Genomic DNA, 57,671 nt, shown 5'->3' on the forward strand with positions numbered 1-57,671 from the left:
AAAGGTGAACAGATTTTTATGGGCATATGATCTCTTTTGACCTTCCTGTTTTGGTACATATTTGTTGAGTTTTTTAAACCCTAAAAATAATGAAGTCATACGCACGCCAGGTTCTTTCTGAGGGACTTGCTCATTCATTTTGCGAAGCGCTCATACGCGAGCTTCCTGCTGAGGGACTTGCTAATACATTTTGCGAAGCGCTCTCGCCCGGGGTTCTTTCTGAAGGACTTACTATTTCATTTTGCGTAGCGTTCATTATCGGTTTTCGTTCTGAGGGGCTTGCTCATCCATTTTGTGAAGCGCTCACGCCTGGGATTCCTTCTGAAGGACTTGCTATTCCATTTTGCGTAGCGCTCTCGCCCGGAGTTCTTCTGAGGGACCTGCTCATCCATTTTGCAAAGCGCTCACACACCAGAGTTCCTTCTGAGGGACTTGCTATTCCATTTTGCGTAGCGCTCACGCCCGGGATTCATTCTAAAGGACTTGCTATTCCATTTTGCGTAGCGCTCTCGCCCGGAGTTCCTTCTGAGGGACTTGCTATTCCATTTTGCGAAGCGCTCACGCCCGGAGTTCTTTCTGAGGGACCTGCTAATCCATTTTGCGAAGCGCTCACACACCGGGTTGTTTCTAACTTGCAAACCCCTTAAGTAAGTACACTATTATTCGACCACAGATAAAAAAACCTGATAACTATGATCAGGTTTTACATACAATTATAAATTGAAAGAGTCCCAATTATGCCGTCGTTATTGGTCCTTCATTTTGAACCCGCACTTAGCAGGTGGGTGTCCTGCTTCTCGCATCTGTAAGTCCTCTAGAAATGAGGCATTTACGCTTACGTAGAAAACTCCGGACTCCCGAAGGTAATATGTTCGGTCAAAATTAGGGTAGACGACGTACACATCAGGACTCTTTATGATTGAAGTAATCTTATCATAGCTAAGATATGAATTCAAGAAGTGACATATAGTTCAAAAATCACTTTTTTTACCAATTAATCTTGATTCTTTACATTCAAAGCGAGATGAAGATCATTTAATTGTGCTTCACTTACTTCCCCAGGTGCATCTGTTAAAACGCAACTTGCACTAGCTGTTTTAGGGAAAGCAATTGTATCTCTTAGGTTCGTTCTACCAGCAAGTAACATTACTAGACGATCAAGTCCTAGTGCAATCCCTCCATGTGGCGGAGTACCATAGTCAAATGCTTCAAGTAGGAAACCAAATTGCTCGACAGCTTCCTCTTTAGAAAAACCAAGAATTTCAAACATTCGCTCCTGAATATCTCTTTCGAATATACGTAGGGAACCACCGCCAAGTTCATAGCCATTAAGAACTAGGTCATACGCTTGAGCTTTTACTTCTCCAGGCTGATCAGCTAATTTTTCCAAATCTTGTCTTTGTGGCATTGTAAAAGGATGATGTGCTGCATAATAGCGACCATCTTCTTCGTCATACTCAAGTAGCGGCCAATCCGTTACCCATAAGAAGTTAAATTTGCTTTCATCAATTAATTCTAATTGCTTACCTAATTTTAGACGAAGCGCACCTAATGCATCAGCAACTACTGATTTTTTATCCGCAACGAATAGTAATAGGTCGCCAGCTTCTACACCAAGTGCTGACTGAATCGCTGCTTGTTCTTCTTCAGATACAAATTTAGCAATTGGGCCTTTTAAACCTTCTTCTTCTGCTTTTAACCAAGCAAGTCCTTTAGCCCCGTATACCGAAACAAATTCCGTCAAGGCATCAATATCTTTGCGGGAATAGGTGGAAGCAGCGCCTTTGACGTTGATTGCTTTCACTTGTCCACCTGATGATACAGCACCAGCAAATACTTTAAAGCTCGAATCCTTTACGATATCAGATAAATCCGTTAGCTCCATTTCAAAACGTGTATCTGGCTTATCGGAACCGTATCTTGACATAGCTTCATGATAGGTTAAACGAGGGAATGGGATATGAACTTCTTGTCCTTTAACATCCTTCATGATTTTAGCCATCATACTTTCCATCAACTCAATAATATCTTCTTGGCTCATAAAGCTCATTTCAATATCAATTTGCGTAAACTCCGGTTGACGGTCTGCGCGTAAATCTTCATCTCGGAAGCAACGAGCAATTTGATAATAACGGTCTACTCCACTGACCATTAATAATTGTTTAAATATTTGTGGCGATTGTGGCAGCGCGTAAAACTCTCCTGGATGCACACGACTTGGCACTAAATAATCGCGCGCTCCTTCTGGTGTGCTCTTCGTTAAGATTGGTGTCTCTACATCGATAAAATCAGCATCATCAAGGAATCCTCTAATAGCTTTTGTTACTTGATGGCGTAGCTTTAATGTATTGGCCATTACTGGTCTTCTTAAATCTAGATAACGATATTTTAAGCGAACATCCTCAGATACTTCAGATTTTTCGTCAATTGTAAATGGAGGCGTTTTCGCCTCATTAAGAATCGTTACTTTTTCCACCCGAATTTCAATTTTACCAGTTGTTAAGCTCTCATTAACCGTCCCTTGTTCCCTTTCAATAACGACGCCTTCAATATCTAACACATATTCGTTACGAATTTTTTCTGCTAATGCTAAAGCTTCTTGTGAAACTTCCGGATTAAAGACAACTTGGACTATGCCTGTTCTGTCACGTAGGTCAATAAAGATAAGACCTCCTAAATCACGACGTTTTTGCACCCAACCCTTTAATGTTACTTTCTCACCTATCGCTTTTTCGGTAATCTCTCCGCAGTAGTACGTTCTTCCAAACATCTATGATTCCTCCTAGTTTCTATATAGCGCAGTAAAGTCTTGGATAAATGAAGCAAGCTCCATTTCCTTTTGTTCCCCACTATCCATTATTTTTAAGTTAATCTTATTGTTTTTTAATTCATCTTCACCAATAACAGCTACATATTTTGCGTTCATTCGATCGGCTGCTTTGAATTGTGCCTTAATTTTACGATCAGAATAATCTCTTTCAGCAGAATATCCTGCATGGCGTAATTTGTGGAGCAAACCGACAGAATAATCTCTCGCCTCTTCACCTAATGCGACAATATAACAATCAATGGATTGATCAATTGGGAGTTCAACATTTTCGGCTTCTAAAGCAGCTAGAAATCTCTCAATACTTAGAGCAAAGCCAATGCCAGGTGCTTCCGGTCCACCGACTTCTTCTGTTAAACCGTTATACCTGCCTCCACCACAAAGAGTTGTTATTGCGCCAAACCCTTCCGCATCACTCATAATCTCAAAGGCAGTATGCGTATAATAGTCTAAACCACGGACTAGATTTGCATCGACTTCAAATTCAATTTCTAAGTCTGTTAAGTACTGTTGTACTTTTTTGAAGTATTGTTTGGATTCGTCATTTAAGTGATCAATAATTGATGGGGCAGTTTTCATCAATGGATGCTCACGATCTTTTTTACAATCGAGAATACGCATAGGGTTTTTCTCTAATCTGCTTTGACAATCTGAACAAAATTCATTAATACTCGGGCTGAAATGAGCAATGAGGGCCTCACGATGTTTTGCCCGGCTCTCCTTATCACCTAAACTGTTGATGACTAGTTTTAACTTTTTCAAACCCATTTCTTTATAAAGCGCCATGGCTAAAGCAATAACTTCTGCGTCAATGGCCGGATCATCGCTGCCTATCGCTTCTACACCAAATTGCACAAACTGGCGGAAACGACCAGCTTGTGGTCTTTCATAACGAAACATTGGTCCCATATAATATAATTTAACAGGCTGATTTGCTTGGCCAAACATTTTATGTTCAACAAATGAGCGTACTGTGGAAGCTGTTCCTTCTGGTCTCAATGTTAAGCTTCTTCCTCCACGATCATCAAATGTGTACATTTCCTTCTGGACGATATCAGTTGTATCTCCCACACTTCGTAAAAACAAATCTGTATGTTCAAATATCGGTGTGCGAATCTCCTGATATTGAAATTTATGACAAAGTTCTCTCGCTTTTTGTTCTATTAATTGCCATTTCTCTACTTGACCAGGAAGTATATCCTGGGTACCCCTTGGTAAACGGATTGACATATATACCAAATCCTCCTCTTTCCTAAAGCTTAAATAAAAAAACTCTCGTCCCTTGTATTTTTCAATACAAGGGACGAGAGTTGAATATCCCGTGGTGCCACCCTAGTTACAGCATAATAATTATACTGTCTCTTTATACAGATAACGCCTGCATACGTTCTTCCCCTAATAAATTTATATTTTTCAGGGAGAAACCTAAGAAGTGTTCTTTCATCAAATCATCATATAGAAATGCTTTCAGCCTATGGCATTTCCTCTCTTTTTATGTGGAGAATGATTACTCTTCTTCATCATTGGTTCAATTTATTTTATCATTTACTGTATTAAAATATCATTTTATCCTTCTTATCATAATAACCATTGTACAAGATGTCAAGTCTCCATATAGAATAGATGGCGATTTACGTTCTAGAAATTTTCTTTTTCAGTTTTCTCACATCTTGTAAGGAAATTCCGAATTCACTCGCAAGTTCAACCATCGTGGCGTTCCCCTCAGCTTGAATAAAATCATGAAAGTCAACACCAAATAATTGGTTCTCGCCACTTTGCACATTCATCCCTTTTTCACCATATCTCACAGACAATCATCCTTTTACCATATAGTCTTTTACTCATGTTAGTATGGGCAAATCGAATGATATTTATAAAAATAATAAATAAATAGACAAAAACCATGCAATTCTCCCGAATGGTTTGAAGTGGTAATTACGTTACAACTTGTTTACAAAACAGGTTGATAAACCGATATTAGAAGGGAAACGGCCACATAAAAAAGAAAGTATATATAACCTCATTTATCTTGACGAGAGAGGAAATATTTGCTTATCTTGATAAATGGCAAACAGGAAGGAGGAACGTGGTTGCAAGGCAAAAAACATCTTTGGATAACCATTTGTATGATTCTAGTGATAGCTCTTCTAATACCCATAAAAGAGGCAGAAGCTGAATCAGCAGGACAAAAGCTTCGAATTGCAACAGATAGTCTTAATGTTCGCACAGGTCCAGGATTAAGTTATGCAAGTCTAGGAATGGCGGCAAGAGACGAGACTTACACAATCCTTGATCAAGAAGGTGATTGGTATCAGATTGATTTTGAATCCGGCCAAAAAGGGTGGGTCGCCAATTGGCTTGTTGTAATGGAAACAGAAAATAAGCAAGAAAAAGAAAAACAAGTAAATAGCGGTAGTGAAAAAACCGTTACCATCAATGCTGATGGTTTAAGAGTTAGAGGTGGTCCTTCAACTGATTATCGCGTTGTTGGCGTTGTCTCAAAAGGAAAAGAATACAAAATCGTCTCCACCGACCAAGATTGGTTCAATATTACGACTGAGTACGGAAATGTATGGGTACACAAAGACTTTGTTCAAGTGAATGGCCAAACCCAAGAAGCAAGCTCTTCATCTAATGAAGAAAAGAAAACGGTGATTAAACAAGGGGTCATTACTGGTAATTCCCTCAACGTTCGTACTAGTCCAGATACAAACAGTAAAGTAATTGGTAAGTTAAATTCAGGTACGTCCGTAGATATTTTATCACAAGAAAATGATTGGACTGAAATCTCATTTCAAGGGACAAATGCATGGATAAGTAGTCAATATATCCAAGCAGGCAAAAAGCAAGAAAAAAAGAAAGAAACTAATAATAATGGCACCATTACCGCAAGTTCTTTAAATGTAAGGGAAAAACCATCATTAAACGGGAACATTATCGGTTCAGTTGCTCAAGGTGACAATTTTCGTATTTTAAAGGAAGAAAATAACTGGACAAATATTGAGCTTCCAAATGGGACAAACGGATGGGTTGCTAGCTGGTATGTGAACAAAGATCAAAGTTCCTCACCGGAATCAAAATCGTCTTCATCTGTCAAAAATGTAACGATTCTGCACAATGGCTCCAATATTCGTCAAAGCGCAACGACTAATGCCACCATTGTAGCAAGAGCCAATCAAGGAGATACATTTGAAGTTGTGGGGACAGAAAAAGATTGGTATGAAATTAAATTAGGTGATGGACAAACAGGTTTTATTGCTGGCTGGATTGTTTCTAATGGCAAACAATCTCAACCAACCGACCAATCTTCTTCTACTCCAGGATTAAAAAACAAAGTGATTGTCTTAGATCCTGGCCATGGAGGAAGAGATAATGGTACAACTGGCGCATCCGGTACACTTGAAAAAACAGTAACGATTCGCACTGCTGAAAAATTGGCTGCAAAATTAAAAGCAGCAGGAGCTACTGTAATATTCACAAGACAACAAGATACATATGTTCCTCTCCAATCACGGGTAAGTATGTCTCATATGAATAAAGCTGATGCATTCATCAGTATTCATTATGATAGCATAAACGATCGAAGTGTAAGAGGCATGACTACTTATTACTATCACGATTATCAACAGCAATTTGCTGCTGATGTCCATCAAGGGATTATGTCGAAGATCGACTTAAATGATAGAGGTTATAGACATGGTGATTATTATGTTATACGTGAAAATAACAGCAAAGCAATATTACTTGAACTAGGTTATTTAAGTAACGCAACAGAGGAAATAAAAGTAACATCTGAACAATACCAAGAAGCTGTTTCGACAGGTATCTTCCAAGGATTACGTACACATTTTCAATAAGAATCTCACACCTGCCTTTTTACTTTTAGGCAGGTGTTTTTTTATATTTATTGAACTAGCATAAATTAAGAGTTCCTTAGCCCAATAACAAAAAGAGAGTGTGTAATGTAGTTTTGCTCGTCTATGTTTGATGTTGTCACTCTAGATACACGAGCTCATTCACTTTCCTACGCTATCTTTGGCGAAATGTACGAGCAAACACTCAAGGATTTATTTCTCGTGAAGATGAAGGCCAGATTCCTGATTTTTCTTCGCATGATGAAGCTCGTGCCTTGTTTAAATTGAAATACAATAAAGCTTTTCAACTAGAGACTTCTCAGAAATTAACGGTCAAAAACTTTATTTTTATTTTATAATCCTAGATTACGAAAAGTTCTTTAAAGGCCAACAAGAAATGAGAAAAAGGATTTATGGGCGATGCTCTTGAATATTTAGGTAGTTATCAAAAGATAGAAATTTATGAAGATGGTTCTATTGATATTGTCCATTAACTTGCATCTAGTTGATTTTTAGATGCATTTTTTATGCCTATCTCACTCTTTCAACTAAATTAATATTATGTTGAAAGCACAAAAAAGTACCATCATTTCCAGAGGTACTTTTTTTATAATTTAATCTCATTCGGCTGACTTTAAATTTTTTTGCAAGGTATACAACAATTCTTTGTCCATATCTGGCCGCTTTGCAATAATATATTCACTGTCTTGAATAGTTGAATATATTTTAGTACCTTTTGGCAACTCATTAGAAGATAGGTGAGTATCAGGGATTTGTTCAATTGGAACCTTTCTTTCAATTTTTCCAATCCCTTTATCTCGATCATATTGCACATTTTCATTTTCAGGTTGAGTTAGAACATATTCAGTTCCATTTACCATAATAATAGATTGATAAGACCCAGGTGTAGTACCGTCATTACAACCAACTAAAACCATAATTGATAAAAGAACAGTATAAACCAGTACCTTCAAGTAACTCACTCCTTTTAGGAATATTTTACAATATTTCTAAGAGGATTTCTGTAGAACTTTAATAGCAAATTACATTCAAGCTACATCAATTCTTCTATGTTTATATTCAAAACAAATAGGTATTCTCTACAAATCTAAATTTCCCTGAGAATTGTCTTGATATAAACAAATTGTAAAGGCTGGAATATGTCCCAAGAGAATTAGAATTTTTCAGATAGGCCCTCATCGACATACAATCCACCAGCGTTGTAGTATATAACATCTCTTTGTTCTCTTCTCCATCCGATGGCCTCTTAATGATAATTTAAAACGTACCTGTTTTGGTATTTCATTCAAAAGTAGATTAGCCTTATTAAGAGAAAAAGCATCTTCTATGTTCGATTCATTGTCATTATTTAATAATGATTGGGGAGGGAATAAATCATCATGCACTGGTTGATGATGCTGCGGTGAAATACGGTACCACTCAATGTCATCAAACGAGACAGCATGTTGAATCCAGTCATTCGATTCACTCACCTTCTCTTTATAAGACTCTGGAACTTTTTCATTTGTATATAATAAAAGTTTTTTTATCCCATCTTCTACTTTAAAAGGCTTACTTATGTATTCACTTGTCTCATTAAACACAAAACTCATAATAGAGATATCTCTTATACCAATAGCGTATCGCCACCCGTTCACAGCTTCTAATACCTTTTTAATTTTCTATTCAGAGTTAAGAGACCACCGTTACTGCGACCAATAAATACATCTGCGATTGCAGTGAAAGTTCTAGAGATTTTAACCTTTCCGGCTTCCTTCATCTTCTGGTTGTATAGTTGTTGAAGCTTAATTACTTCCGTTATGAAACCATAGAATAGGTATACCACTCAATGATTTTACATATGTAGAAACTGTATATTTTTGATTTGGAATAACAGTAATATTTCGATATAACCCTTGATTGCGTTTGTTATTATTTTTATTGCAGAGTTAAAACCAGGTAAGTCATCTATTGTTTCAACTACTCTATCTGTCGGAGAACACAACGGACTCCAGCCATTGTAGTCGTGGGTGTTAAATCTTGAATTGATTCAGATATTTCTACCACCTGGTGTTTTCAACTGATCATAGCCTTCTTCAAAAACAGAACTGCTGTTTATATAGACTGTTCCGCCTTTTTCCATGCTGTAGGAAATATATGTCTTGTATATGTGCCTACAGGGTAATCATAACCAAATGAATTCTTATAATCATAAAAAGATAAGCTCTGATAATGGTTATTATCCCCTTTATTGTCATAAAACTGAGAGGCATAAGTTACATGAATTTCGGTATCACCGACCTTGAGATCTTTTGCCAACTCTACAACCTTAAATTTAGGACCATAATAATGATATGGAAGAGTTGACCACCCATCAAACAACGCCCAATTATTAGAACAAAAAAACAACCTGATCAAATCCCCTTCAATCAAGATTTGTTCAGGTTGGGTCTTATTTTTTATTTACTTTCTAAAATGAGTGTAACGGGACCATCATTGGTGAGAGATACATCCATCATCGCACCAAATTCACCTTTTTCTACGTGGACACCTTTTTCCTCAAGCATTTCATTAAAGCGAAGATAGATGTCTAACGCTTTCTTAGGGCGTGCAGCATTCATGAAGTTAGGGCGTCTCCCTTTACGGCAGTCCCCATACAGGGTGAATTGAGATACAGAAAGAATTTCACCTTGTATATCAAGTAATGACCTATTCATTTTACCTTCTTCATCATCAAACACACGAAGATGAACGATTTTATCAGCTAAATAAGCAGCATCTTCAAACGTATCCTCATGGGTAATCCCAACAAGCAAAACAAAGCCATGCGTAATGCTACCGGTTATTTTTTCACCAACAGTCACTTTGGCTGCTTTACTTCTCTGAACAACAATTTTCAAAACTCTAGCCACTCCTTTTAATTCATAATTCGACGAACCGCATATACATCGGGTATCTGCTTAATACGCTCTACCACTTTATGCAGATGGTTTACATTATGAATAGAGATCGACATATTGATTGAAGCGGCTTTATTCTTGTCCGAACGACCTGTTACTGCAGATATATTTGTTTTCGCTTCATTTACTGCCTGAAGCACTTCATTCAATAATCCACGTCGATCATAGCCAGTAATTTCTATTTCTACATTATACTCTTTCTGATCATTTAAAGCGGTCTCCCACTCAACAGGTATAAGTCTTGCTTTCGCATCATCTGTATTAATATTCGTACAGTCCGCACGATGGACAGAGACACCTCTACCCTTCGTAATAAATCCGACAATTTCATCACCTGGTACCGGATTACAACAACGCGATAAACGAATAAGCAAGTTATCAATTCCTGATACCCGTACACCTGATTCACGTTTTTTCGCTTGAGGAAGCTGTTTCAATTCGCTTACAGCATTGGATATATCTTTTTTACCTTCAAGGTCTCTTTGCTTTCTTAACTTTTCAGTTAGGCGATTGGCTACCTGTAATGCCGTAATGCCATTGTATCCAACTGAAGCATACAAATCTTCTTCAGATGGGAAATTATATTTTTCCGATACACGATTTAGATTTTCTGCGGTCATAATCTCTTTTACTTCAAAATCCATATTACGAATCTCTTTTTCGATTAATTCGCGCCCTTTTTCAACATTTTCTTCTTTTCTTTGCTTTTTGAAGAATTGTCTAATCTTATTTTTTGCTTGTGAAGATTGAGCTAATTTAAGCCAGTCTTGACTTGGCCCATAAGAATGCTTAGAAGTTAATATTTCAACAATATCCCCTGTTTGCAACTTATAATCAAGTGTTACCATTTTACCGTTTACTTTCGCACCAATCGTTTTATTACCTATTTCTGAATGAATTCTATAGGCAAAATCTATTGGTACTGAGCCTGATGGTAGTTCAATGACATCTCCTTTAGGCGTAAAAACATAGACCATATCAGAAAACAGGTCCATCTTAAGCGATTCCATAAACTCCTCGGCACCAACCGAATCATCTTGGAAATCCAATATCTCTCTAAACCATTTTAATTTATCTTCAAATGAAGAATTTTCATCGACCTTTGTTCCTTCTTTATAAGCCCAATGAGCAGCGATACCAAATTCAGCTATTCTATGCATATCAAAGGTACGTATTTGCACCTCTAATGGATCTCCTTTAGGACCAATAACTGTTGTATGCAATGATTGATACATATTTTGCTTAGGCATCGCAATATAATCTTTAAACCTGCCTGGCATTGGTTTCCAATGAGTGTGGATAATACCGAGAACAGCATAACAATCCTTTATGCTATTTACCACAATCCTTACGGCTAGTAGATCATAAATTTCATTGAATTGTTTGTTTTGTAGAGCCATTTTTCGATAGATGCTATAAATATGTTTAGCTCTACCAGAAATCTCAGGTTCAATGGTTACGTCGTCCAGACGATCTCTCATCATCGCAATAACATCTACTAAATATTGTTCTCTCTCTGCTCTCTTCTTCTTCATCAAGTTAACAATTCGATAATATTGCTGCGGATTCAAGTATCTTAAAGCTGTATCTTCTAATTCCCACTTAATTTTAGAAATTCCTAGTCTATGAGCAAGCGGAGCAAAAATCTCTAAAGTTTCGTTCGAGATTCTTCTTTGCTTCTCAGCAGGTAAGTGTTTTAACGTCCGCATATTATGAAGTCTATCTGCAAGTTTTATTAAAATCACTCTAATATCTTGTGCCATGGCAACAAACATTTTACGATGATTTTCTGCTTGCTGTTCTTCTTTTGATTTATATTTAATCTTTCCCAGCTTCGTTACACCATCTACAAGCATAGCAACTTCTTCACTAAAATGTTCTGCGATATCCTCTAAAGTGGATTCAGTATCCTCAACAACATCATGAAGAAAGCCAGCTGCTACTGTAGCTGGGTCCATTTCCAGGTCCGCTAATATTCCCGCTACTTGAATAGGGTGAATAATGTACGGTTCACCTGATTTACGGTATTGTTCACTATGAGCAGACTTAGCGAATTCGTAAGCTCTTTTGACGAACTGGGCATGCTCTTCATTCAAATATTCTCTTGTCCTATCGATGACTTGTTCGGCGGTCAACACCTGATCGTTCGCCATGGAATCACCTTTATCCCAAATTATTTTTAATAACCATAACCATGTGTAATATCTTCTTTTCCTTATACAAAATAAATATATATCATTAAGAAAAAAGAAACGATTGTTACTATTATCGAAAAAAATAACATAGATGTAAAGAGCTAGCGTTTTATTTTTACAAAAAAACGTAGAATTTGTCGAAATTACTAATAATTAATTCCAATTTCTCCTTAATTATCCTAAAAATAACTATTAATAAAAAAAGAGAACACATATAGTGCTCTCTAGAACTATTAATAAGTCATTAAAGTTAAAACATCATAATCCTTTAATTTCTCTTTACCATCTAAATAGCTTAACTCGATTAAGAAGGCAATACCTGCAACAACTCCACCTAGTTCTTCTACTAATTTTATTGTTGCCTCAATGGTTCCACCCGTAGCTAGAAGATCGTCCGTGATTAATACGCGTTGACCAGGCTTAATCGCATCTTTATGGATAGTTAAGACATCTTTACCATATTCCAGACCATAATCTACTTTTACCGTTTCTCTAGGTAGTTTACCTTCTTTACGAACAGGTGCAAATCCTACTCCTAAAGAATAAGCTACTGGACATCCAATTATAAATCCACGCGCTTCTGGCCCGACAACAAGGTCAATCTGTTTTTCTTTCGCATAAGTAACAATTTGGTCTGTTGCATATCTATAAGCATCACCATTATCCATTAATGTAGTAATATCTTTAAATGTGATACCTGGTTTTGGCCAATCCTCTACTATAGTAATATATTGTTTTAAATCCATCTTCTTTCCTTTGCCTCCTCAATTCACATAGGCATTCTGAAGCAGCCCATCAAACCAATCTTTTAATTGACCTGCTTTTGAATAAAGCAATTCATTTTCTAACTTCACTTGTTGTTGCTTTATGCAAAAAGCCTGTGATTCCGATAAATCTCTCTTTTGTTTTGCATCACTAAGAGAAATCATCCCATTATCTATTTTAACAAATTCTAGTTCAAAAAACACTTCAGTCATAAAATCAATATAAGAAACTTGCCAGCCTTTAAATTTAGCTACCTCTGCTTTTCTTTCTTCAAGGTTAAAAGGCCCTCTCTTAGCAATGAGCGCATAGTACCATTTAAAATGGTCACGGTTTGGAGTCGCCATAGAGAATATATCATTTGTTTGATAGAAATGACAATAAATTCTTTCTGGACTTTTCCCACGCAAAATAGCCTCTAGTCTTTCCTTTCGTGGTGGTAAATCACAAAAAACCACATGCTTACCATCTAATATAATATTTTCTGCCTCTTCGTCAGACAGAATCAACGATACATTGGGATTATAAGGTAAAAATTTATCATGATTTTCCTTATTAAATACGATCCATTCAGAGTTTTCATGATGGACATGTGTGACAATTGTGTCTAAACGTTTGGCGCCTCTAATATCAAATAATTGCCATTCTTGTATACGTATATCTTGGATAAAGACTTGTGGCTTCTTTATATTATTCCATTCGTTAATAGAAAGTTCCCCTACAATAGCAAGACTAGCATCCATAGAAATTTGTTCTGCGTATTCTCCAAATCCAAATCCAATTCCATCCAATGTCACATCATTATCTTCTAATGTAATCTTCAGATGTGTTTTATTGGTCCCAATTCTCTTTAACAGACTGACATTTGCCTCTTTTAACATTACTTTCGGCTTAGGATTATCAATACCAAACGGTGCCAATTGTTGTATTTCAGCGATCATTTCTAAATTAACATCAGCTACCCTTAATTCAGCATCTAGATTAGTAATCGGTATAAAGTCATCTTCGTTTAACTGTTCCTTCGCAAGCTGGATAAGCCTTTGACGAAGTATGTCAACATCATCAAGTTTCAAGGTCATTCCTGCAGCCATTGGGTGACCACCAAAATGAGGAAGGATATCTCGAGATTGCGACAGATTATGAAACAGATCAAAGCCAGTTATACTCCTCGCAGATCCTTTAGCTATTCCTTGTTGTGAATCGAAACTTAGACATATAACAGGACGATAATATTTCTCTACTAGCCTTGAAGCCACAATTCCAACAACCCCAGGGTTCCAACCTTCTTTACCTACTACAATGACCGGATTTTCCTCAATTGGATATTCCGCCTCAACTTGTTGAATCGCTTCTTCAGCCATGGTATGAACAATTGATTGTCGCTCTTTATTCATTTGGTCGATTTCTTCAGCTAACGCTTCAGCCTCAAGCGCATCTTCAGTTAATAACAATTCCACTGCAGGGTCCGCAGAATCTAATCTACCTACAGCATTTAATCTTGGTGCAATCGTAAAGCCGATTGTCTCTTCTGTCATCTCTGCTAATTTGACATTAGCTAACGATATTAATGATCTGATACCAAGATTCTGTGTTGATTGCAGCTTTTTAAGACCTTTCTTCACAATTAACCGATTTTCATCCGTCAATGAAACAAGGTCTGCAACTGTACCAATTGCAACAAACTCTAATAAATCATTTGGCACATTACCTAATAGAGCATGAGCAAGCTTAAATGCTACACCAACTCCAGCAAGTTCTTTGAAAGGATAACGACTGTCAGGAAGTTTCGGATGAATGATTGCCAGACACTCTGGCAAGACAGGGCCTGGTTCATGATGATCCGTAATAATTAAATCGATTCCCATTTCTTTAACCGCTTGCGCAGGTTCGATAGCAGCAATTCCTGTATCAACAGTAATAATTAACGAAACACCGATATCACTAGCATATTGAAATGCCGGAACATTTGGCCCATAACCTTCCGTAAACCGGTTAGGTATGTAAAATTGCACATCTGCTCCTAGTGATGTTAATGTTCTCATCATGACAGTAGTACTCGTAACACCATCGGCATCATAGTCTCCAAAAATCATAATCGATTCGTTATTTTTAATCGCTCGTTGTATACGCGAAACAGCCAAATCCATATCATTTAATAAGAAAGGATCGTGAAATTCTTTTTTTTCATCAAATAAAAAATACCGTGCTGATTCGACGGTATTAAAGCCGCGATTAACAAGTAATGTAGCCAACGCAGATGAAATATTTAATCCGTTTATGAGTTCCTCTACAGAGGCTTCATCTGATTGACGAACATTCCAACGCGTTTTAGAATGTAACATACGTTCACCCCTCAACTTTTACATTATACTAGAGCGTCGCATTCGTTTCAATTATTCTTTGTTGTTGCTTACCTTTAATTGTTTAGCATCATGAAATTCACTTTTCACTTGATGAGTTTTATCTGCTTCTTTTTGTCCCTCATTTCCTTTAAGCGCTACTAACTGTTTTTTCAACGATTTAACTTCTCTTTGTAAATTAAAAATTTTTATTAAACCGACTGAACTAACAATGAGACCTCCCATTAATACAGAACTTAAAATAACGAGAATCAGCGGCCAACTACTTTCGCCGAATAGATAATTAACCGTAACAGGATCGACGTTAATAACAGCAAAAATAGCGACAATTAATGTAAAAACAATACTGAGTAATATAATCCATTGATTTTTCATTTATTCCCCTCCTATGTATGATCATATGGAATCATTTGAATAAAAACGTTTTGCACTTGATGAAAAGCCATTAGTTTTTCTTTTGCATTTTTTACAATGAGATGACCGTCTTCAACAGTGAGAGATGGGTCTACGGCTATCTTTAAATCAATAATTAAGTAATGCCCATGCTCTCTTGCATGCAGCTCTTCTATTCGTTTAATTCCTTCTACTTTATCGACAGCAGAAAATAGATAACTTGATGCCTCAGGGCTTAACACATGATCCATTGTATTATGAATGGCTTCCTTCCCTAGTTGAAAAGCCATATGGAGAATCATAAAAGCTACTACTAAACCAATGACAGGGTCCGCATATTCTAGCCAATTGAGCCCTAATTTTCCTCCTATAATCGCACTACCTATACCAATTAATGCAGCTAATGAGGAATAGACATCTGAGCGGTGTTCATAGGCATTTACAATAAGTGCATCACTATTTAACTCTTTTCCCAGTTTAAACTTATATCTAAACATTCCCTCTTTTACTAGGATGGAAACAATCACAGCAATAATCGCGTATACCTTCGGAGCTTCAACAGGTTGAAATAATGATTGAAATGATGATATGAAAATCTCAATACCAACAAAGAATAGAAATACAGCAACAATAATTGCAGCAATTAATTCAGCTTTACCGTGTCCATATGGATGGTCCTCATCTGGAGGCCTTTTAGCTGCAATTAAGCCAATATAAACAGCGAGTGAACCTGCTACATCAGATGCTGAATGGATCGCATCCGCTATTAAAGCTTTACTACCAGAGTGAACTCCAATTACCCATTTGAAAATAGCTAGGGCAATATTTGCCCCCATTCCTAAAATTGCTGCATTCTCGGCCCGTTTAAACCTCACTTCTTTCTCAACAAGCATTTAAAAATCCCCCTCTTGATCATTCATCTACCTATTATTTCCATAACAACTAAAATCATAACCATAACTAGAGCGTGCCTCCTACTTTAACTAATACTGACTCTAAATGGAGGGGATAAAAAACGAGAGCAAACAATAAAGACCTAGCAATACCACCTATATACCTTACTAAACCCATACTTGCGATTTAGCAATGAATATAGTGACATCTATGTTATAAAAGCGATAAAAAAAGCATCTGCCATTTTATGCAGATGCTTGATATCTTCTTTTAAACTTGTGGTTCGTCCGTTTTCTGTTTCTTTTCTTTATAAGTAATTAATACACCATGCTTTTTCAGTTGCATACCTTTCCATGATAGCCACATTTGTGTCGCAAGGAAGATAGATGAATAAGTACCGGCAATTAACCCTATTAATAAAGCAATATTAAAGTTACGTATCGCTTCACTACCAAATATCAACAGTCCGAGTACAGCTAGTACGACTGTAATAATGGTATTAATTGATCGACCCAGCGTTTGCCGCAAACTTTGATTAGCTATTTGCGCAAGCTCCTCAAAGGTTTTAATTTTCTTCTTCCTAACCATATTCTCACGTATGCGGTCAAATGTAACGATTGTATCATTGATTGAATAACCAACAATGGTTAAGACAGCAGCTATAAATGTAAGATCCGCTTCTAGCCTTGTCACACTAAATATAACAACAATAAAGAAGGCGTCATGCAATAAAGCTAGTACTGCGGCTAAAGCCATCCTCCATTCGAAACGGATGGTGACATACAGAATAATTCCTATGGCCGCTATGGCTAATGCTTTTATTGCATTCATCGCTATTTCTTTACCTACTGTTGGGGTAACAGTACTAATGTTAGGAATACTTCCATATTCATCTTCTAGTTGTGATTGATACTCAGCAATTTGTTCTTTATTGAATACCTCGTCTTTTATACGGGCGACACCAATTTCATTATTATTACCGGAAATAACGATATCGTCCGTTTCTATACCTATTTCTGCTAAAGATGCTTGATAACCGTCTTCCGTTAACGGCTCATTAGACATTTGCTCAATTCTTGTTCCTTGTGAAAAGTCAATGCTCAAGTTTAAGCCGAATATAAAGAGCATAATAATTCCTAGGACGATCATCAAGCCAGAAAAACTATAGTATTTTTTCCGATGTTTAACGAAGTCAAAGCGGTCAAATTTAGTTGTTAAGTCTACTGTATCTAGGTTTTCATTTAATTGGTGTATATCTTTCTTATGAACACCGAACATGCCTGGCATGTTTTTAAACAGGTTACTATTTACACATAACCAGAGTAGTAATCTAGCTCCGTATACAGCCGTAATGAAACTCATCAAAATACTTAAAATTAAAGTCGTAGCAAACCCTTTTACAGAACTTGTCCCATAAATAAACAATACGCCAGCTGCTAACAATGTCGTTAAATTGGCATCAAAAATAGTTGATAAAGAGTTTTTACTACCTGCTTTAAATGCAGCTTTAATCGAACGGCCCACTCTTATTTCATCTTTTATTCTTTCATAAGTAATAATATTTGCATCTACTGCCATACCCACTCCAAGAATTAATGCCGCCACACCAGGTAATGTGAGTACCGCATTCATCAGATTAAATACGACTAATGTCAAATATAAGTAAACAGATAAAGTGATGACTGCAATGACTCCAGGAAGTCGGTAATAAGCAATCATAAAGATGAAAATCGCAGCAATACCTATTATTCCGCCAATAATGGTTTTATCTAATGCTGACTCACCAAATTGTGCACCAACAGAAGTCGAATAGACTTCATCTAACTTAACTGGTAATGAGCCTGCCGATAATAAATCAGATAAAGTTTTTGCTTCTTCTAAAGTAAAGTTACCTACAATTGAAACCGAATCTTGATTAAATACTTGACTCACTTGTGGGGCTGATAAGTATTTAGGATCTTCTTTTGTCGCTTCTTCGGCGAATGAATCTCCTTCTTCAAAATCTAACCAAATGACCAGTAGATTCTCCCCTGCTGGTTTGTTTACAATTTCTTGAGTAACTTCTCTAAACTTATCCGCACTCTTTAACTTAATAGAGACGCTCGGACGACCATTTTCATCGAATGTTTGTGATGCTCCCCCTTCAACAAGGTCACTCCCATCCATCAACACATTATCATCCACGTCTCTAAACGTTAGATTGGCCTCAGTTGAAAGCATTTCCCTAGCTTGCTCTTGATCTGTTACTCCAGCCAGTTGCACCCTAATGCGGTTGTCCCCTTCAATTTGAATATTGGGTTCACTTACACCAAGGACATTAATTCGGCGATCTAGGGATTGTGCTGTTGCTGACATTGCAGCTTGGTCAATTTCTTGGCCTTCTTTTGCAGGCGACACCTCATAAAGCACTTCAAACCCACCTTGCAAATCAAGACCAAGCTTTACATCTCCTAAAATATCTTTCGAAGTGAATCCCATCAAACTTGCAAATAAAATAATGATTAGAAAAAATGATAGAATTCTGCTACGCTTTACCATTATGTATATTTCCTCCTCACTTTCCAAACAAGCCCAAATATTGAGCTTTTTACCGTGACTTTTCTAACAGGATAAACGAAGTAAATATGATTATAACCGTTTAATGAAAACCTTTCTCAAGCGCAATATTATTATTATGAAACAAGAGGAAGGGACTGTCAATTTTATCAACATAGTTGTTGAGATAAACGTTTATGACTAGAGTACTAAGTGATGGATAACTAACTCGTTCTATTTTAGTAATTCCTTCATTTCCTCAGCATTTTCCAGAGAAAATTCTGTGTCCATATAAGCTTCAACAGTTGTATAGTTAATAAATTCTCCAACTTTTATCCCTAAAACATCTTCCACAATTTCAAATAATCGTATCGTTGATTTAGGTGTTTTCCACTTTTTCTTCTTTAAGTATTCCCATAATTGCGCTCTTGTCACATGTTCATATCCAAGAAAGCGAAACTCATCGATTTTTACATCAATTGCAGGTTCTACCTCTTCGAAAAAAATATCATAGGCATGCATTTTCAAATTCAACTCTCCTTTTTTTAAATATAACTCACTTTAATTACGAAAGCTTGTCATGCTTTGTCCATCTTCTTGCATATAGATTAATTGTATATGAATACCTTTCATTTGAGAAGGCAGGGTGTACAATGTCGAAATTTATTCAAGGAACGATTATTCTCTTATTTGCTGGACTTGTAACTAGAGTACTCGGGTTTATTAATCGGATTGTCATCGCAAGGTTCATTGGAGCTGAAGGTGTCGGTCTTTATATGATGGCTTTTCCTACATTTATTCTAGTCGTAACAATTACACAGCTTGGTTTACCCGTAGCAATTTCAAAAAATGTGGCGGAAGCGGAAGCAAGAGGAGATACGGAAAAAACAAAAAAAATCCTCATTGTTTCATTAGCTAGTACATTATCATTATCGATCTTATTTACACCAGCTTTAATTTTATTAACTCCCTATCTTTCAGAGCATTTATTAACAGATAACAGGACGCTATATCCATTATTAGCTATCGCACCTGTTGTGCCGATTATTGCCGTCTCTTCTGTCATACGCGGATATTTCCAAGGTAAGCAAAATATGAAGCCGGCCGCTTATTCACAACTTATTGAACAAGTTGTAAGAATCACATTAATTGCTGCACTAACTAAAGCATTTTTGCCATACGGGATTGAATATGCTGCAGCGGGAGCTATGCTTGCATCCGTAATTGGCGAATTAGCGTCACTCATTTATTTACTAGCATCATTTAAATTAAAAAAGAAGTTTAAGGTACGAAGACAATTTTTCCAACATATCCGTAAGGGCAAGGATACGTTTAAACAACTTATGGAAGTGGCATTACCTACGACTGGAAGTAGAATGATCGGTTCTGTCGCTTGGTTTTTAGAGCCAATTGTTGTAACTTATAGTCTTGCTATAGCTGGTGTTTCTACTATTGCTGCTACAGAAGGATATGGTGCCTTAACCGGATTTGCTCTTCCTTTGTTAATGCTACCATCATTCATTAATATGGCGCTCTCCACCTCACTCGTACCTGCCATTAGCGAAGCGAAAGCAGTAAATAACTTTCATTTAATTGAATATCGTCTGCAGCAAGCATTAAGGATTTCTTTAACCACAGGTGGTCTTTCAGTTGTAGTTATTTATATTCTGGCTGAACCATTAATGACTGTCATGTATGGTTCGACAACAGGTACCGACTTCCTAAAATTAATGGCGCCTCTTTTCCTATTCTACTATTTCCAACAGCCACTGCAGTCTGCGCTACAAGCCCTAGATTTAGCACGTGCTGCCATGATCAATAGCCTGATTGGTGCGGTTGCTAAAATTGCGGTTATCTTTATTCTTGGAAGCCAGCCTGCCTTTGGTATTACAGGAGTAGCGCTCGGGTTAATTGTCGGCTTTGTATTAGTTACTCTACTGCATTTCGCCACTTTGTTAAAAGCCATTTCTTATACCATTCATATGCGTGAATACTTAATCACATCGGGCGCTATGCTCCTAACCGGTTATATCGGATATATTACAATTAAGTACCTAAATTTCACCATCGTACCTACTATCCTATGTGGGGCAATGATTATGAGTTTACTCTATCTAATCATCATGATTTTCACAAAGCTCATTAGAAAAGGTGATGTACAAGGACTTCCGGGAGTCGGTCAGTTTTTAGCGAAATTTATGTTTAGATAGCCTTCATATAAAAAACTGAGTGACTAGATTTACACACTCAGTTTTTTCTACCCATGAACATCTTTTCTATTTCTCATCAATTAAATCAATATAAAATGTATTATTTTCAAAACTACATAAGGACACCCTTGAAATATCATGAACCCCTTTTTCCTTTAATTCTTTCTTCAACCATTCTTCATCCTTATTGATTAATGCTAAGTTTTCACTATTTATTCTCCCGTCCATGACAAGAGGAAGGGTAAATGTTGGGGTAAGGTCCGCTTGTGATGACTGATTGCTCTTTTCAATCACAGACAAGCTCCCGGATACCTCTAGTATTGCATATTCGACATCAGATATAAGTGAAATATCTTTTTCACGTAGTTGCATAAGGAGATCATCTAAATTGTAGCGCAGTTTTTTCATCGCTTTCTCATCAATCTTCCCTTTATTAATTAAAATGACTGGTTTTCCATCAACAAGATCCCTCATTTTCTTACTTTTTAAGGACCAATAGGCGGAAATAATCTGTACAACCATCAGAATAAGCATAGGAAGAATATTCCTAAATAATTTCTCGTCACTCTTCTCAATCGCAACAACTGCCAACTCAGCAATCATTATCGAAATGACTAAATCAAGTATACTAAGCTCACCAATTTCCCTTTTCCCCATGATACGATAGATGATAGTCATTAAAACATATAGTAAAATCGTTCGAAATATAACAATAAAATATTCTTCCAACATAGCCACCTCTTTAAAGATTAGCTTGTACAGGACTTCTCAATTTAATCAAATAGAGTAAGAAATATTTTATGATTTTGCTTCTATTTTGCCATCCGAAGAATATGCTTGTACAAAGGAATTTTATCAAAAGAGAAAGGGGAGGTTTCCAATCGAAGAATCGAAGGCATTAGGGACTTCCGTTTTACATGGCCTTATAGCCATTTTCACATTGGCAATTGTTAGTAGTTTTATTTTCGCTCTTATATTGAGGTTTACTTCCTTACAAGAGTCTTCTGTTCAATATGTAATGACAGCCATTTCTTTTATTGCCCTCTTTACTGGAGGTTTCATTTCAGGTGGGAAAGGAAAACAAAGGGGATGGATGCTCGGCGGGATAACTGGTGCGATTTATACAATCATTATTTTTTTATTCCAATATCTCGGTTTTGATAAACTATTTAATCCTCAACAAATCGTATACTTTATTTGCTATATTCTCATTGCAATGATGGGTGGTATTTTAGGTGTAAACATGAGTTCAAAATCAAAATAGGAGTTAAGTGAAAATGAAAAAAGCTGTTTGAAGTAGAGAAACTACTTCAAACAGCTTTTTCATTCTTAAACGGTACCGGGAGCTGATTCAGTTACTTCACGAATCGCTTGACGGTCGTATGTAAGACGGCTTCCATCGCCACACTTGATAACGACTTTGTCCTCATCGATTGCATCTACAAAACCATGTAAACCACCGATTGTAACTACTTTATCGCCTTTTTTCAGACTATTCTGCATTTGATTAACCGCTTTTTGACGTTTTTGTTGTGGTCTGATTAAAAGGAAATAAAACAGCACAAACATAATGACTAACGGCCCAATAGTAGCTAAAATATCCATATTCTCTTTTCCCCTCCTTTCAAGTATTAGAAGTTTTTCGCGTTCGGCTTATTAAAACCATATTTCTCGAAAAATTCTTCTCTAAAGTCACCTAGACGATCCTCTCTGATTGCCTCTCTGACCTTTTCCATTAATTTTAACAGAAAATAAAGGTTATGATAAGTTGTAAGCCTTATTCCGAAAGTTTCGTCACATTTTATTAAGTGTCTTATATAGGCACGACTATAATTTCGACAAGTATAGCAATCGCAATTCTCATCTAGTGGACCAAAGTCACGTGCATACTTCGCATTTTTAACAACTAATCTTCCTTCGCTAGTCATTAACGTGCCATTTCTTGCAATCCTTGTTGGTAATACACAATCAAACATATCTACCCCACGAATCGCACCATCAATTAAGGAATCCGGTGAACCGACACCCATTAAATAACGAGGCTTATGATTGGGCAGAAGTGGTGTTGTTTCTTCCAACACTCTATTCATTATATCCTTTGGTTCCCCAACTGATAACCCCCCTATTGCATAGCCAGGAAAATCAAGTGAAACAAGGTCTTTCGCACTTTGAGCACGTAAATCATTATATTCGCCACCTTGAACAATACCAAATAAACCTTGGTCGTTTGGTCGTTCATGTGCTTCTAAACATCTCTCGGCCCACCTAGATGTTCGCTCAACAGATTTTTTCATATATTCATGTGTAGCTGGGAAAGGTGGACATTCATCAAATGCCATCATAATATCTGAGCCCAGTGCGTTTTGTATTTGCATGGCCTTTTCAGGTGAAAGAAATAGTTTATCTCCATTCAAATGATTACGGAAATGGACACCCTCTTCTTCAATCTTTCTAAAATCACTGAGACTAAATACTTGGAATCCACCGGAATCAGTTAAAATAGCACGATCCCAATTCATGAATTCATGTAAGCCTCCCGCTTCCTTTATCAACTCATGTCCAGGTCGTAACCATAGATGATACGTATTACTTAAAATTATTCCTGCCCCCATATTCACTAGATCTTCCGGTGACATTGTTTTCACCGTCGCTAGCGTACCTACTGGCATGAAAACAGGTGTTTCAAATGAGCCGTGAGGTGTGTGAACACGTCCAAGTCTCGCACCTGTTTGTTTACATGTTTTTATCAATTCATAACGTATAGCTGTCATGACGTAACTCCTTTTCCATATCAAACTCTTTTATTTAATAAACATTGCATCTCCAAAACTAAAGAAACGATACCTTTCTTCTACTGCTTGCTTATATGCTTCAAGCACATGCTCACGACCAGCCAATGCACTAATAAGCATAATCAACGTTGATTTTGGTAAGTGAAAATTCGTGATCATGCCATCAATCGCCTTAAATTCATACCCAGGGAAGATAAAGATATCAGTCCAACCACTTGACTCTTCAAAACGTCCGTTAAAAGCAGTAGCAATTGTTTCAAGTGTTCTTGTTGAAGTTGTACCAACACTGATGATTTTATGACCACTTTCCCGAATTCGGTTCAACGTTTGAGCTGTTTCTTTTGTCATTTGATAGAACTCGGCGTGCATTTCATGATGATCGATGTCATCTACATTTACTGGTCTGAACGTACCTAAACCCACATGAAGGGTAATGAAAAGAATCTCAATTCCACGCGCTTTTATTTCTTCTAATAGTTCTTCAGTAAAATGTAAACCAGCTGTAGGTGCTGCAGCAGAGCCATTCTCCTTTGCATAAACCGTTTGATAACGATCTCGATCCTCTAGTTGTTCTTTAATATAGGGTGGCAATGGCATTTCACCTAATTGCTCTAATACCTCGTAAAAAATCCCTTCATATTTGAACTTGAGAACACGTCCACCATGGTCACTCTCTTCAAGGCATACCGCTTTCAGCTGACCATCGCCAAAGATAATTTCTGTCCCTACTTTCACCCGTTTCGCTGGCTTTACAAGTGTTTCCCATTGATCATTTTCAAGCTGTTTCAACAGTAACACTTCTAATTTTGCTCCCGTTTCTTCTTTCATTCCAAAAAGTCGTGCTGGCAATACTCTTGTATCATTCAATACTAGTGCATCACCTGGCTGTAAATATTCTAAAATATGTTTAAACACGTCATGACGGACCGCTCCCGTCTCCTTATCTAATACCATTAATCGGCTACTTGTTCTGTCTTTAAGCGGTGTTTGCGCAATTAACTCTTCTGGTAAATTAAAATCAAATAAATCTACTTTCATTTTGTCTCGTCTCCAACTTTTGAATAATTTAACGTGACTTCCCAATAAAATAGACAATTAAGGAAAGTATCACACTAATAATAATTGACGTTACAATTGGGAAATAAACAGTTGTATTCCCTTTTCTAAATACAATATCTCCAGGGAGCTTTCCTAAATTGAAAAAATGCATAAGAAAACCAATAACAAATAGAAGACCACCAATAATCATGAACCATTTTGGCAATTGGATGGCACCTCCATTTGAAAATGTTGATAAACAAGCTGTGTCGCAATTCTGCCCCTTGGTGTCCTTTGTAAAAAACCAATTTGTAATAAATAGGGTTCGTACACATCTTCTATCGTATGTGCTTCTTCTCCAATGGTTGCAGCAATTGTATCTAATCCTACTGGACCACCGCGAAAGCGCTCAATCATGCCCCTAAGTAACTTATGATCAATATGATCTAAGCCTAATCTATCGACCTGTAACATCTCTAATGCCTCGTTTGCAAACTGTTGGTTTACTGCACCATCCCCTCGCACTTGAGCATAATCCCTAACTCTACGAAGCAATCGGTTTGCAATACGAGGGGTTCCTCTTGAGCGTCGAGCAATCTCATCTGCCGCTTCTTCGTCTATTTCTGTATCGAGAATCGCCGCTGTTCTTACAACGATTTCCTTTAGTTGTCCCTCATTATAATATTCCAGTCTACTCATAACCCCGAACCTATCCCTTAAAGGTGCAGATAAAGAGCCTGCTCTCGTTGTAGCACCAACTAAAGTAAAAGGGGGAAGATCCAGTCTGACAGAACGAGCACTTGGGCCTTTTCCAATCACGATATCAAGACAAAAATCCTCCATTGCCGGGTATAATACTTCTTCTATTGCCCTTGGCAAACGATGAATCTCATCTATAAATAATACATCACCAGGCTCAAGTGAAGTCAAGACAGCCGCTAAATCACCAGGCCGTTCAATGGCTGGCCCTGCTGTTGTCCGAATATTAACGCCCATCTCATTACTAATAATCGTTGCTAAAGTAGTTTTTCCTAGGCCTGGTGGTCCGTAAAGAAGAACATGATCCAAGGTTTCATTACGCATTTTCGCTGCTTCTATGAAGATGCGCAAATTCTCCTTTACCTGATCTTGGCCGATATACTGTGCTAAGGTTTGTGGACGTAAGCTATATTCAAATGAGGTATCCTGATGATCCGCTTCTCCTGATATAATACGCTCATCCATTTGTTAACCATCCTTCCATGCCTTGCCTTCTTTCTTACTTAAGCAGCTTTTGCAAAGCCAATTTAATATACTGATCGGTAGTTAATGTTTCAGCACTTAAATCTTTCGTTATTTTCTTTAATTCTTTATCAGAATAGCCTAGTGCTTTTAACGCCAGAAGAGCTTCATCTAATTCATGGTTTCGATTACTTTTTATTTGTTTCTCTTCTGTAAATAAGTTCGGTAACAAGTCTGGTACAATATCAACTAGTTTCCCTTTTAAATCAAGAATCATCTGCCTAGCCGTTTTTTTACCTACACCTGGGAACTTCACAAGAAATGCCTCATCTTCATGCTCAATTGCATGAACAACCGCTTCTGGCTGACCTGTAGCAAGAACTGCCAGTGCTCCTTTTGGACCAATACCAGTTACATTGAGCAATTTCATGAATAAAGCTTTTTCCTGTCGTGATGTAAAACCATATAGTGATTCAATATCTTCTCTGACATGATGATATGTATAAATTTTCACTTCTTGATCGGTCGTATATCTAAATGGGTTTGGTGTAATTACTTGGTACCCAATCCCATTATTCTCAACTACAATGTATTCTGGCCCGATGAAGTCAACACGACCAATAATATATTCAAACAAAATTTATTCTCTCCCTCTTTTGCATACCTCCCACCATTATACTACAAAATCGCCTTGAAGAAAAAAGGATATCTATTTACGCTACGACTATCATTCCTTTCACCTGCAGACCACTGAGAATAGTGGACTAACCATTGCAAATTAATTGCACACGTTTGCAAGATTATCGCCGCTTAGGGAATAAAAGAAAAAACCAGCCATTAAGACTGGTCTCCTTCCCGATCTTTCCCTACCAATACTTTCTTTAACTCATCTTGAACAGTGACATCAGCCATTGGAACTTTTGAGCGATAAGCGGAGCGTGAGATGAGATGCGCTGATACAGGTGCAGTTAAAAAAACAAAGAAAATGACTAATATTAATCGAATACTAAAGACACCTTCATGAACAAGAAAAAAGATTAAAGTACCTACAAGCGTAAATAACACACCAATCGTCGAACTCTTTGAAGCTGCATGAGACCTTGTATATACATCTGGTAAACGCAAAATACCGATTGCACTAAGAAAACTAAACAATGTCCCTATAATAATGAGAATCCCTGCTCCTAACTCACTTGTTACGGTCAGATTCAATGACTTTCCCCCTCTCTAGAAAACGCGCAAAGGCTATCGTACCAATAAACGATAAAATTCCCAGTAATAACATGACTGAAAAGAACGCACTCGTCCGCATGAATATAGAAATGATCGCTATCGCCGCAATAATATTTACTCCTATATTATCAAGTGCCTGCACGCGATCCGGAATAGACGGACCCTTAATAAGCCGATATACTGCTGCTAAAATAGATAGGACAAGAAAACATAATGCAACTACTAATAAACTCTCAATCATCTTCCTGTCACCCTCTTAATAGACTTTTCGAATCGAACCTTGGACTTTAATAGCGATTCACTCGAAGTTGGGATATCAAGTCCATGAACATAAAACGTTTTGTTATCATTTCCTACCTCAACCACTACCGAACCTGGTGTTAAACAAAGGAGAAAAGAAAGCAATGCTAATTCGATATCACCTTCTAATTCTGTCTCCAATGTAAAAATGCCTGGCCTAATATCTAGTTTTGGTTTAATTACTTGTTTCACAACTTCCATACTAGATGTAAATAGCTCATGAATAAACACTAACAAAAGACTAAGGATGTTCATAAAAGTAACGATATAAAAATTATCATCAAAAAATCTTCTTATTAAAAATAAAATAAATATCCCTACAATATAACCACTAAAAAAAGATAAAAAACTCCATTCATCCTGCAAAAACATCCATAACGCAGCAATGAATAAATTGACTAGTACTTGCATAGCCATGCTCGCTCACCGCCCTTTCTATTAGAATGATATTAATCGCTATACCCTAGTAAAACGGCTTCAATATAAGAAGAAGGATTCATTAAAGATTCAACAGCTATATTCACGTAATCATATAATCCCTCTGCGCCTAATCCAAGTCCAACTGTTAACAAAACGAGTGTTACTATTGGAAACATGACACCTTTCGTGCTGCTCTTTTCCATATCTTCTGATAGAATCGTTTCTCCCCAAAAGCTGTTCATAAATATCTTCATGACAGAAAAGAGCACCATTAAACTCGTTATTAACCCAATTGCCCCTAGCCAGTAATAGCCAACTGCAAAGGTTCCTTCTGTTATATATACTTTGCCGATAAAACCGCTTAATGGAGGAATACCCGCTATTGAAAGAGCAACAATAAAGAACATCCATCCTAGGTAAGGGTGTGTCTTAATTAGACCACTAATATCATTCAGTTTGCTTGTACCTACAAGAGCAATAATCACACCGCCGATAAGGAAAATAACTGCTTTAATCACCATATCGTGTATTAAATAATAGATTGAACCAGTTAATCCTTCATGTGTATACGTAGCTAAGCCTGCTAATATAAATCCAACACCAACTATGACATTATATGTTAAAATCTTTTTAATATCATTAAAGGCAATGGCACCAATTGCACCGAGCAGCATAGTAATAGCAGCCATAATACCAATAATTAAATGTGTAACCTCAGGTTGATGATAAAAAATCAAAGTAAAGAATCTAAAGATCGCGTATATTCCTACTTTCGTAAGTAGCGCTGCAAAGATTGCCGCTACAGCTGTTGGAGGTGCACTATAAGATCCCGGTAACCAAAAGAATAAGAATAAACCCGCCTTTAAACTAAAGACAAATAAAAACATCATTGCCACTGCAGTAATAATCCCACTCTGCCCTACTTCTCCTACACGTTCTGCTAAATGTGCCATATTAATCGTCCCTGTTACTGAATATAAATACGCAACAGCTGCTAAAAATAGGAAAGATGCTAGTAGGTTGATTAACACATATTTGATTGACTCTCTTAATTGCTTCTTCTCTCCACCTAACGTGATTAATGCATAGGAGGAGATTAACATTACTTCAAAACACACGAATAAGTTAAAAACATCACCTGTGAGAAAAGAACCATTTACTCCTGTAATTAAGAATAGGAACAGGGGATAAAAGTAATGCCTTTCTCGATCCTCACCAATGGAACCAAAAGCAAAGATAAGACAAAGTAGACCAACAATACTTGTTGTCAATAAAAGTAGTCCCGAAAACATATCCGCTACCATACTGACACCAAAAGGCGCTTCCCAACCACCTAATTGTAATGTTTGAATACCATTATATTTCACCTGGTAAATCAAAAATCCTGAAATAACTCCCGTAGCTATTAGCGTAAACACACTTAAAATCTTATGGAAAAGTATTTTCTGTCTAAATATGACCATCACTAAACCAATAATAAGAGGTACAATGATCGGCATAATGACTAAGTTATTCATTCTCGTCACCTCTCATTTCTGCAGTGTTATCCGTCCCCAGCTCTTGATAGGCTCGGTAACTTAACACGAGAAACAAGGCTGTCGTTGCGAAATTGATAACTATAGCAGTTAAAATAAGAGCTTGAGGAAGCGCATCCGTAAAGGTTGTTGTATCTATCCCCAATAAAGGCGGACCTCCACTTTTTAAGCCCCCCATCGTAAGAATAAGCAAATGAACACCATGACTAATAATTGAAGTTCCTAAAATAATTCTTATCAAGCTCTTCGTTAATATTAAATACGTACCGATTGTAAATAAAACACCAATTAAGATCGACATTAAAGTTTCCATATTATCGATCCTCACTAATTGTCATAATAATAACCATTGCTGTTCCAATAACAGCTAAAGCTACACCTACATCAAAGAGCACAGCAGTCGCTAATTCGGTTTTCCCGAATATTGGTAAGTCGAAATAATCAAAAGCTTGGAATAGGAACGGCTGATCAAATAAGATTCCTCCCACTCCAGTAAATACCGCTATAAGCACACCAACAGCTGTTAAAACTTTAAAGTCAAACGGAAAGTTAACTCTAATTGAATCAATATCATATGTTAAAAACAAGAGCGTGAGAGCTGCTGCGAAAGCTAGCCCTCCAATAAATCCGCCTCCTGGATTGTGATGTCCAGCAAAAAACAAGTAAACAGCAAAGGTAAGAATAATGACTACTGCTACATTCGTTACAGCCCTTAAAATAATATCATTAGGCTTTTTCATTATTTCTCCCTCCTTGAAAATCGTAATTTAATCAGTGTATATACACTTAATGCTGTAATACATAGCACAAAGATTTCTAACATCGTATCAATACCCCTGAAATCAACTAATATCGCATTTACGATATTCTTCGCTCCTGCTAATTCATATGAATCCTCATAATAACTTGCTATCGGTTCAAATATTTGTGTACCATTTGCCGAAAACGCGAACACTGTTACCACTGCACCAACCGCAATCGATATAATTAAATTCAATGGCTTAAATGGAACACCTTTTTTATGCTTTTGCGTTTGCTCTTTGAATTTTGGTAAATGAAAAAAGCAAAGCAAGAATAAGGCTGTAGTGACCGTTTCTACTACTAGTTGAGTTAAAGCTAAATCTGGTGCTCTAAAAATGACGAAGAACAAGGATACTAAATAACCTAAAACACCTAGTGAGATAATAGCAGTCAACCTTGATTTCGCTAATAGTATTGTAAATGCAGCTACTAGCATGGAGAACATAATGGCTAACTCAAAAATGTTCACAGGGGCATCATTGGTCAAATCAATCGTAATAGAATTAGTAATGATTAATGTACCACCAATTAATAACACGAAGAATGTAAATATATAAGCAAGATAATCACGCGTGTACCCCGTCATATATTTATTTGTCACACTTGCTGCTATTCTTTGCGATGTTTCCAAACTATTATTGTATAGTGCATTAATGGTTAAATTTTGTGGATATAGACGATAAACTTTGGTCCACTTTTTCAACATTAGATACATGATTGTTCCTACAACAACGACGCCAATTGTCATATATAATTCGGCTGAAAATCCATGCCAAGCTGAAATATGGATATTCAGTACACCTTCTTCTATTAAAGAAGGAAGAATCGCTGATACGGCAGGAACTAATAATAAATCAGCAATCACATTAGGAAAGAAGAAAATAACAATAACCAATGACGCAAGGATAATAGGTGAAATAAGCATGCCTATTGGTGCTTCATGCGCCTTCTTCTCTAATCGATCTGGTTTATATTTCCCTCTAAATGTCTTAAAGACAAGAATCATACTGTATATAAAGGTAAAAACACTCGCAACCCAAGCGATAATTGGAAACAGTATACCTAATGTTTCCATATTAAATACATCCATTTCCGTTACTTTAACAACAGATGCAAAAAACATTTCCTTACTTAAAAACCCATTAAATGGTGGTAGACCTGCCATTGCAAATGAACCAATTAAGGCAACTGTAAATGTGATAGGCATAACAGTCATTAAACCACCTAGACGTCTAATATCACGCGTACCAGTTTCATGGTCAACGATGCCCACTACCATAAATAAGGCACCTTTAAATGTAGAGTGATTAATCATATGAAAAATAGCTGCTGTAATCGCCGCTGCATACACAGCAGCTTCATTTCCGTAACCGAAATAAAGGGCAGCTGATCCAATTCCAAGCAAGCTCATAATCATTCCCAATTGACTGATGGTGGAATATGCCAGTAATCCTTTTAAATCAATTTGTTTCACAGCGTTGAATGAACCATACAATAGCGTAATTAATCCAACAATTGATATAATCCAAAACCATTCTGCTGTACCACCAAATATGGGGGTTAATCTTGCAACTAAATAAATTCCTGCTTTAACCATTGTTGCTGAATGCAAATAAGCACTAATTGGTGTAGGCGCCTCCATTGCATCAGGTAACCAAATACTAAAAGGAAACTGTGCTGATTTTGTAAAAGCACCTAGTAAAATTAATATCATTGCTGGTAAGAATAAATCATGAGCAATGATTGTCTCACTCATAGCAAACATTTCTCTAATGCTATACGTGTCCGTTATCATCGATAGCATAATAAAACCAGACAACATCGCTAAGCCGCCAAAAATCGTAATTAACATTGATTTTTGCGCACCATATCTGGATTTTTCTCTCTCATACCAATAGGCAATTAATAAAAAGGATGAGATACTCGTTAATTCCCAGAAAACATATAGAACAAGTATATTATCTGAGAATACAAGTCCTAGCATCGCTCCCATAAAAAGAAGGAGATACACATAAAAATTGTGAAGTGCTTCCTTTTCTTTTGATAAATAATAAATCGAATATAAAATAACGAGTGCACCAATACCCGTGATCAGTAATCCAAAGATCAAACTTAATCCATCTACATACATATCTAAATTAATACCAAACGAGGGGATCCATGGTATCGTTTCGTATATTGTTGCTCCTGAGGATATTTTAGGAATTAATTGAAGCAAATAAACGAATATAATAATAGGAATTAGAATAACAAACCAACCTGTATGCAATCTTTTATTGAAGTATTTATATAACAGCGGGACAAAAATCGCAAAAACAAATGGAATTAAAATCATGATGTGCAATATCGTCAACCGTAGTCCCTCCTCCTGAAATGACTGTGAATAGGTGAATATTAATAAAAAAAGCTTTTTAAAAATGGGGTGTCATACTTATTCTGTCTTATGTTAATTTATCCATTACATTAATGTTTTAATTAGGGGAAAATAATGTTTCTAACTATCTTGCCACATTTCAAAAATGGCAGAATTCATTAAATTTCATTTTTTAATTGACTGTTTCATTCGCATAGGATATAGTCATACATAGTTTATTGATATTAAATGTAAATTTTTATGAATTTCACATCTATTTCGAGGTGACAAAACATGAAAAAAATTAAAGGACGTATGGACGAAAGCATTTTAGTATGCGTCTATTATGGACCAAATGGTGAAAGACTTATTCAGCGTGGATGCAAGATTGCAAACATGATGGATTGCCCTCTATATATTTTAACGATTGACCCTAAGCCTTTTGATGATATGGATGCAGAGAAGTCTCATTATATTACGAAATGGCAGCAATTAGCTGAAATGCACAGTGCTGATGCTTTCATTTTAAAAGATAATGAAAGAAGACCTGTTTCTAAAGTTATTGCTGATGTCGCTCGCGAAAAAAATATAACACAAATCATTCTTGGGCAAACGGCTCAAAGCCGCTGGGAGCAAATTGCAAAAGGGTCTATTATTAACTCTCTATTAAGAGAAGTACCTTTTGTCGACCTGCATATTATCTCAGTATCACGATCATTAAAAGATGAAGAAGGTCATTTTGAAAAAGGTGTTCGCGCTTATCTAATTAAGGACGGGGACCATTATCGACTCACTTTCAAATATTCTAATGATGTAGAATATGAAGGTATATTCTTCAAAGATCTCGGTACCGATTTTAATAATGGTGTGTTTAAGTTCATGAAAGATAAAAAAACACTGCAGGTTGAATGTACAGATGATGTCATAAAAGATTTCAAAAACGTTGATATGGCTCCTGAATTTGACGAGGAAGATGAAAAATAATACTTTCTTTCCTCTTAACGCCTCCAATTATATGGAGGTGTTTTTTTTATAAATTGACATCTACTTTTATTAGCTTTTTATCGAATTTATCAATCCCAATATACCTTAACGTTTCAGCTGGCGTATTGTGATTGTATATGTTCATTAGAATGGAAATGGCAATTCCTTTTCGATAGGCATGGTAACCAAAAGTTTTTCTTAATGTATGCGTACCAATTTTCCCTTGTACACCAACCTTTTTTGCCGCTTGGTTAATGATACGGTAAGCTTGTTGCCTTGTAATAGGTTGTTTGTTCTTTTTAGATTTAAATAAATAATCGTTGTCATTTAATTTAAATAACTTCATATAAGAAGCTAGTTCTTTCAAAATGCTGTTATTTAAATAAAATGCACGAGAATCACCATTCTTTTCATCCTTAATATATAAAAATTCTTTTAAGCCCTCTTCCTCCCATAAATCTTTAACCTTTAAAAATAATAAATCACTCACTCTTATCCCTGTATTAATCCCTAAGACAAACAGGAGTACATCCCTTTGTGAATGCAATCTTAATTCTGATTTAATTTTGTTAATGTCTTCTATATCCTTAATCGGATCCACAAACTCCACAGGATTTCCTCCTAGAAATTTTAATGTAACTTAATTGTATGTTATCAAAAATTAAGTTACATTACAACTTGTAAGTATACGGTTTAGCCCATTTATTTATATTTTTAAAATTGCTACCATTCTTGATTTTCCTCACTCCAAGACAAAATAAACTTTTACTCATTTAAAATAGCGACCTATAAAAGGTCGCTACAGTTCATTTATAAAGAATAGCCGCTAAAAGATTTTAAAACTTCCATGTAATCATTCTTTGACTTAATTGGAATCCCTTGTTTCAACTGCTCGCATTTTTTACTTTCAAGCTTTCCTAAATCAATAGAAAAGAATGATTGAATAATTTGTGCCTTTCTAGGTTCTCCATTAAAAATGGTGAGTACACCATCTTCAGTAATGCCAAAATAACCATTTGCCTTTAATAATGGCGAAATATCATTTACTTGTTGACGAAAAACCATTTCTCCTTTTTTCATATCCATTAATTGCCACTCATCGTATTTTGCCCATAAATCTTCAAATGACCATATCGTTTCGCGCACTCGTTCCTGACTAATTTCCCCATCAATATATTCTCTTTCTAAAATAATATCTATTTGTTCTGGTTTAATTTCTTTTATTGTTTGGTTTTCATTCCCACGACTTACAGCTTGGACGCTATTATGAATACTAAAGGGAAAAGTGATGAGTAAGATAATTAAGGTTATCGCACTTAATTTCTTCATTATTGCCCCTCCTTCACCAAGTATATCCACCTCTTAATACTATATATTTTCTCCACTTTTTTTTTCCTTATACGCATACTCCCGATTGAGCCTATTCATAGGACTAAAATCAAATAACAAACATTAGGTAAATCATCTAACTCCAAAAAAAATGCACGAACAAATTTAATTTCCAAACTTGTTCGTGCTTCATTTATATTGATTACTTTGAATAAAAGATTTCATCAATATTCTCATTTATTTTTTCCATTGGGAGACCTGCTTTTACATCATTATCAATTGTATTTAGGCGAAAGAATTGACTTTCGTTCGTAACAATTCTCACTTTTCTCTCTCCAACAAAGGATTTTACCTTTGAAAAAACCTCTTGTTCAACTTGCTTTTCATCCGCATCTTTATTTAGTCTTAAAGCAATTACTATCTTCCCGTCATGCTCAGCCGCTCTCGCTTCTTTTACTTGCTCTACTTCTTCTGCATCATGGATAACTTTTTCAATTAATTCTCCTTCATAAGATTGATAATAGTTAGACCGCGGTACATGATTATACTCAATATGGCCATTATAATTGACATCTGTTTTGCTGAATTTCCCATCTCTTGTTGTATCCGTTTCATCTCCTAGAGAATGATCCATCCACTCTGTTACTGCACCATCATCATCATTTAATAGCTTAAATTTCGATTTTTGATTATGCTGTTCATTCGTATAATAACCCATAGGTACCGTCCGATTCCGGTTCTCATCTGTCGTCTCACTCGCATCGTTATTCGTACCACAGGCAGCTAAACTCATCGACATCACAACAGCAAAAGGGACAAATAGAATCTTCTTTTGCATTTAACATACCCCCACTGGTAATATTGGAGATTTTTCATCTCTTTACTATTTTGCAAAAAACAAGGGGCAGTCATACAAATTAGATTTATCCATCTATTCTTTTTTTCAGCTCTTCCACAAATAATTTCCTTTTCTGAAATTGATCAATGGTTAAGGATAATAATGGTCGCATTTTCTTTGGATAAATATAGGTTCGTTCTCGAATACACCTGTTCCACTCCCGAAAGACATCAGTTGGATAAGAGAGAGCGTACAAAGATTGGTTACTAGTAGTGAGTTCCTTTAATTGAGGGAACTTCTCCATTTCATTTAACTCCCAATCAAGCGTTGGCAAAATTCTGTTTGCGTACTGTAAATAATCATATTCCTTTTGGCCAATGGATATTAAGTCAAAATCAATTAAAAATAATTGGTTACTATCATCGCGAATAAAATTATGATGAGCCACATCACCGTGAAGTATCACTTCATTCGCTTCAATTGTCTGTTCTTTTCCCCCCATACCAGATAAAGACCAATCTGCCCATGCTAAATATTCAGCCATTATCTCTTTTGGTATAAAATACTTTAAAATACTTTCATTTTTTTTGAATTGCACAGTCCGAATTCTCCATTTATCTCGCTGGTGGTGGGGGGACAATAATGTAACATAACGATCCTTTAATTTTTTTGAGACATGATGAAATTTGTCAATGAGATCTAACCCTTCTTTACGGTTGGTTTCGTTTTGGTAAGTAAAAGGCTGTTCAGAAGGGAGGATATAAAATAAGCATCCAAAATAAATTCCATCGAAAAATAACGGTGGATCCTTTGCTAAAGGAAGAAAGGAATAAGTATGAACAAACCCCTCCTTTATTAATGAAGAGGTAAATGTTTCTTGAAGTTTAAACTTATGATAAGAACGAAACCCTTTTAATATAAATGGTGTGTGGTTTGTTTCTACTTTAAAAACATTTTGCCTGATTTGATTAATTTCTAATATGGTCCATGGTATTTGCTTTTGTAAATAGGAGAGGAGACGATTATGATGATCGTCTCCTTTAACATTATCCTTCGAAGTCACTGCTTTCATCATAGCCTCTTGGCATTCCAAACGGTTGTGCGCCACCCATTGGTGCATAGCCATATGGGGAACCATGGTGCGGCATCGGACTATAAGGATAGCCAAAACCCTGATTCATCGGTGCTTGATATTGAGGGCCACCACACCCACAATCTTGTGTTCCTGCTACAGTTGGAGGCATTGACATTTGACTGTGGCTAGGACTTAACGGCATCTGGCTTTGACTTGGACTTAACGGTAATTGTTCTCCTGACTCACTCACACCTTGCACCTGTGGATAGAACGGCATTACACCATGATGATGCATCATATGATGTGGCGGGCATGGCGGTGGACATGGTGGCGGGCATGGATAGCAAGGCTGCTGCATCGCCGGCATCATATAAGTCGGTTGTAGCGGTAATTGCTGATCAAACGCTCCTCCTACTTGTGGTGGAAGCTGTGCTTGTTGATCATAGGCACCACTCACTTGCGGCGGGAGCTGTGCTTGTTGATCATAAGCACCGCCCACTTGTGGAGGGAGCTGCGCTTGTTGATCGTACATACCTCCTACTTGCGGCGGGAGCTGTGCTTGCTGATCATACATACCTCCTACTTGTGGCGGGAGCTGTGCTTGCTGATCGTACATACCTCCTACTTGCGGCGGGAGTTGCGCTTGCTGATCGTACATACCTCCTACTTGTGGCGGAAGTTGTGCTTGCTGGTCGTACATACCTCCTACTTGTGGCGACAGTTGTGCCTGTTGTTGATTTTGATATGGTGACATATATGAAGAACTTTCTTCATGATAATTCGGACTCTCTACACCCGCTACCATACCTTGTTGCTGATAGGGGTTGTAAGCACCTTGATTTTGAGGATAGTAAGGCTGTTGCATGCCAGGTTGGAACATATTAGGGTTATAAGGATACATAAGTTGATCATAACCTCCTTGGATTTGCTCCTTCCCTTTAATAGAAGGAGATTGTGATGCCTCAGTCGACTTAGGTAAGATATTGGTTGGTTTTGGTGGTAATTGCGGCATAGGTTTTAATGGCTTTTGTTCTTGAACAGGTTTTAATGGCTTTTGCTCTTGAACAGGCTTTAACGGCTTTTGCTCTTGAACAGGTTTTAACGGCTTTTGCTCTTGAACAGGCTTTAACGGCTTTTGTTCTTGAACAGGCTTTAACGGCTTTTGTTCTTGAACAGGTTTTAAAGGTTTTTGCTCTTGAACAGGTTTTAAAGGTTTTTGCTCTTGAACAGGTTTTAACGGCTTTTGTTCTTGAACAGGCTTTAACGGCTTTTGTTCTTGAACAGGTTTTAAAGGTTTTTGCTCTTGAACAGGTTTTAACGGCTTTTGTGTTTCGAAATTCATCATATAGTAGTTGTTTATATCGATATCCGGCAGGATTTGTTTAGGCATTTTAGGTTTATACGGTTTTTTCACTTCTTTTTTTACTGCTTCTTTCTTTACTTCTTCCTTCTTTACCTGTTCTTTCGGCATCTCTTTTGGCATTTCTTTTTTAGAGCCTACGTTAATCTTTGTTCCTGATAGGGGTGCTTCCTTCTTAATCATCCCACCTGCTCCTGGTACTTTAATTTTCATACCCGGCATAATCATATCAGGGTTACTTAACTGAGTATTCATCTTTTTAAGCTCTTCGAAATTCACGCCGTACTTCTTCGCAATCTTCCATAGGGTATCACCCTTTTGAACGATATGGATTTTCACGCTGGTTCCCTCCTATACAAAACAAACTTTCATTGATGAGAGCTTTATACCATCAATGATTATAACGAATCGGGATAAAAAGTAGCTGCCTAACACCTATAAATACGTGCGGGCTCATACCTACTTCTCGACGAGTCCATATATTCTATGAAGGAATGGGCAAATTGCTAATAATCTTCAAAAAAACTTATGCAGAAATCATGAAAATTATGATAAACATTAAAGGAAAGCACAAAAAAAGGATTTTTTTAATGAAAATTCTGAACAGACTTATGAAATGATTTTTTGTCCACAGCAACATTTTTTGATTCACCCATAAAAAAAACTACCTAATGAAAGGTAGCCTTATTTCAATTTATTTTATTACCAACATGCGTGCTAAAGCTTGTTTTGCTCCTGCAGCGATTTGATCATCAACCTTGATTTGATTTATGGGCTCACCTTTCTCCAACATTTCTAAATTCCATGCCAAATGCATTAAATCAATGCGATTCATTGTCATACATGGACACATATGTGGATTTAATGAAACAATCTGTTTATCTGGATGTGATTGAATGAGACGATTTACTAAGTTCATTTCAGTGCCAATTGCCCACTGAGAACCTGGCTTACTCTTTTCGATTGCCTGAATAATATCATTCGTAGAACCATCCATATCAGACCGCTCAACAACTTCTCTTCTACACTCAGGATGAACAATGATTTTCATTTCTGGTCTGTTTTTTCGTATATCTTCGATGTTCCTCACTGTAAAATTCTCATGCACTGAGCAATGACCTTTCCATAAAATCACTTTGATCTGCTCATTTCCTCCATCAAATTCTAATCTATGTTGAATCGGATCCCAGACTGCCATTTCATCTAAAGCAATACCTAACTTATAGGCTGTATTTCTGCCAAGATGCTGATCCGGCAAGAACAAAATCCTTTCCTTTTGTTGGAGCGCCCATTTTACCACTTCTTCTGCATTGGAAGAAGTAACGGTCGCTCCACCATGTTCACCCACAAATGATTTAATGGCAGCTGTTGAATTTACATAAGTAAGCGGTAAAATGGTCTCCCCAAATCGCTCGGTTAATAGCTCCCATCCTCTTTCTGTTTGATGGATATTAGCCATATCAGCCATTGAACAGCCCGCTCTCATATCTGGTAAATAGACTTTTTGATTTTTAGTTGTTAAGATATCGGCTGTTTCTGCCATAAAATGTACACCGCAAAACACGATAAACTCAGCTCGGGTATTCTGCGCACAAAATTGTGCTAATTTTAATGAATCACCTGTACTATCAGCAAATTGTATCACTTCATCTTTTTGATAATGGTGGCCTGGAATATACAACTTGTCTCCAAAGGTACCCTTCACGCGACGCACAATATTTTCTAACTGCCCATTAGATAAAGAACGATATTTTTCTGGTAGTATCGTTTGTTTTTCAATCGTGTCAAATAGATTCATTTCGCTTCTCCTTCTCTATCATAGACATTCTCACACTAATATCAAGTGCGGAAACTGAATGTGTTAAAGCACCAATCGAAATATAGTCAACACCTGTTTGTCCATACTTATGAAGTTCCTCTAAACGGATACCTCCTGATGCCTCGGTTATAACACCTTTCGGCACATAAGTTAACCAATCTTTTATTTCATTAGGTGTACGATTATCAAACATAATGACATCTGCGCCAGCAGTAATCGCTTCATTCAATTGCGCTATACTCTCAATTTCGACCTCTATCTTAACCATATGTCCAATCTTTGACTTCACACTTTCTACTGCTTTACTTATCGAGCCTGCAAAGCTTATATGATTATCTTTAATCATGACCGCATCATATAATCCGTAGCGGTGATTATAACCACCACCTGTTCGAACTGCATATTTCTCAAGCATTCTTAATCCAGGTGTTGTTTTTCTTGTATCGACAATACGTGTATGTGTGCTATTTAATAAAGCAACCGCTTTCTTTGTTTTCGTTGCGATTGCACACATTCGTTGCACTAAATTCAAAATTACACGCTCTCCTTTTAAAAGTGCTGAGATTGGCCCATATACTTTAAGTAAGACTTCCCCTTGATTAAACCACTCACCTTCCTGTTTGAAGAATTCAAAATGGCATTCATTAGATAACAAAGGAAAGCCTGTCGTTATGATCTCTCTACCGCAAAACACACCTGTATCCTTCGCTAGAAAAGTAATTGCACCTCTTTCGTGTTCTCCAAAGATCAATTCTGTCGTTACATCTCTTTCACCAATATCTTCAATGAAGTAATGCTCTAATTGTTTGCGAAGTTTCAATGTATTCATCATGATCACCTTTCTTTTCATACTTAATTTCTTTTTTCATCCATTCTTCCATTTCAATTGGAAAGTCCTCACGAAAATGTCCCCCTCTACTTTCATTCCGTTTAAGGGCTGATTTCGTAATGCATTTTGATATTTCCATCATAAAAACGATTTCAATTTCCTCTTGTGATAGATAATCTAATGATTGTGGGAGATGAAAATGATTGAGATAACGTAACTGATCTTGTAAGTTGGCCTTATTCCTTACTATGCCAACATATTCCATCATTCGGTTTTGAATATCTTCTTTTGCAGGTAATCTTCCTTGGATATTCTCTTTCTTAATTTCAAAACGATAATCGCTTCTTTTACCTACGTCATGATCCTTACTCTTATTTATTTGCTGAGCTACTTTTTTACCAAAATACAAACCTTCTAAAAGAGAGTTACTAGCTAAACGATTTGCTCCATGCACGCCCGTCCTTGCCACTTCCCCCATTGCATAAAGATGAGCAATACTTGTTTCGCCACTATCATTCGTCTTGACCCCACCCATAAGAAAGTGGGCACCAGGCGAAACTGGTATTAATTGATCTTCAAGATTAACACCATTAGCTTCACATAATTTACTAATAGTCGGAAATCGAGTAGTGAATCGTGCCACCTGCTGGATATTTAAATAAACTTTTCTACCTTGCTTCATAGTTTGATAAATTTCTTGAGCGACAATATGCCTCGGAGCCAAATCCTCAAGTGGGTGAACTCCCTTCATTATCGAAATTCCTTGTTCATCAACTAAAACGCCACCTTCCCCACGAACAGCTTCAGAAATAAGACCTTTCGTTTCACCACCCACGTATAATAAAGTCGGATGGAATTGAATAAATTCAAGATCCGTTAATATAGCCCCTGCCCGATGTGCAAGAGCTAAACCATCACCGGTAACAACAGGGCTATTAGATGTATATTGAAACAACTGACCACACCCACCAGTTGCTAAAACCACATGTTTGGCGAAAATGATATGGGTTTCGTCTTTTTTTTTCACTTTTACGCCATAGCAAATTTTCCGTTTAACGAGAAGCTCATAAACAAATGCATTTGTTATTACTTCAATATGTTTAGGTAATTGACTGATCATAAAATCAACAAGATGCTTCCCCGTCGCATCGCCGCCACTATGCACAATTCTTTTTTTACAATGCGCTCCTTCTAACCCAAGTGATAATTCCCCGTTTGTATTCTCATCAAATGGAAAGCCTAGTGCACTTAACTCATGAATTAAATCAGGTGCCTCCTTTGTTAAAGCTTCCACAACCCGTTCCTCATTGTGATAGCGTCCAGCATTCAAAGTATCTTGTAAATGGAGGGCCCAATCATCCTCTTTACTGAGCGAAGCAGCAACCCCTCCTTGTGCTAAATAAGAATTACTACTTCTCATATCTGACTTTGTGATAATTATCACATGCAAATCATTACGAATTTTTTGTGCTAATTGAAGAGCAGCTACACCACTCCCAATAATAACCACATCTAAACTTTTCATTGTGATCCTCCTGACAGTAAACTATACAGGTAAAATTAACATATGTCTTGACACTTATATTTACACAGATTTAAACTGATGACAAGAGTTTTTAACAATATTTATTTCCCTACTTGTAATAATTAGGTTAAAGCCTAGAAATGAATACAGATGATGATGGATAAGACCTTCATACATCCCCTTCTATCAAAAACAAAGGAATGAAGCCATTTATGATTTACTTAGACTATGCCGCCACTTGCCCCTTATCAAAAGAAGCGGCTGATGCATATGTAAGAACTGCTACTGAATTTTATGGAAACACAGAAAGCTTTCATGATATAGGCAGTCTGGCACATGATTTACTGGAACAATGCCGTTTGACGCTAGCTTCTTTTCTACATGTACCGAGTAGTGGAATTTATTTTACGAGTGGAGGGACGGAAAGTAACCTTATTTGTATCCGATCTCTTTTAACCTTAACGAATACAAAAGGACATATTATTACCACATTAGCTGAGCATTCTTCTATTTCTAACTTTTTATCTATACTTGAAGATAATGGTTATGAGGTGACTTATCTACCATTTGATCATAATGGTCAAATTGATTCTAAACAATTCGCGGCCGCTATTAGGCCAGATACCATTCTTGCTATTATTCAACATGCCAATAGTGAACTTGGTTCAATCCAACCAATCGAGGAAATAAGCGCATTATGTAAAATTCATCAAATCTACCTTCATTGTGACTGTGTCCATTCCTTTACGAAAGTAGATATCACTCCTGTGAGCCAAGTCGTTGATAGTCTTGCAATATCTGCCCATAAATTTTACGGACCAAAAGGAGCCGGTTTAGCCTATATACATCCTGCACATCCCATCCGTGGCTTACTACCAAATACTTCACATGAAAAGGGATTGAGGCCAGGTACAGTCAATCTACCAGCTATAGTCGCTATGACAATAGCTGCAGATGAAAGTATGAGAACATGGAAACAAACAAGAACGCACGCACAAATCCTTCGCCAAGCTTTCATCACTCATTGTGTCCATTTTGACTCTATTATTTATGAGGCACCAAAAGAAAGACAAATCCCATCTACTATAGGGATGCGAATACCTGGAATTGAGGGACAGTATGTGATGTTAGAAGCGAACCGAAAAGGCTTTTGCATTGCTACTGGTAGTGCTTGTGCGACCAATGCGCAATTGCCATCCTCAGCTATGTCTGCCATCGGTGTTAATGGAAAAGCGGCGAAAGAATTTTTCAGAATATCTACTGGAACAGAAACCTCGAAAGAACAATTAATCGCACTTGCCGAATTGCTAGCAACAATAAAGGAAAGCATGGGATAACTTTATTTATACTGGTTTCCTATGGTAAAATTATTGATTATGGTTATAGTAGAGGGGATTAAGAATGAGCGAACAAAAAAAGGTGCTTGGAGAAGACAGACGGATGAAACTACTACAATTATTGAAGGAAAGTGAAGAGCCTATTACAGGTAGTGAACTAGCAGCAAAGTACCATGTAAGCAGACAAGTAATCGTTGGTGATATTACACTGTTAAAAGCAAGAAGCGAACCAATTATTGCCACAAGTCAAGGATACTTAAGGTTAAATCATACTTCACCACATCCGGTAGCTACAAGAACAATAGCTAGTAACCATTCACCTGAACAAACTGAAGAAGAGTTAAACTTACTTGTTGATCATGGGGTCACCGTAAAAGATGTCACAATCGAGCATCCAGTATATGGTGATTTGACAGCATCTATTATGGTTTCTGACCGCAAAGAAGTAAAACAGTTTATGAAGAAAATTCATTCTACTCAATCTAGTTATTTATCAGAATTAACAGGTGGGATTCATTTACACACGATTACGAGCAGCAGTGAAGCAAAGCTTGACGAAGCAGAAGAGGCATTGAAAAAATCAGGATTTCTTATCGAAATAGATACATAATACTTGCTAGGAAATGGTACTTTATAAAAAGAAAGTAGAGCATGTACTCTACTTTCTTTTTTGTTATTTATGAGTCAATTCTTCTATTTTCCCGAGTTGATATGAAGGATAACTACCTAAAATTTGCACTTTGCAACCTAATGCCTCTAATTCCGCCTTTACGCCCGGAATAAGGACATCATCTATTTTCTGGTCGATATCAATAATAAAGAAATAATTCCCTAATCCTGTTTTCATTGGTCTTGACTCGATTTTTGATAAATTTAAATTTCTCCATGAAAAGGCGGATAGCACTTGGTGAAGTGCTCCAGCACGATCATCAGGTAACGAGACCATAACAGTTGTCTTATATCCTTTTGACTTCTGCGCTGTCTTGAGGTGACAATCTTGCTTTGCCACTACAATAAACCGTGTATGATTATGTGAATAATCATGAATATCTTGGTGAGCAATGGTTAATTGATATTCTTCTGCTGCTAAAGCATTTGCTATTGCAGCAACCTTTTCGTCAGGATGGTCACTTACATATTTTGCAGCTGCAGCCGTTGATGTCATATTAACAAGTTCAACAGCTTTTAAAGTCGAATGTAGGAAGCGATGGCATTGAGCAATCGCATGAGAATGGCTATATACCGTTTGAATATCTTCTAGTTTTTGGCTAGGATGAATAAGTAAATGTTGTCTAATAGGGATGGTCATTTCACCCACAATTGGGTAAAGTGCCTCATGAACTAAATAATCTAAAGTAATATTAACTGATCCTTCTAATGCATTTTCAATTGGTACAACAGCTAAATCAATTTCATCATTTGCTAAAGAATCTAAACAAGCAGGAATGGTTGCTTGTGGAATTGCTCTATCTTCTGGAAATAACCCGCGAACGGCTATATCTGTAAAAGTAGCAACTGGTCCTAAGAAGCCTATTTTTTTCATTGTGAACACCTTTCATCAGTAGCTTCATTCTATGTAGCCACAACAAATTTGAATTATGAAAAAACTCATTATACTATACTTTAACACTTTAGTTTATGGATGTAAAAGAGGTTTTTATCTTTTTTATAAGATATCTTTCTTATTAAAATCGAGATAGTTTATATGAGCTGTCGATGAGTAAACAAATACGGTTTGACTTGCCTATTATTTCATTGCCTCTGACTCGTTTCTACATGTATGTTTGAAACTTCACCATTTTATTTTACTAAGCTGTTTGAGTGATTCATTTTAGGTATAATAACCCTCTTTCTTAAAATGAATAAGACGCAAGAGTTTTAACTCATGCGCCTGAACTTAATACTTCTACTTTATCTACAAATTCTAGTTTCCTTAAATCGGATAATAAATGATCGATTCCTACCGCCATATCAGCAACATTTAGTGACAAGGTGACATTGGCACGACCTAAAATCGGAATGGTTTGATGGATGGTTAATACGTTACAACCTGATCCAGCCACAATACTTAATAATTGTGACAATGTGCCCGAACGATCCTCCAAATGAAAAAACAATGTAATAATTCTTTCCTTCACGATTGTATGAAAAGGAAAAACAGTATCGCGATATTTATAAAATGCGCTGCGACTCAAATCTACTTTATGGACAGCGTCCCAGACAGATTCTGCTTTTCCCCTTTCAATCATTTCTTTTGCATCCAAAGTCTTTTTCATAGCCTCAGGCAATACATCTTCTCGGACAAGGAAGAATTTTTTATCTAATTTATCCTGTTTCATCTTTCACCTCATTGATATTTTAAGGTTAGTCAATAAATTCAAATTCATAATCTAATAACTTGACGATATCCCCGTCTTTTGCACCTTTTTCGCGTAATGCTTCATCTACACCCATCCCTCTTAATTGACGGGCGAAACGTCTAACCGATTCATCTCTGCTAAAATCAGTCATCTTAAATAATTTCTCAACTGCATCACCAGACACAATAAAGTCACCAGCTGAATCTCTTGTAATCGTAAATTCTACTTGATCTGCTTCATGTTTATAAAGTACACGGTGAACTCCTGTATCCTCTTCTTCATGTTCAAGTGGGAATTCTGGTGTTTCTTCTACCTTATCTGCAATCGCAAATAGTAGCTCACGTAATCCAGACCTTGTAACTGCAGAGATCGGGAAAATTGGATACTCTTCTTCAAGCTGCTCCTTAAATGCCGCTAAGTGTTCTTCTGCATCAGGCATGTCCATCTTGTTAGCTACAATAATTTGTGGACGTTCTGTTAAACGTAAATTATATTCCTGTAATTCATTATTGATCGTCACATAATCTTCGTAAGGATCTCTGCCTTCCATTCCTGACATATCAATCACATGAACAATTACTCGTGTACGTTCAATATGTCTTAAAAATTGATGTCCCAGGCCCACTCCAGAATGAGCACCTTCAATTAACCCAGGTAAATCAGCCATGACAAAACTACGATTATCTTCTGTTTCTACCATACCCAAATTAGGAACGATTGTCGTAAAATGATACGCGCCAATTTTCGGCCTAGCTGCAGAAACGACAGAAAGTAAAGTCGACTTACCAACACTTGGGAATCCAACTAGCCCTACATCTGCAAGCAATTTCAACTCAAGCATAACTTCTCTCTCTTGACCTGGCTCTCCATGTTCTGATAACTCCGGTGCAGGATTGGCAGGTGTAGCGAACCGTGAATTTCCACGACCTCCACGGCCACCTTTTGCTATAATTGCCTGTTGGCCATGCTCAGTTAAATCCGCAATTACTTCACCAGTCTCAGCATCTGTAACCACAGTTCCCGGCGGTACTTTTATAATCATGTCCTTCGAATTTCTGCCATGCTGATTTTTAGACATTCCATGCTCACCACGTTCCGCTTTGAAATGTCGTTTATATCTAAAATCCATTAACGTTCTTAAACCTTCTTCAACAATAAAGACAACATTCGCGCCCTTACCACCGTCCCCACCAGCTGGACCGCCTTTAGGAACATATTTTTCACGACGAAAGGCTACCATTCCGTTCCCACCGTCGCCACCTTTTACATACACCTTGACCTGATCGACAAACATAAGATCTACTTCCTCCTATTCAAAAGATGCACATGAATATGAACACCCTTGACTCTCGCTGTTTATAATATCTTTTACTGACTAGCTTTTTACTATTAAATAAATCCATTTTACTTCTCTTCAAAAAGAACAAAGAAATCAAATGATATTTCATCTTCTGTTAAGCGTCTCACTGTAAGCCCCATACTTGTTGATTGCTCTAGTAAAAATAAGCGAATCTGCTGCATATAAGTAATTGTTCCACTAAAATCAAAAAAGAAACGGACACCCTGCTTTTCTGGATTAATTGATATAGATAAATGATTATCAGCAAATGGCTGTACAGCATCATTTAAGCAAGAGAAAAAAGATCTTGTCCAATCAGTTAAACTTTTATCATCCAGTTGATCACATTTGAATACTTCATAAACGTCATACTCTAATTGAAATTTTGGATTTCGCCAATTGTACGTAAATAAAAGTGAAGCAAATTGAGGCATTTGTAGGTTTGATAACTTTGCCTCTTGTTGCGCCTCCACAACAATTTCATCAATAATTTCTTTTGCCCGTTCCACCTTATTTAAGCTTAAATTGCCTTTAATTAGTTGTATTTTATTTAACCAATCATGCCTTGCATGACGTAGCACTTCAACAATATCCCAATCTTTTTCCATAATTGACTCCTACATCTTCTTTTATGGTCCTCAGCCATTACATTGATATGGTGTTAGTATAACAAAAAAAAACCATAGCCGTATGTATCTTAGCAAAAAGAAAGGTAAGAATTTTTAAATCTGCCCCTATATTTAAGGTTCCATCAATAGAAATGCATAAAAAGTAGCGGACTTTTATCAAAAGAGGACAGTTTGAGGAGATATATGTGGGATGAATGACATGAAGAGAACTCTAACCATTAATGGTTAGAGTTCTCCACTCAATCTTATGCTTCTTGAGCTGCAGGGTATACGCTAACTTGCTTACGGTCACGTCCAAGACGCTCAAATTTTACAACTCCGTCCACTTTCGCGAAAAGAGTATCGTCTCCACCTTTACCCACGTTTACACCTGGGTAAATTTTCGTACCGCGTTGACGGTAAAGAATAGAACCACCAGTAACGAATTGACCATCTGCACGCTTAGCGCCTAAGCGTTTAGAGATTGAGTCACGTCCGTTCTTTGTAGAACCTACTCCTTTTTTAGATGCGAATAACTGAAGATCTAATTTTAATAGCATGAAATCCACCTCCTACTGTTTGAAGGTTATTTTTATATTTTCCGGATAGTTCTCAACGATCGTTTGCAATGAGACAACCATACCCTCAAGCAATAATTGGACTTTTTCTTCTATATCTTGAGCAAGATTGCTCGGAAGAATACAGGATAATAGTCCAGATTCCATTTGAATATGCGGAGTAACTCCCGCTAACTGATGGATGCTATTAACGCACCCAACTGAAACAGCTGATGCACCTGCACAGACAATGTCCTCACCATTATTAGCAAACAGGGCATGACCACTTATTTCAAATGATTGTATGAGTCCAGAACGATTACGATGAATGCTTACATCAATCATCAATCATCAACCTTATGCGTTGATTTTATCAATCACGACTTTAGTGTACGGTTGACGGTGACCTTGTTTCTTATGATAGTTTTTCTTTGCTTTGTATTTGAATACAGTGATTTTCTTCGCACGACCTTGTTTTTCAACTTTAGCCGTAACTGAAGCACCATCAACAACTGGGCTTCCAACTTTCACACTGTCTCCACCTACGAAAAGAACCTTTTCAAAAGTAACTGTTTCGCCTGCTTCTGCGTTAAGCTTTTCGATGTAGATTGTTTGACCTTCTTCTACACGGATTTGCTTACCACCAGTTTCAATAATTGCGTACATAACTGCACCTCCTCTTAAGACTAAGACTCGCCATCCCAGGTGTTCTGCCAAAGCAGAAGCTTAATGACCTTTTCTGCGCGGTTGTAGCATGGGCGCTACAAACATAACATCAAAATGTTATCATACACATACTGTACTGTCAATACGATTACACTTGCATTTCTTTCAATGGACCAAATCTTTTTATTTGATAGCTTGGTTTTGGGCGATCGATGAAATCGAAAACAAGGTGTTTCGCACAGCTCTCTTCTAATTGCTGTAACTCCTCTTTAGTGTATACAGCAACGACATCCCTTGTCACTTCTATAAGAACCGCTTCCTCATCACGGGTGCGATACGACCACAATTCTCTCTCTAAGCGAAAGGCAACCGTTTCTGCGCGCAATACCTTACCCGTCCCATGACAAACTGTACAATTCTCCTGTAAAGCTTCAGAAAGAGACACCTTCGTTTTCTTTCTCGTCAATTGTAAAATACCAAGAGGTGTAAATCCAATTACTTTTATTTGTCTTTCATCGGTAGCTAGCGCCTCTTTTATCACAGATAAAATATGTATTCTATCCTGCTCTTTTTCCATACTAATAAAATCAATTAGTATCATTCCTGCTAGGTCCCTGATACGTATTTGTCTCGCTACCTCCCTTGCCGCTAATTCATTTGTTTTTAAGACCGTATCTTGCAATTGGTGTTTTCCAGAAAATTTACCTGTGTTCACATCAATAATAGCTAACGCTTCTGTTTCATCAAAAATCAGATAAGAACCATTATCTAACCATACAATTCTTTTTAATGCTTTTTCAATTTCACGTTCAAGACCATAGGAAGTAAAGATAGCTTCTTGATCCGTATGAAGGTGAAATGTGACATTGTCTTTAGGCTGTAACTGCTTTTTGACAGTAGTATCATCCACAATTACTTCCCCACTCTTCATTTTTTGTATGACTTGACGTACTTTATGTAAAAATTGATCTTCCGTTTGAATAACACCGGGTCTTTTTATTAAGAGAGAGGCGGCATAGAGTTGCTGATATTTTACACGCAATTGCGTTAATTCTTTTTTAAGTACAGCCATATCAACATCTTTCGCAGCAGTCCTAATTACTAGCCCTTCCTTGGCTTCGAGCAACCTTGCACAGTTTTGCTTTAACTGTTCTCTGACACTCTGATTAGTAATTTTCTTCGATACAGCAAGATAGTTCCCATACGGCAAATAGACCATATAATTGCCTTGCAATTCTACGATCCCCGTTAACCTTGGTCCTTTCGTTCCCGTTTGATCCTTTTCTACTTGTACAAGTAACCTTTCCCCTTGATGGACAAAAGAAGAAAGGTTACGTTTTTCCTTCTTATCATCATCTTCAAGTGCATAACTTTGCAATTTATCCTTATGCAAAAAGCCACTCTTTTCTTCACCAATATTGACAAAGAGTGCATTTAACCCTGGCATAACCTTTTCAACTATGCCTAGATAGATATTCCCTACTTTTGTTTCGAGTTGTAATGGTTCAATATAGAATTCTTCAACTTCATTTTGATCGAGCAAGGCATACCTTTTTTCTCTATTTATTGTATTGATCACTAATCTTTTCAATTCTACTTTCCTCGCTTCTAATAAACATACACTAAGTCACTTATTTGAGCTGACACATTCTTTTCCGCAAAGTACGCATGTAATAACTCATTTTCATCTAGCACACTCTTTTCTTTATTCCCCGTCTCAACAATAATCGAGTGTTTACAACCTCGTTGAAATTTCTCGAGCACTTTCATGATTGGTTCAGATTCTTGAACGACTAACGGTTTTAATTTACGTAGTTCACTATGCTTTCCATAGTATCGTTCCAATAAGAACCGCATAAATATATATCTGCGCTGTTTCCATTCATAGTATAAGGAAAAAAGTAAGAATGCAAGGATGATGCAAATATTAATATTAAAAGGGAGAATCCAAAGAGAAGCAATTAAAAACAATATGAGCATAAAAATAGACAGCTGCAACGCCTTCCTATGTGCATCACCAAATGCATAAAAATAAGACAGATACAAAAAGACTAATTTCCCACCATCCAATGGCCAAATCGGAAGCAAATTAAAAAGTAAGATCATCAAGTTATACTGGACAAACAATGAAAAGTACTCAGGTGTGATTAGCTGCCATTCAAAACATAGGAAGGCAGCAGCAATCATCCAAACATGCTGTATAGGTCCTGCTAAAATTACCATTAACTCTTCTTTTAATGGGCGATTACCATGTTCGTCCATCTCTGCCACACCGCCAAATGGAAGTAACACAATGCTTTTTATTCTCCAAGAAAAAAACTGTGCGGCCACAGCATGTCCTATTTCATGAACAAAAATAATCAATAGTAAAAGAAAAAGCTCGTTGAAATGAGAAGTGATAACAGCTAATCCGACTACCAACCAGAGTAAAGGATGGATACGTATCTGCTTAAAAAGTAATATCCATTTATTCAAAAGGAATCACCTGTGAAGGATCAACAAAGTCATCCCCTTTTTTAATGGCAAAATAAAACAAGCCTTTCCCATCCTCTTTAGTAGCCGCTTCTCCTACTTCTGCACTTTTTTCAACATAGTCATATGCCTTTACATCAATTTCAGCTAAATTGCCATACCAAGATTGACTTTGATCGGCATGCTGAATGATAACGGTTTGTCCAAACCCAGGTTTTTCGCCAATAAATTCAACGACTCCTCCATTTGCAGCCTCTACTTTTTCACCCATGTTTGTTTCAATCGAAATTTTTTGTCCATCTTGCTCAAACGCTTGTAATACCTTGCCTGTTGCTGGTAAGCTTGGTTGCGCTTCCTCAACAGATTCTTCTGTCTGTTTCTGCTTTGGCAAAAGGGCAAAGGTTTGTCCGAATTGCTCTTCATACCAATTAATAACAGTAGCAAACTGAAAATTCTTATCCATTGCCTCTACAACAAAGGCTTTCGGCTTTTCAAAAATTGCTCCATCATTTTTAAACATAATGGCTACTATGAGGAATAAGCAGGCTGATACGAGCACTTTAAATAGAAAAACCTCCTTTTTAAATAAAGGGTGATTCGTATTTGAATCTTTAGGAGGTGGACTATCATATGAGGGAAGTTGGTCAAATCCATGCCTCTCCTCATCTTGCAACCAATTCATTTTTTTCGATTTTTTTTGAACAGGCTTATTCTTCTCCATCTCTTTTTTTCTTTTAGCCATCCGTTTTCTTATATCATCAGCTCTTGAGCTCATCATAACTTCCCACCTATTCATCAGCATTTGTACAAGTCTATGATGTGAGGTTTTTAAGTATGACAGATAGATAAGGGAGAAGTATTTTTTATGTTGTCAAACACCTAGATGCAGTTGGAAAGCTACCTACTTATAAATGATCATTATATCTGTGTTTACTCTTAGACTATTGATAGTGAAACCTTTTATTATGAATGATCGTGCTCTTAGAGTGCTTTCTATAGAAGAAGATAGGGGTACTAACTGGGGTAATTGACTATACGTCGCTTTTTGATGAAAAGCTTACATTTCTGCAATTGAATGGCTTATTCATGGATGGTGCATTTGGACCGTTTGCTGTATTACTATCAGCAGAATATTCCATAGTCCTATTTCTTTTCCCATGACAAATATTAAGAAATCCTTAGTGACAACAGATCACTAAGGATTTCATTTGTTATTTTACTTTGAAGAAGTTCTTTATCTTTGTAAAAACACCGGTATTCTCTTCTTGAAGTTGTTGAAGTGGTACAGACTCGCCAAGAATTCTGCGGGCAATATTTCGATAAGCAATAGAGGCGATATTATTTGGATCCATTGCGATGGGTTCTCCTTGATTTGTCGCCCGAATCACTTGATCATCATCCGCTACAATGCCTAATAATTCTAAATCGAGGTGTCTCGTAATATCATCAATATCCATCGTATCACGGTTTTTCATAAGTTGTGGTCGGATACGATTAATAACTAACCTTGGACGTTCGATATGATCTTCTTGCTCTAACAACCCGATAATGCGATCGGCATCGCGTACCGCTGTTGCCTCTGGTGTAGTTACAACAATCGCTTTTGTTGCTCCTGAAACGGCATTACGATAGCCTTGTTCAATCCCAGCAGGACAATCAATAATAATATAATCAAAATCCTGCTTTAAATCGTCTATTAATATTTTCATTTCGTCCGGGTCAACCGCATTCTTATCACTTGTTTGTGCCGCAGGCAGGAGATAAAGAAGATCATCAAAGCGTTTATCCTTCACAAGGGCTTGCTGCATCTTACAACGCCCCTTAACTACATCCACTAAATCATAAATAATACGGTTTTCAAGGCCCATAACAACATCAAGATTTCTTAGTCCAATATCTGTATCCACAAGGCACACTCTTTTTCCTTGCAGGGCTAATGCTGTACCAATATTTGCAGATGTTGTTGTTTTACCAACGCCGCCTTTTCCGGATGTAATGACTATCGCTTCTCCCACTCTAGAATCCCCCTTGCAAATTCGATATATTTGGTCTTACATGTACCAATACTTGTAGTCTGTCGATAATGATTTGCTGCTCTTCATTCATATAAGCACATTCCATTTCGCGACTGTTTTCATCTTGTTTTTCATCAGGCGCACGAGTGATACTATCACAAATTCGAAGCTGTGTCGGTTTCATAATAGAAGCTGATATCACAGCCTCCTGGTTACCATAGTAACCCGCATGTGCAATTCCTTTTAGCTCGCCCATAATAAAAATATTGCCACCAGCTCTTACTGTTCCTCCAGGGTTTACATCTCCAATGAGCAATAAATCCCCCGGGACTTCAATCACTTGACCTGACCGAACAATTTTTGTTATAGAGACGATTTCATTTGCTTGCTTTTGCTTTTCAGCCTCATCCTTTGTCAGTACATTAGAAAGCACAGACTCCACAACAAGATTTTTCTTTTGCCTGATTAACTCTTTTATCTCTTCCTCTTGAGAGGAGGTTAAATAGCGATTACCTGTATGTACAAGGACAGATATCAATTTATCTTCTTGACTTTTACTACTCTCTATTAATTTATGATTTAATTCTTTTTTAAGTTCCTCATAAGAACAGGCATCATCAAGATGGAGTGTAATCCCATCCTTTGTGCCCTTCATCGTTACATTTTGTCTTTTATTCATTTCAAGATGTTCACCTCAAGAAAGACAAGAACAGATCCATTCTGTTATCTCGCCTCATTCTGATTCTCAATACATATTGTAGGAATAAATTCGACATCAGTTTGCAAAATCCTTTTTTCTTGCAAACTCAATCTTCACTCTGGTTGAAAAGAATAATTATATGGCAAAAGAAACCGGATAACCGGTTTCTAAAGTTGCCTGCAAACAGTCATTCAACTTTATTTCTTCGTTTTTCTTCATTATTGACTAGAACAGACTTAACATTATAACGATAGTCGTTCAACATATCTTTCAAAATATTTCTTCAATGGAAAAATGACTATGACGATAAAAATGAGGTTCAATATAAGTGTTGGAATGAATCTCATAAAGATAAAATCCGAGAATCCCATTGTTGTAATACTAATAATATAGTTGACCCCGAAAGATCCTAGCTCCATTAATGCTACACCAAAAAGTGTAATGATTGTCGTCACAATAAGATTATTCTGTAAGATCTTCATTAGTTGATACACAATATAAGTGACAACTGGAAATAAAAATAGGTTAATACCGATAATTTCAGTATAAACAATGTCAAACAGCAAGCCAAAAATAAAAGCGTAAAGTAAACCTAGCTTCCTCGAGCCAAAAATAACTAAAAGCATAATCGCTCCAAGTAAAAAATGAGGGATAAGCCATCTCTCATTTGCAAACATCTCTGTTGGAGCGACCATAAGGGCAAATGTACTTTCAATGACGAATAAGAAAATAAATAAGAGAGGGAGAAGATATTTTCTCAACTTTCTTCCTCCTCATTTAATTCTTCAAGCTCTTCTTGAATCTCTGGATTAATGCTGTTAAGTTTCGTTACCATTACATGTTGAATGTCATATAGGTCCGCATTCGGCTCAATATATGCAGTTTGTGTAAGGCCATATTCCGCAGGTGTAACCTCAACAACTTTTCCAATTGGCAAGCCTTTAGGGAATACTCCACCATAACCAGATGTCACTACCATTTGCCCTTTTTCTACTTTTGCATCATAAGGTATCTTCGTCATAAGCAAACGTTTTGTTTTTTCATCGTAGCCTTCAATTAAACCAAAAGTTTCTTCTTTTTTCTCACCATTTTGAACAACAGCTGAAATACGGTTCGTTGGATCTTTAGAACTCACCAGCTGAATCGTGGACGTGAAGGTTTGTGCACTTTTCACCTTACCAATGAGTCCATTGGCTGTAATAACCGCCATATTTGCCTCGATACCGTCTCTGGTTCCTTTATTTATGGTAAGCTTTTCTTCCCACCGTAAAGGATTTCTACCGATTACTGTAGCCTGTATAGGTTCATAGTTGGTTAGACTATCTTCTTTTTCTAGTATTTCACGAAGCTCAGCATTATCCTTTTCTAACAATTGTACCTCTGCCTCTAAAAATGCTAGTTTATCTAATCTAGATTTCAGTTCTTTATTTTCTTCATATGTATTTTGCAAGTCTTGAACATTTTCAAAGAAACCAGCAATGTACTGTGTTGGACCGGCAACAATGTTCTGCACCCATCCCGTCATATCTTTTAAAAACTGTTCTGGCCATGTAACACTATCTCTCTCTCTTAAAGAAAAGCCTATCAACGATACGAGAATAATGATACTTACAAGCAAAATAATCAGGCGTTTATTCAGAAAGAACTGTGGCATGCTAAACACCTCGATTGTTATATTTTATGCAATAAAAAAACTTGAAAAACAGGGCATTAATGACGGCCACTAATGCCTAATTTTTCTGTAGGTCACTATTCTTAGCGAGAGTCTTTAGATTTATTTTTAAACAAATGAATATGATCTAATGCTTTGCCAGTACCAATCGCCACACAATCCAGTGGGTTTTCTGCAATAAGAACAGGCATTTTTGTTTCTTCACTAATCACTTTGTCCAAATTGCGTAACAACGCTCCTCCACCTGTTAAAACAATGCCACGATCCATAATATCAGCTGCTAACTCCGGCGGTGTTTTTTCTAATGTTACTTTTACAGCATCAACAATAGAGTATACCGTATCTTTTAATGCTTTTGAAATTTCATCACCTGTAATCTCAATTGTTTTTGGTAATCCAGTTAAAAGATCACGCCCACGGATTTCAAGGTTTTCTACACCTTCCGCTTCACTAGCAGAACCAATTTCTAATTTAATCATTTCAGCAGTTCGGTCACCAATCATTAAATTATAAGTTTTACGGATATAATTAATGACTGCATCATCCATTTCATCCCCAGCAATGCGGATTGATTGGCTTGTAACTATTCCCCCTAAAGAAATAATAGCCACTTCAGTTGTACCACCACCAATATCCACAACCATACTTCCTGTCGGCTCCCATACAGGTAAATTCGCACCAATTGCTGCTGCAAATGGTTCTTCAATGGTAAATGCATCCTTTGCACCAGCTTGTCTAGTTGCATCTACTACAGCTCTTTCTTCTACTGCAGTAATGCCAGATGGTACACAGACCATAACATTCGGTTTACCTGAAAAAATGCCCTTATTTTTATTCGCTTGTTTCATATAATATTTCATCATTGTTGCTGTCGTATCATAATCAGCAATTACGCCATCTTTCATTGGTCTTAATGCCACGATATTTCCCGGTGTACGACCAATCATATTTTTAGCGTCATTCCCAACGGCAACAATATGTTTCGTATCAGTTTGAAGTGCCACGACCGATGGCTCTCTAACAACGATTCCTTTACCTTTTACATACACAAGTGTATTTGCTGTTCCTAAATCTATCCCAAGGTCTTTTGTACCAAATCCAAACATTCCTGTATCTCCCTTTCTGATACTATACGATTTTTAAAATAAGGTTTATTTAATAGGGCATCTGACAGTCCCTCATTCTTAAAAAAATGATAGGTAAAATACTATACTTCCCCTAAAAAATCATAAACAATATTATATCGTATCGTCAAATAAAAACATAGTGCTAGATATAACCTTTTTCCTTTAAACTGACAAATTTCTTTTCACCAATGATAATATGATCGAGAATATCTATCCCAATTATTTTACCACATTCAGTTAGCCTTTTCGTCACATCAATATCTTCTCTACTTGGAGTCGGATCGCCAGAGGGGTGATTATGCAGACAAATAATCGAGGCGGCAGACTGTCTGAAAGCTTCTTTATACACTTCTCGTGGGTGAACAATAGAGGCATT

59 protein-coding genes, 1 other RNA gene and 2 other annotated features (1 of these 62 only partly in view) are annotated in these 57,671 nt (G+C 36.9%); of the genes, 6 read left to right on the forward strand and 54 right to left on the reverse strand.

Translation table 11 applies throughout. The annotated features are described in order from the left end of the window. Window positions 1-130 precede the first annotated feature (130 nt). The 5 genes from MHI57_RS07965 to MHI57_RS07985 form a co-directional block, all read right to left on the reverse strand. A complete protein-coding gene (locus MHI57_RS07965) occupies window positions 131-256 on the reverse strand; it encodes a hypothetical protein (RefSeq protein ID WP_340975723.1) in 126 nt (41 codons plus the stop codon). Window positions 257-724: 468 nt separating this feature from the next. Beyond that, window positions 725-913: non-coding RNA, 6S RNA (gene ssrS, locus MHI57_RS07970), on the reverse strand. A gap of 81 nt (window positions 914-994) precedes the next feature. Next, window positions 995-2,770, reverse strand: a complete 1,776-nt coding sequence (gene aspS / locus MHI57_RS07975; protein WP_307312785.1) for an aspartate--tRNA ligase — start codon at window positions 2,768-2,770, stop codon at window positions 995-997. 12 nt (window positions 2,771-2,782) lie between these two features. Then, a complete protein-coding gene (gene hisS / locus MHI57_RS07980) occupies window positions 2,783-4,057 on the reverse strand; it encodes a histidine--tRNA ligase (RefSeq protein WP_095372447.1) in 1,275 nt (424 codons plus the stop codon). Window positions 4,058-4,123: 66 nt separating this feature from the next. Beyond that, window positions 4,124-4,360 (reverse strand) — a binding site (T-box leader). Window positions 4,361-4,458: 98 nt separating this feature from the next. Then, window positions 4,459-4,635, reverse strand: a complete 177-nt coding sequence (locus MHI57_RS07985; RefSeq protein ID WP_180316944.1) for a hypothetical protein — start codon at window positions 4,633-4,635, stop codon at window positions 4,459-4,461. A gap of 282 nt (window positions 4,636-4,917) precedes the next feature. On the opposite strand from MHI57_RS07985, the gene MHI57_RS07990 reads away from it, so the two are divergent. Beyond that, entirely contained in the window at window positions 4,918-6,684 is a 1,767-nt protein-coding gene (locus MHI57_RS07990) for an SH3 domain-containing protein (protein ID WP_095372446.1), read from the forward strand. Between the two features lie 617 nt (window positions 6,685-7,301). On the opposite strand, the gene MHI57_RS07995 is transcribed toward MHI57_RS07990, so the two are convergent. The 11 genes from MHI57_RS07995 to MHI57_RS08045 all read right to left on the reverse strand — a co-directional run bounded on the left by MHI57_RS07995 (window position 7,302) and on the right by MHI57_RS08045 (window position 19,302). Further along, on the reverse strand, window positions 7,302-7,655 hold the full coding sequence (locus MHI57_RS07995) for a hypothetical protein (RefSeq protein WP_340975728.1): 354 nt from the start codon (window positions 7,653-7,655) through the stop codon (window positions 7,302-7,304). A gap of 222 nt (window positions 7,656-7,877) precedes the next feature. Beyond that, window positions 7,878-8,294 carry a hypothetical protein gene (locus tag MHI57_RS08000; protein ID WP_340975730.1) on the reverse strand — a complete coding sequence of 139 codons (417 nt, stop codon included), beginning with the start codon at window positions 8,292-8,294 and terminating at the stop codon, window positions 7,878-7,880. Between the two features lie 502 nt (window positions 8,295-8,796). Next, window positions 8,797-9,000, reverse strand: a complete 204-nt coding sequence (locus tag MHI57_RS08005) for a hypothetical protein (RefSeq protein ID WP_340975733.1) — start codon at window positions 8,998-9,000, stop codon at window positions 8,797-8,799. A 140-nt stretch (window positions 9,001-9,140) separates the two neighbouring features. After that, window positions 9,141-9,581: a D-aminoacyl-tRNA deacylase gene (gene dtd / locus MHI57_RS08010; RefSeq protein WP_340975737.1), complete on the reverse strand. Its 441-nt coding sequence runs from the start codon at window positions 9,579-9,581 to the stop codon at window positions 9,141-9,143. Between the two features lie 17 nt (window positions 9,582-9,598). Continuing rightward, the gene (locus MHI57_RS08015; RefSeq protein WP_095372444.1) at window positions 9,599-11,794 is read right to left on the reverse strand and encodes a RelA/SpoT family protein; all 2,196 of its coding nucleotides are present in this window, start codon (window positions 11,792-11,794) and stop codon (window positions 9,599-9,601) included. 275 nt (window positions 11,795-12,069) lie between these two features. Then, window positions 12,070-12,582, reverse strand: coding sequence for an adenine phosphoribosyltransferase (locus tag MHI57_RS08020; protein ID WP_095372443.1), 513 nt, complete (start codon window positions 12,580-12,582; stop codon window positions 12,070-12,072). A gap of 18 nt (window positions 12,583-12,600) precedes the next feature. Then, entirely contained in the window at window positions 12,601-14,940 is a 2,340-nt protein-coding gene (recJ, locus tag MHI57_RS08025; RefSeq protein ID WP_340975738.1) for a single-stranded-DNA-specific exonuclease RecJ, read from the reverse strand. A 51-nt stretch (window positions 14,941-14,991) separates the two neighbouring features. Then, the gene (locus tag MHI57_RS08030) at window positions 14,992-15,333 is read right to left on the reverse strand and encodes a LapA family protein (RefSeq protein WP_095372441.1); all 342 of its coding nucleotides are present in this window, start codon (window positions 15,331-15,333) and stop codon (window positions 14,992-14,994) included. A gap of 11 nt (window positions 15,334-15,344) precedes the next feature. Beyond that, the gene (locus tag MHI57_RS08035; RefSeq protein WP_095372440.1) at window positions 15,345-16,244 is read right to left on the reverse strand and encodes a cation diffusion facilitator family transporter; all 900 of its coding nucleotides are present in this window, start codon (window positions 16,242-16,244) and stop codon (window positions 15,345-15,347) included. Between the two features lie 271 nt (window positions 16,245-16,515). Further along, complete coding sequence (secDF, locus tag MHI57_RS08040) at window positions 16,516-18,783, reverse strand: protein translocase subunit SecDF (RefSeq protein ID WP_095372439.1); 2,268 nt, start codon at window positions 18,781-18,783, stop codon at window positions 16,516-16,518. Window positions 18,784-19,014: 231 nt separating this feature from the next. Beyond that, window positions 19,015-19,302 carry a post-transcriptional regulator gene (locus tag MHI57_RS08045; protein ID WP_233435379.1) on the reverse strand — a complete coding sequence of 96 codons (288 nt, stop codon included), beginning with the start codon at window positions 19,300-19,302 and terminating at the stop codon, window positions 19,015-19,017. 131 nt (window positions 19,303-19,433) lie between these two features. On the opposite strand from MHI57_RS08045, the gene spoVB reads away from it, so the two are divergent. After that, the gene (spoVB, locus tag MHI57_RS08050; protein ID WP_095372437.1) at window positions 19,434-20,990 is read left to right on the forward strand and encodes a stage V sporulation protein B; all 1,557 of its coding nucleotides are present in this window, start codon (window positions 19,434-19,436) and stop codon (window positions 20,988-20,990) included. 66 nt (window positions 20,991-21,056) lie between these two features. Here spoVB and MHI57_RS08055 read toward each other — a convergent pair whose 3' ends face one another. After that, window positions 21,057-21,719: a DUF421 domain-containing protein gene (locus MHI57_RS08055; protein WP_095372436.1), complete on the reverse strand. Its 663-nt coding sequence runs from the start codon at window positions 21,717-21,719 to the stop codon at window positions 21,057-21,059. 88 nt (window positions 21,720-21,807) lie between these two features. Here MHI57_RS08055 and MHI57_RS08060 point away from each other — a divergent pair, with 88 nt between their 5' ends. Further along, window positions 21,808-22,254: a TIGR04086 family membrane protein gene (locus MHI57_RS08060; RefSeq protein ID WP_307312773.1), complete on the forward strand. Its 447-nt coding sequence runs from the start codon at window positions 21,808-21,810 to the stop codon at window positions 22,252-22,254. A 65-nt stretch (window positions 22,255-22,319) separates the two neighbouring features. Here MHI57_RS08060 and yajC read toward each other — a convergent pair whose 3' ends face one another. The 13 genes from yajC to MHI57_RS08125 form a co-directional block, all read right to left on the reverse strand. After that, entirely contained in the window at window positions 22,320-22,595 is a 276-nt protein-coding gene (gene yajC, locus MHI57_RS08065; RefSeq protein WP_095372435.1) for a preprotein translocase subunit YajC, read from the reverse strand. Window positions 22,596-22,621: 26 nt separating this feature from the next. Then, entirely contained in the window at window positions 22,622-23,761 is a 1,140-nt protein-coding gene (gene tgt, locus MHI57_RS08070; protein WP_095372434.1) for a tRNA guanosine(34) transglycosylase Tgt, read from the reverse strand. Between the two features lie 30 nt (window positions 23,762-23,791). After that, on the reverse strand, window positions 23,792-24,820 hold the full coding sequence (gene queA / locus MHI57_RS08075) for a tRNA preQ1(34) S-adenosylmethionine ribosyltransferase-isomerase QueA (protein ID WP_307312771.1): 1,029 nt from the start codon (window positions 24,818-24,820) through the stop codon (window positions 23,792-23,794). A gap of 28 nt (window positions 24,821-24,848) precedes the next feature. Continuing rightward, window positions 24,849-25,031, reverse strand: coding sequence for a DUF2905 domain-containing protein (locus MHI57_RS08080; RefSeq protein WP_095373638.1), 183 nt, complete (start codon window positions 25,029-25,031; stop codon window positions 24,849-24,851). Further along, a complete protein-coding gene (ruvB, locus tag MHI57_RS08085; RefSeq protein ID WP_095372433.1) occupies window positions 25,028-26,044 on the reverse strand; it encodes a Holliday junction branch migration DNA helicase RuvB in 1,017 nt (338 codons plus the stop codon). Before ruvB ends, MHI57_RS08080 begins: the two co-directional genes overlap by 4 nt. A 34-nt stretch (window positions 26,045-26,078) precedes the next feature. Next, complete coding sequence (gene ruvA / locus MHI57_RS08090) at window positions 26,079-26,678, reverse strand: Holliday junction branch migration protein RuvA (RefSeq protein ID WP_095372432.1); 600 nt, start codon at window positions 26,676-26,678, stop codon at window positions 26,079-26,081. A gap of 200 nt (window positions 26,679-26,878) precedes the next feature. Next, window positions 26,879-27,253 (reverse strand): monovalent cation/H(+) antiporter subunit G, encoded by a 375-nt coding sequence (gene mnhG / locus MHI57_RS08095; RefSeq protein WP_095372431.1) that lies wholly within the window; start codon window positions 27,251-27,253, stop codon window positions 26,879-26,881. Further along, window positions 27,231-27,515, reverse strand: a complete 285-nt coding sequence (locus tag MHI57_RS08100; protein WP_095372430.1) for a Na(+)/H(+) antiporter subunit F1 — start codon at window positions 27,513-27,515, stop codon at window positions 27,231-27,233. Before MHI57_RS08100 ends, mnhG begins: the two co-directional genes overlap by 23 nt. Beyond that, window positions 27,512-27,991, reverse strand: coding sequence for a Na+/H+ antiporter subunit E (locus MHI57_RS08105; RefSeq protein WP_095372429.1), 480 nt, complete (start codon window positions 27,989-27,991; stop codon window positions 27,512-27,514). The genes MHI57_RS08100 and MHI57_RS08105 overlap by 4 nt, the downstream gene beginning before the upstream one ends. 32 nt (window positions 27,992-28,023) lie before the next feature. Then, window positions 28,024-29,511 (reverse strand): Na+/H+ antiporter subunit D, encoded by a 1,488-nt coding sequence (locus tag MHI57_RS08110; protein WP_095372428.1) that lies wholly within the window; start codon window positions 29,509-29,511, stop codon window positions 28,024-28,026. After that, window positions 29,504-29,842 (reverse strand): Na(+)/H(+) antiporter subunit C, encoded by a 339-nt coding sequence (locus tag MHI57_RS08115; protein ID WP_095372427.1) that lies wholly within the window; start codon window positions 29,840-29,842, stop codon window positions 29,504-29,506. The genes MHI57_RS08110 and MHI57_RS08115 overlap by 8 nt, the downstream gene beginning before the upstream one ends. Before the next feature lies 1 nt (window position 29,843). Next, complete coding sequence (locus MHI57_RS08120; RefSeq protein WP_095372426.1) at window positions 29,844-30,269, reverse strand: Na(+)/H(+) antiporter subunit B; 426 nt, start codon at window positions 30,267-30,269, stop codon at window positions 29,844-29,846. Continuing rightward, a complete protein-coding gene (locus MHI57_RS08125; protein ID WP_157733924.1) occupies window positions 30,269-32,683 on the reverse strand; it encodes a Na+/H+ antiporter subunit A in 2,415 nt (804 codons plus the stop codon). Before MHI57_RS08125 ends, MHI57_RS08120 begins: the two co-directional genes overlap by 1 nt. A gap of 294 nt (window positions 32,684-32,977) precedes the next feature. Between MHI57_RS08125 and MHI57_RS08130 the strand changes: the two genes are divergently transcribed. Further along, complete coding sequence (locus MHI57_RS08130; RefSeq protein ID WP_095372425.1) at window positions 32,978-33,667, forward strand: universal stress protein; 690 nt, start codon at window positions 32,978-32,980, stop codon at window positions 33,665-33,667. A gap of 46 nt (window positions 33,668-33,713) precedes the next feature. Here MHI57_RS08130 and MHI57_RS08135 read toward each other — a convergent pair whose 3' ends face one another. The 8 genes from MHI57_RS08135 to nadB all read right to left on the reverse strand — a co-directional run bounded on the left by MHI57_RS08135 (window position 33,714) and on the right by nadB (window position 42,442). Beyond that, window positions 33,714-34,277 (reverse strand): tyrosine-type recombinase/integrase, encoded by a 564-nt coding sequence (locus MHI57_RS08135; RefSeq protein ID WP_095372424.1) that lies wholly within the window; start codon window positions 34,275-34,277, stop codon window positions 33,714-33,716. A 200-nt stretch (window positions 34,278-34,477) separates the two neighbouring features. After that, complete coding sequence (locus MHI57_RS08140) at window positions 34,478-34,996, reverse strand: intercompartmental signaling factor BofC (protein WP_095372423.1); 519 nt, start codon at window positions 34,994-34,996, stop codon at window positions 34,478-34,480. Between the two features lie 202 nt (window positions 34,997-35,198). Then, on the reverse strand, window positions 35,199-35,834 hold the full coding sequence (locus MHI57_RS08145; RefSeq protein WP_095372422.1) for a YhcN/YlaJ family sporulation lipoprotein: 636 nt from the start codon (window positions 35,832-35,834) through the stop codon (window positions 35,199-35,201). 85 nt (window positions 35,835-35,919) lie between these two features. After that, window positions 35,920-36,906, reverse strand: coding sequence for a phosphotransferase (locus tag MHI57_RS08150; RefSeq protein ID WP_095372421.1), 987 nt, complete (start codon window positions 36,904-36,906; stop codon window positions 35,920-35,922). Continuing rightward, window positions 36,881-38,608, reverse strand: coding sequence for a SafA/ExsA family spore coat assembly protein (safA, locus tag MHI57_RS08155; RefSeq protein WP_340975749.1), 1,728 nt, complete (start codon window positions 38,606-38,608; stop codon window positions 36,881-36,883). The genes MHI57_RS08150 and safA overlap by 26 nt, the downstream gene beginning before the upstream one ends. A gap of 355 nt (window positions 38,609-38,963) precedes the next feature. After that, window positions 38,964-40,067 carry a quinolinate synthase NadA gene (nadA, locus tag MHI57_RS08160; protein WP_095372419.1) on the reverse strand — a complete coding sequence of 368 codons (1,104 nt, stop codon included), beginning with the start codon at window positions 40,065-40,067 and terminating at the stop codon, window positions 38,964-38,966. Next, window positions 40,054-40,917, reverse strand: coding sequence for a carboxylating nicotinate-nucleotide diphosphorylase (gene nadC / locus MHI57_RS08165; protein WP_095372418.1), 864 nt, complete (start codon window positions 40,915-40,917; stop codon window positions 40,054-40,056). The genes nadA and nadC overlap by 14 nt, the downstream gene beginning before the upstream one ends. Next, complete coding sequence (gene nadB, locus MHI57_RS08170) at window positions 40,871-42,442, reverse strand: L-aspartate oxidase (protein ID WP_340975752.1); 1,572 nt, start codon at window positions 42,440-42,442, stop codon at window positions 40,871-40,873. Before nadB ends, nadC begins: the two co-directional genes overlap by 47 nt. A gap of 212 nt (window positions 42,443-42,654) precedes the next feature. On the opposite strand from nadB, the gene MHI57_RS08175 reads away from it, so the two are divergent. Both MHI57_RS08175 and MHI57_RS08180 read left to right on the forward strand, forming a co-directional pair. Then, window positions 42,655-43,779, forward strand: a complete 1,125-nt coding sequence (locus MHI57_RS08175; RefSeq protein ID WP_340975753.1) for an IscS subfamily cysteine desulfurase — start codon at window positions 42,655-42,657, stop codon at window positions 43,777-43,779. A gap of 64 nt (window positions 43,780-43,843) precedes the next feature. Further along, window positions 43,844-44,389 carry a transcription repressor NadR gene (locus tag MHI57_RS08180; protein WP_095372415.1) on the forward strand — a complete coding sequence of 182 codons (546 nt, stop codon included), beginning with the start codon at window positions 43,844-43,846 and terminating at the stop codon, window positions 44,387-44,389. 63 nt (window positions 44,390-44,452) lie between these two features. On the opposite strand, the gene pheA is transcribed toward MHI57_RS08180, so the two are convergent. The 16 genes from pheA to radC all read right to left on the reverse strand — a co-directional run. Further along, on the reverse strand, window positions 44,453-45,322 hold the full coding sequence (gene pheA / locus MHI57_RS08185) for a prephenate dehydratase (RefSeq protein WP_307312752.1): 870 nt from the start codon (window positions 45,320-45,322) through the stop codon (window positions 44,453-44,455). Window positions 45,323-45,662: 340 nt separating this feature from the next. Next, window positions 45,663-46,118: an ACT domain-containing protein gene (locus MHI57_RS08190; RefSeq protein ID WP_095372413.1), complete on the reverse strand. Its 456-nt coding sequence runs from the start codon at window positions 46,116-46,118 to the stop codon at window positions 45,663-45,665. A 25-nt stretch (window positions 46,119-46,143) separates the two neighbouring features. Continuing rightward, the gene (gene obgE, locus MHI57_RS08195; protein ID WP_095372412.1) at window positions 46,144-47,433 is read right to left on the reverse strand and encodes a GTPase ObgE; all 1,290 of its coding nucleotides are present in this window, start codon (window positions 47,431-47,433) and stop codon (window positions 46,144-46,146) included. Between the two features lie 110 nt (window positions 47,434-47,543). After that, entirely contained in the window at window positions 47,544-48,086 is a 543-nt protein-coding gene (locus tag MHI57_RS08200) for a sporulation initiation phosphotransferase B (RefSeq protein ID WP_095372411.1), read from the reverse strand. Window positions 48,087-48,352: 266 nt separating this feature from the next. Next, window positions 48,353-48,646, reverse strand: a complete 294-nt coding sequence (gene rpmA, locus MHI57_RS08205; protein ID WP_009333115.1) for a 50S ribosomal protein L27 — start codon at window positions 48,644-48,646, stop codon at window positions 48,353-48,355. Between the two features lie 12 nt (window positions 48,647-48,658). After that, the gene (locus MHI57_RS08210) at window positions 48,659-48,988 is read right to left on the reverse strand and encodes a ribosomal-processing cysteine protease Prp (RefSeq protein ID WP_095372410.1); all 330 of its coding nucleotides are present in this window, start codon (window positions 48,986-48,988) and stop codon (window positions 48,659-48,661) included. Window positions 48,989-49,000: 12 nt separating this feature from the next. Further along, window positions 49,001-49,309, reverse strand: coding sequence for a 50S ribosomal protein L21 (rplU, locus tag MHI57_RS08215; protein WP_095372409.1), 309 nt, complete (start codon window positions 49,307-49,309; stop codon window positions 49,001-49,003). 13 nt (window positions 49,310-49,322) lie between these two features. After that, window positions 49,323-49,402 (reverse strand) — a sequence feature (ribosomal protein L21 leader region). A 55-nt stretch (window positions 49,403-49,457) separates the two neighbouring features. Beyond that, on the reverse strand, window positions 49,458-50,900 hold the full coding sequence (locus tag MHI57_RS08220) for an Rne/Rng family ribonuclease (protein ID WP_340975761.1): 1,443 nt from the start codon (window positions 50,898-50,900) through the stop codon (window positions 49,458-49,460). A 17-nt stretch (window positions 50,901-50,917) separates the two neighbouring features. Further along, window positions 50,918-51,784 (reverse strand): M50 family metallopeptidase, encoded by an 867-nt coding sequence (locus tag MHI57_RS08225; protein ID WP_095372407.1) that lies wholly within the window; start codon window positions 51,782-51,784, stop codon window positions 50,918-50,920. Continuing rightward, window positions 51,777-52,559, reverse strand: coding sequence for a M23 family metallopeptidase (locus MHI57_RS08230; RefSeq protein ID WP_307312739.1), 783 nt, complete (start codon window positions 52,557-52,559; stop codon window positions 51,777-51,779). Before MHI57_RS08230 ends, MHI57_RS08225 begins: the two co-directional genes overlap by 8 nt. 433 nt (window positions 52,560-52,992) lie before the next feature. Beyond that, complete coding sequence (gene minD, locus MHI57_RS08235) at window positions 52,993-53,796, reverse strand: septum site-determining protein MinD (protein ID WP_095372405.1); 804 nt, start codon at window positions 53,794-53,796, stop codon at window positions 52,993-52,995. Window position 53,797: 1 nt separating this feature from the next. Continuing rightward, entirely contained in the window at window positions 53,798-54,475 is a 678-nt protein-coding gene (minC, locus tag MHI57_RS08240) for a septum site-determining protein MinC (protein ID WP_224935852.1), read from the reverse strand. Window positions 54,476-54,738: 263 nt separating this feature from the next. Further along, entirely contained in the window at window positions 54,739-55,257 is a 519-nt protein-coding gene (gene mreD, locus MHI57_RS08245; protein ID WP_095372403.1) for a rod shape-determining protein MreD, read from the reverse strand. Then, the gene (gene mreC, locus MHI57_RS08250) at window positions 55,254-56,150 is read right to left on the reverse strand and encodes a rod shape-determining protein MreC (protein WP_340975764.1); all 897 of its coding nucleotides are present in this window, start codon (window positions 56,148-56,150) and stop codon (window positions 55,254-55,256) included. Before mreC ends, mreD begins: the two co-directional genes overlap by 4 nt. A 101-nt stretch (window positions 56,151-56,251) precedes the next feature. After that, complete coding sequence (locus MHI57_RS08255) at window positions 56,252-57,274, reverse strand: rod shape-determining protein (protein WP_095372401.1); 1,023 nt, start codon at window positions 57,272-57,274, stop codon at window positions 56,252-56,254. Window positions 57,275-57,437: 163 nt separating this feature from the next. Then, window positions 57,438-57,671: the 3' end of a RadC family protein gene (gene radC, locus MHI57_RS08260; protein ID WP_095372400.1), read on the reverse strand. The gene runs 456 nt beyond the window's last position; the window shows 234 of its 690 coding nt (coding positions 457-690); the start codon falls outside the window, past its right edge — the gene reads right to left on this strand; its stop codon occupies window positions 57,438-57,440.

The organism is Cytobacillus sp. FSL K6-0129 (assembly GCF_038007625.1).
Lineage (GTDB): Bacteria > Bacillota > Bacilli > Bacillales > Cytobacillaceae > Cytobacillus > Cytobacillus kochii.

Excerpts from the sequence above, each read along its gene's own strand:
- MHI57_RS07965 (WP_340975723.1), bottom strand. The coding sequence starts at position 256 with ATGAACGCTACGCAAAATGAAATAGTAAGTCCTTCAGAAAGAACCCCG.
- aspS (WP_307312785.1), bottom strand. The coding sequence starts at position 2,770 with ATGTTTGGAAGAACGTACTACTGCGGAGAGATTACCGAAAAAGCGATA.
- hisS (WP_095372447.1), bottom strand. The coding sequence starts at position 4,057 with ATGTCAATCCGTTTACCAAGGGGTACCCAGGATATACTTCCTGGTCAA.
- MHI57_RS08000 (WP_340975730.1), bottom strand. The coding sequence starts at position 8,294 with ATGAGTTTTGTGTTTAATGAGACAAGTGAATACATAAGTAAGCCTTTT.
- MHI57_RS08015 (WP_095372444.1), bottom strand. The coding sequence starts at position 11,794 with ATGGCGAACGATCAGGTGTTGACCGCCGAACAAGTCATCGATAGGACA.
- MHI57_RS08020 (WP_095372443.1), bottom strand. The coding sequence starts at position 12,582 with ATGGATTTAAAACAATATATTACTATAGTAGAGGATTGGCCAAAACCA.
- recJ (WP_340975738.1), bottom strand. The coding sequence starts at position 14,940 with ATGTTACATTCTAAAACGCGTTGGAATGTTCGTCAATCAGATGAAGCC.
- MHI57_RS08030 (WP_095372441.1), bottom strand. The coding sequence starts at position 15,333 with ATGAAAAATCAATGGATTATATTACTCAGTATTGTTTTTACATTAATT.
- MHI57_RS08035 (WP_095372440.1), bottom strand. The coding sequence starts at position 16,244 with ATGCTTGTTGAGAAAGAAGTGAGGTTTAAACGGGCCGAGAATGCAGCA.
- secDF (WP_095372439.1), bottom strand. The coding sequence starts at position 18,783 with ATGGTAAAGCGTAGCAGAATTCTATCATTTTTTCTAATCATTATTTTA.
- MHI57_RS08045 (WP_233435379.1), bottom strand. The coding sequence starts at position 19,302 with ATGCATGCCTATGATATTTTTTTCGAAGAGGTAGAACCTGCAATTGAT.
- spoVB (WP_095372437.1), top strand. The coding sequence starts at position 19,434 with ATGTCGAAATTTATTCAAGGAACGATTATTCTCTTATTTGCTGGACTT.
- yajC (WP_095372435.1), bottom strand. The coding sequence starts at position 22,595 with ATGGATATTTTAGCTACTATTGGGCCGTTAGTCATTATGTTTGTGCTG.
- tgt (WP_095372434.1), bottom strand. The coding sequence starts at position 23,761 with ATGACAGCTATACGTTATGAATTGATAAAAACATGTAAACAAACAGGT.
- queA (WP_307312771.1), bottom strand. The coding sequence starts at position 24,820 with ATGAAAGTAGATTTATTTGATTTTAATTTACCAGAAGAGTTAATTGCG.
- MHI57_RS08080 (WP_095373638.1), bottom strand. The coding sequence starts at position 25,031 with ATGATTATTGGTGGTCTTCTATTTGTTATTGGTTTTCTTATGCATTTT.
- ruvB (WP_095372433.1), bottom strand. The coding sequence starts at position 26,044 with ATGGATGAGCGTATTATATCAGGAGAAGCGGATCATCAGGATACCTCA.
- MHI57_RS08100 (WP_095372430.1), bottom strand. The coding sequence starts at position 27,515 with ATGATTGAGAGTTTATTAGTAGTTGCATTATGTTTTCTTGTCCTATCT.
- MHI57_RS08105 (WP_095372429.1), bottom strand. The coding sequence starts at position 27,991 with ATGGCTATGCAAGTACTAGTCAATTTATTCATTGCTGCGTTATGGATG.
- MHI57_RS08110 (WP_095372428.1), bottom strand. The coding sequence starts at position 29,511 with ATGAATAACTTAGTCATTATGCCGATCATTGTACCTCTTATTATTGGT.
- MHI57_RS08115 (WP_095372427.1), bottom strand. The coding sequence starts at position 29,842 with ATGGAAACTTTAATGTCGATCTTAATTGGTGTTTTATTTACAATCGGT.
- MHI57_RS08120 (WP_095372426.1), bottom strand. The coding sequence starts at position 30,269 with ATGAAAAAGCCTAATGATATTATTTTAAGGGCTGTAACGAATGTAGCA.
- MHI57_RS08130 (WP_095372425.1), top strand. The coding sequence starts at position 32,978 with ATGAAAAAAATTAAAGGACGTATGGACGAAAGCATTTTAGTATGCGTC.
- MHI57_RS08140 (WP_095372423.1), bottom strand. The coding sequence starts at position 34,996 with ATGAAGAAATTAAGTGCGATAACCTTAATTATCTTACTCATCACTTTT.
- MHI57_RS08145 (WP_095372422.1), bottom strand. The coding sequence starts at position 35,834 with ATGCAAAAGAAGATTCTATTTGTCCCTTTTGCTGTTGTGATGTCGATG.
- MHI57_RS08150 (WP_095372421.1), bottom strand. The coding sequence starts at position 36,906 with ATGAAAGCAGTGACTTCGAAGGATAATGTTAAAGGAGACGATCATCAT.
- nadA (WP_095372419.1), bottom strand. The coding sequence starts at position 40,067 with ATGAATCTATTTGACACGATTGAAAAACAAACGATACTACCAGAAAAA.
- nadC (WP_095372418.1), bottom strand. The coding sequence starts at position 40,917 with ATGAATACATTGAAACTTCGCAAACAATTAGAGCATTACTTCATTGAA.
- nadB (WP_340975752.1), bottom strand. The coding sequence starts at position 42,442 with ATGAAAAGTTTAGATGTGGTTATTATTGGGAGTGGTGTAGCTGCTCTT.
- MHI57_RS08175 (WP_340975753.1), top strand. The coding sequence starts at position 42,655 with ATGATTTACTTAGACTATGCCGCCACTTGCCCCTTATCAAAAGAAGCG.
- MHI57_RS08180 (WP_095372415.1), top strand. The coding sequence starts at position 43,844 with ATGAGCGAACAAAAAAAGGTGCTTGGAGAAGACAGACGGATGAAACTA.
- pheA (WP_307312752.1), bottom strand. The coding sequence starts at position 45,322 with ATGAAAAAAATAGGCTTCTTAGGACCAGTTGCTACTTTTACAGATATA.
- MHI57_RS08190 (WP_095372413.1), bottom strand. The coding sequence starts at position 46,118 with ATGAAACAGGATAAATTAGATAAAAAATTCTTCCTTGTCCGAGAAGAT.
- obgE (WP_095372412.1), bottom strand. The coding sequence starts at position 47,433 with ATGTTTGTCGATCAGGTCAAGGTGTATGTAAAAGGTGGCGACGGTGGG.
- MHI57_RS08200 (WP_095372411.1), bottom strand. The coding sequence starts at position 48,086 with ATGGAAAAAGATTGGGATATTGTTGAAGTGCTACGTCATGCAAGGCAT.
- rpmA (WP_009333115.1), bottom strand. The coding sequence starts at position 48,646 with ATGCTATTAAAATTAGATCTTCAGTTATTCGCATCTAAAAAAGGAGTA.
- MHI57_RS08210 (WP_095372410.1), bottom strand. The coding sequence starts at position 48,988 with ATGATTGATGTAAGCATTCATCGTAATCGTTCTGGACTCATACAATCA.
- rplU (WP_095372409.1), bottom strand. The coding sequence starts at position 49,309 with ATGTACGCAATTATTGAAACTGGTGGTAAGCAAATCCGTGTAGAAGAA.
- MHI57_RS08230 (WP_307312739.1), bottom strand. The coding sequence starts at position 52,559 with ATGATGAGCTCAAGAGCTGATGATATAAGAAAACGGATGGCTAAAAGA.
- minC (WP_224935852.1), bottom strand. The coding sequence starts at position 54,475 with ATGAATAAAAGACAAAATGTAACGATGAAGGGCACAAAGGATGGGATT.
- mreC (WP_340975764.1), bottom strand. The coding sequence starts at position 56,150 with ATGCCACAGTTCTTTCTGAATAAACGCCTGATTATTTTGCTTGTAAGT.
- MHI57_RS08255 (WP_095372401.1), bottom strand. The coding sequence starts at position 57,274 with ATGTTTGGATTTGGTACAAAAGACCTTGGGATAGATTTAGGAACAGCA.